Annotated in this window: 47 protein-coding genes and 2 tRNA genes (1 of these 49 running past the window's edge); 30 read left to right on the top strand and 19 right to left on the bottom strand. The window is 59.1% G+C overall.

Annotated features, from left to right (window positions below; genetic code table 11):
* From pheA to pyrF, 9 genes are all read left to right on the top strand, one after another.
* On the top strand, positions 1-320 hold the end of the coding sequence (gene pheA, locus J3364_RS18880; protein WP_349559723.1) for a prephenate dehydratase. 778 nt of this gene lie to the left of the window's left edge; 320 of the gene's 1,098 nt are visible here — the last part of the coding sequence; the start codon falls outside the window, past its left edge; it ends in the stop codon at positions 318-320.
* 73 nt (positions 321-393) lie between these two features.
* Complete coding sequence (gene hisC / locus J3364_RS18875; protein WP_349559721.1) at positions 394-1,512, top strand: histidinol-phosphate transaminase; 1,119 nt, start codon at positions 394-396, stop codon at positions 1,510-1,512.
* Complete coding sequence (locus J3364_RS18870; RefSeq protein ID WP_349559720.1) at positions 1,505-3,757, top strand: bifunctional prephenate dehydrogenase/3-phosphoshikimate 1-carboxyvinyltransferase; 2,253 nt, start codon at positions 1,505-1,507, stop codon at positions 3,755-3,757. Before hisC ends, J3364_RS18870 begins: the two co-directional genes overlap by 8 nt.
* A complete protein-coding gene (gene cmk, locus J3364_RS18865) occupies positions 3,754-4,428 on the top strand; it encodes a (d)CMP kinase (protein ID WP_349559719.1) in 675 nt (224 codons plus the stop codon). The genes J3364_RS18870 and cmk overlap by 4 nt, the downstream gene beginning before the upstream one ends.
* A 131-nt stretch (positions 4,429-4,559) precedes the next feature.
* Entirely contained in the window at positions 4,560-6,251 is a 1,692-nt protein-coding gene (rpsA, locus tag J3364_RS18860) for a 30S ribosomal protein S1 (RefSeq protein ID WP_123634840.1), read from the top strand.
* A gap of 223 nt (positions 6,252-6,474) precedes the next feature.
* The gene (locus J3364_RS18855) at positions 6,475-6,873 is read left to right on the top strand and encodes an integration host factor subunit beta (protein ID WP_263316989.1); all 399 of its coding nucleotides are present in this window, start codon (positions 6,475-6,477) and stop codon (positions 6,871-6,873) included.
* Positions 6,874-7,009: 136 nt separating this feature from the next.
* Positions 7,010-7,312, top strand: coding sequence for a lipopolysaccharide assembly protein LapA domain-containing protein (locus tag J3364_RS18850; RefSeq protein WP_123634841.1), 303 nt, complete (start codon positions 7,010-7,012; stop codon positions 7,310-7,312).
* Positions 7,312-8,481, top strand: a complete 1,170-nt coding sequence (gene lapB, locus J3364_RS18845) for a lipopolysaccharide assembly protein LapB (protein WP_349559718.1) — start codon at positions 7,312-7,314, stop codon at positions 8,479-8,481. Before J3364_RS18850 ends, lapB begins: the two co-directional genes overlap by 1 nt.
* Positions 8,482-8,550: 69 nt before the next feature.
* Positions 8,551-9,276 carry an orotidine-5'-phosphate decarboxylase gene (gene pyrF, locus J3364_RS18840; RefSeq protein WP_349559717.1) on the top strand — a complete coding sequence of 242 codons (726 nt, stop codon included), beginning with the start codon at positions 8,551-8,553 and terminating at the stop codon, positions 9,274-9,276.
* A 130-nt stretch (positions 9,277-9,406) separates the two neighbouring features.
* On the opposite strand, the gene J3364_RS18835 is transcribed toward pyrF, so the two are convergent.
* Positions 9,407-9,482 (bottom strand) — tRNA-Asn (locus J3364_RS18835).
* Positions 9,483-9,586: 104 nt separating this feature from the next.
* Entirely contained in the window at positions 9,587-10,771 is a 1,185-nt protein-coding gene (locus J3364_RS18830; protein WP_349559716.1) for a pyridoxal phosphate-dependent aminotransferase, read from the bottom strand.
* Between the two features lie 214 nt (positions 10,772-10,985).
* Here J3364_RS18830 and uvrB point away from each other — a divergent pair, with 214 nt between their 5' ends.
* The gene (gene uvrB, locus J3364_RS18825; RefSeq protein ID WP_349559715.1) at positions 10,986-13,010 is read left to right on the top strand and encodes an excinuclease ABC subunit UvrB; all 2,025 of its coding nucleotides are present in this window, start codon (positions 10,986-10,988) and stop codon (positions 13,008-13,010) included.
* A gap of 13 nt (positions 13,011-13,023) precedes the next feature.
* On the opposite strand, the gene J3364_RS18820 is transcribed toward uvrB, so the two are convergent.
* Positions 13,024-14,151, bottom strand: coding sequence for a peptidase C39 family protein (locus J3364_RS18820; RefSeq protein WP_349559714.1), 1,128 nt, complete (start codon positions 14,149-14,151; stop codon positions 13,024-13,026).
* 186 nt (positions 14,152-14,337) lie between these two features.
* On the opposite strand from J3364_RS18820, the gene J3364_RS18815 reads away from it, so the two are divergent.
* A complete protein-coding gene (locus J3364_RS18815; protein WP_349559713.1) occupies positions 14,338-15,846 on the top strand; it encodes a RimK family ATP-grasp domain-containing protein in 1,509 nt (502 codons plus the stop codon).
* Between the two features lie 18 nt (positions 15,847-15,864).
* Here J3364_RS18815 and J3364_RS18810 read toward each other — a convergent pair whose 3' ends face one another.
* Entirely contained in the window at positions 15,865-17,013 is a 1,149-nt protein-coding gene (locus J3364_RS18810) for a cation diffusion facilitator family transporter (RefSeq protein WP_349559712.1), read from the bottom strand.
* 436 nt (positions 17,014-17,449) lie between these two features.
* Here J3364_RS18810 and J3364_RS18805 point away from each other — a divergent pair, with 436 nt between their 5' ends.
* A complete protein-coding gene (locus J3364_RS18805; RefSeq protein WP_349559711.1) occupies positions 17,450-18,472 on the top strand; it encodes a quinone-dependent dihydroorotate dehydrogenase in 1,023 nt (340 codons plus the stop codon).
* A gap of 256 nt (positions 18,473-18,728) precedes the next feature.
* Here the strand turns inward: J3364_RS18805 and rmf are convergent, their stop codons facing one another.
* Positions 18,729-18,938 carry a ribosome modulation factor gene (rmf, locus tag J3364_RS18800; protein WP_123634850.1) on the bottom strand — a complete coding sequence of 70 codons (210 nt, stop codon included), beginning with the start codon at positions 18,936-18,938 and terminating at the stop codon, positions 18,729-18,731.
* Between the two features lie 442 nt (positions 18,939-19,380).
* On the opposite strand from rmf, the gene rlmKL reads away from it, so the two are divergent.
* Positions 19,381-21,555 (top strand): bifunctional 23S rRNA (guanine(2069)-N(7))-methyltransferase RlmK/23S rRNA (guanine(2445)-N(2))-methyltransferase RlmL, encoded by a 2,175-nt coding sequence (gene rlmKL, locus J3364_RS18795; RefSeq protein WP_349559710.1) that lies wholly within the window; start codon positions 19,381-19,383, stop codon positions 21,553-21,555.
* 14 nt (positions 21,556-21,569) lie between these two features.
* Here rlmKL and J3364_RS18790 read toward each other — a convergent pair whose 3' ends face one another.
* Positions 21,570-22,193, bottom strand: coding sequence for an outer membrane beta-barrel protein (locus tag J3364_RS18790; protein WP_349559709.1), 624 nt, complete (start codon positions 22,191-22,193; stop codon positions 21,570-21,572).
* 124 nt (positions 22,194-22,317) lie between these two features.
* Positions 22,318-22,821: a hypothetical protein gene (locus J3364_RS18785; protein WP_123634853.1), complete on the bottom strand. Its 504-nt coding sequence runs from the start codon at positions 22,819-22,821 to the stop codon at positions 22,318-22,320.
* Between the two features lie 146 nt (positions 22,822-22,967).
* Here J3364_RS18785 and J3364_RS18780 point away from each other — a divergent pair, with 146 nt between their 5' ends.
* Positions 22,968-24,263 carry a M18 family aminopeptidase gene (locus tag J3364_RS18780; RefSeq protein WP_349559708.1) on the top strand — a complete coding sequence of 432 codons (1,296 nt, stop codon included), beginning with the start codon at positions 22,968-22,970 and terminating at the stop codon, positions 24,261-24,263.
* Between the two features lie 136 nt (positions 24,264-24,399).
* Here J3364_RS18780 and J3364_RS18775 read toward each other — a convergent pair.
* Positions 24,400-24,475 (bottom strand) — tRNA-Asn (locus tag J3364_RS18775).
* A gap of 90 nt (positions 24,476-24,565) precedes the next feature.
* Here J3364_RS18775 and J3364_RS18770 point away from each other — a divergent pair.
* On the top strand, positions 24,566-25,579 hold the full coding sequence (locus tag J3364_RS18770; protein ID WP_349559707.1) for a YheT family hydrolase: 1,014 nt from the start codon (positions 24,566-24,568) through the stop codon (positions 25,577-25,579).
* Here the strand turns inward: J3364_RS18770 and J3364_RS18765 are convergent.
* A complete protein-coding gene (locus tag J3364_RS18765; protein ID WP_349559706.1) occupies positions 25,568-26,194 on the bottom strand; it encodes an arylesterase in 627 nt (208 codons plus the stop codon). The two genes, J3364_RS18770 and J3364_RS18765, sit on opposite strands and share 12 nt — an antisense overlap.
* Before the next feature lie 129 nt (positions 26,195-26,323).
* Between J3364_RS18765 and J3364_RS18760 the strand changes: the two genes are divergently transcribed.
* Positions 26,324-27,034 (top strand): ABC transporter ATP-binding protein, encoded by a 711-nt coding sequence (locus J3364_RS18760; protein WP_349559705.1) that lies wholly within the window; start codon positions 26,324-26,326, stop codon positions 27,032-27,034.
* The gene (locus J3364_RS18755) at positions 27,034-29,517 is read left to right on the top strand and encodes an ABC transporter permease (RefSeq protein WP_349559704.1); all 2,484 of its coding nucleotides are present in this window, start codon (positions 27,034-27,036) and stop codon (positions 29,515-29,517) included. Before J3364_RS18760 ends, J3364_RS18755 begins: the two co-directional genes overlap by 1 nt.
* Positions 29,518-29,527: 10 nt before the next feature.
* Here J3364_RS18755 and J3364_RS18750 read toward each other — a convergent pair whose 3' ends face one another.
* The 4 genes from J3364_RS18750 to J3364_RS18735 all read right to left on the bottom strand — a co-directional run bounded on the left by J3364_RS18750 (position 29,528) and on the right by J3364_RS18735 (position 33,647).
* Positions 29,528-30,280: a substrate-binding periplasmic protein gene (locus tag J3364_RS18750; RefSeq protein ID WP_349559703.1), complete on the bottom strand. Its 753-nt coding sequence runs from the start codon at positions 30,278-30,280 to the stop codon at positions 29,528-29,530.
* A 217-nt stretch (positions 30,281-30,497) separates the two neighbouring features.
* Positions 30,498-31,685 carry an iron-containing alcohol dehydrogenase gene (locus J3364_RS18745; RefSeq protein ID WP_349559702.1) on the bottom strand — a complete coding sequence of 396 codons (1,188 nt, stop codon included), beginning with the start codon at positions 31,683-31,685 and terminating at the stop codon, positions 30,498-30,500.
* Positions 31,682-32,230, bottom strand: coding sequence for a hypothetical protein (locus J3364_RS18740; protein ID WP_349559701.1), 549 nt, complete (start codon positions 32,228-32,230; stop codon positions 31,682-31,684). The genes J3364_RS18745 and J3364_RS18740 overlap by 4 nt, the downstream gene beginning before the upstream one ends.
* Positions 32,231-32,399: 169 nt before the next feature.
* Positions 32,400-33,647 (bottom strand): M48 family metalloprotease, encoded by a 1,248-nt coding sequence (locus J3364_RS18735; RefSeq protein WP_349559766.1) that lies wholly within the window; start codon positions 33,645-33,647, stop codon positions 32,400-32,402.
* 209 nt (positions 33,648-33,856) lie between these two features.
* On the opposite strand from J3364_RS18735, the gene J3364_RS18730 reads away from it, so the two are divergent.
* From J3364_RS18730 to J3364_RS18705, 6 genes are all read left to right on the top strand, one after another.
* Positions 33,857-34,582 (top strand): DUF599 domain-containing protein, encoded by a 726-nt coding sequence (locus J3364_RS18730; protein ID WP_349559700.1) that lies wholly within the window; start codon positions 33,857-33,859, stop codon positions 34,580-34,582.
* Between the two features lie 45 nt (positions 34,583-34,627).
* Positions 34,628-35,101 carry a PaaI family thioesterase gene (locus J3364_RS18725; protein WP_349559699.1) on the top strand — a complete coding sequence of 158 codons (474 nt, stop codon included), beginning with the start codon at positions 34,628-34,630 and terminating at the stop codon, positions 35,099-35,101.
* A complete protein-coding gene (locus J3364_RS18720) occupies positions 35,098-35,532 on the top strand; it encodes a PaaI family thioesterase (protein WP_203141186.1) in 435 nt (144 codons plus the stop codon). Before J3364_RS18725 ends, J3364_RS18720 begins: the two co-directional genes overlap by 4 nt.
* 197 nt (positions 35,533-35,729) lie before the next feature.
* Positions 35,730-37,634 (top strand): molecular chaperone HtpG, encoded by a 1,905-nt coding sequence (htpG, locus tag J3364_RS18715; protein WP_349559698.1) that lies wholly within the window; start codon positions 35,730-35,732, stop codon positions 37,632-37,634.
* The gene (locus tag J3364_RS18710) at positions 37,634-37,852 is read left to right on the top strand and encodes a DUF2835 domain-containing protein (RefSeq protein WP_349559697.1); all 219 of its coding nucleotides are present in this window, start codon (positions 37,634-37,636) and stop codon (positions 37,850-37,852) included. The genes htpG and J3364_RS18710 overlap by 1 nt, the downstream gene beginning before the upstream one ends.
* A gap of 502 nt (positions 37,853-38,354) precedes the next feature.
* Entirely contained in the window at positions 38,355-39,332 is a 978-nt protein-coding gene (locus J3364_RS18705; protein ID WP_349559696.1) for a tRNA dihydrouridine synthase, read from the top strand.
* Positions 39,333-39,385: 53 nt separating this feature from the next.
* On the opposite strand, the gene J3364_RS18700 is transcribed toward J3364_RS18705, so the two are convergent.
* A complete protein-coding gene (locus tag J3364_RS18700) occupies positions 39,386-41,116 on the bottom strand; it encodes a proline--tRNA ligase (RefSeq protein WP_349559695.1) in 1,731 nt (576 codons plus the stop codon).
* 199 nt (positions 41,117-41,315) lie between these two features.
* On the opposite strand from J3364_RS18700, the gene J3364_RS18695 reads away from it, so the two are divergent.
* The 3 genes from J3364_RS18695 (at position 41,316) to J3364_RS18685 (ending at position 42,987) form a co-directional block, all read left to right on the top strand.
* Entirely contained in the window at positions 41,316-41,726 is a 411-nt protein-coding gene (locus J3364_RS18695) for a PaaI family thioesterase (protein WP_123634867.1), read from the top strand.
* 61 nt (positions 41,727-41,787) lie between these two features.
* Positions 41,788-42,411: a TetR/AcrR family transcriptional regulator gene (locus tag J3364_RS18690; RefSeq protein ID WP_349559694.1), complete on the top strand. Its 624-nt coding sequence runs from the start codon at positions 41,788-41,790 to the stop codon at positions 42,409-42,411.
* 27 nt (positions 42,412-42,438) lie between these two features.
* A complete protein-coding gene (locus tag J3364_RS18685; protein WP_502882531.1) occupies positions 42,439-42,987 on the top strand; it encodes a lipocalin family protein in 549 nt (182 codons plus the stop codon).
* Positions 42,988-42,991: 4 nt separating this feature from the next.
* Here the strand turns inward: J3364_RS18685 and J3364_RS18680 are convergent, their stop codons facing one another.
* A complete protein-coding gene (locus J3364_RS18680; protein ID WP_203141180.1) occupies positions 42,992-43,480 on the bottom strand; it encodes an Lrp/AsnC family transcriptional regulator in 489 nt (162 codons plus the stop codon).
* Between the two features lie 280 nt (positions 43,481-43,760).
* Between J3364_RS18680 and leuA the strand changes: the two genes are divergently transcribed.
* Positions 43,761-45,434, top strand: a complete 1,674-nt coding sequence (gene leuA, locus J3364_RS18675) for a 2-isopropylmalate synthase (RefSeq protein ID WP_349559692.1) — start codon at positions 43,761-43,763, stop codon at positions 45,432-45,434.
* A 95-nt stretch (positions 45,435-45,529) separates the two neighbouring features.
* Here leuA and J3364_RS18670 read toward each other — a convergent pair whose 3' ends face one another.
* The 3 genes from J3364_RS18670 to xseA form a co-directional block, all read right to left on the bottom strand.
* Positions 45,530-45,739, bottom strand: a complete 210-nt coding sequence (locus J3364_RS18670) for a cold-shock protein (RefSeq protein ID WP_123634872.1) — start codon at positions 45,737-45,739, stop codon at positions 45,530-45,532.
* A gap of 354 nt (positions 45,740-46,093) precedes the next feature.
* A complete protein-coding gene (locus J3364_RS18665) occupies positions 46,094-47,968 on the bottom strand; it encodes a propionyl-CoA synthetase (protein ID WP_349559691.1) in 1,875 nt (624 codons plus the stop codon).
* A 132-nt stretch (positions 47,969-48,100) separates the two neighbouring features.
* Positions 48,101-49,471, bottom strand: a complete 1,371-nt coding sequence (gene xseA, locus J3364_RS18660; protein WP_349559690.1) for an exodeoxyribonuclease VII large subunit — start codon at positions 49,469-49,471, stop codon at positions 48,101-48,103.
* A gap of 324 nt (positions 49,472-49,795) precedes the next feature.
* Between xseA and guaB the strand changes: the two genes are divergently transcribed.
* From guaB to J3364_RS18645, 3 genes are all read left to right on the top strand, one after another.
* On the top strand, positions 49,796-51,259 hold the full coding sequence (gene guaB, locus J3364_RS18655) for an IMP dehydrogenase (RefSeq protein WP_203141177.1): 1,464 nt from the start codon (positions 49,796-49,798) through the stop codon (positions 51,257-51,259).
* Positions 51,260-51,359: 100 nt separating this feature from the next.
* Positions 51,360-52,937, top strand: a complete 1,578-nt coding sequence (gene guaA / locus J3364_RS18650; RefSeq protein WP_349559689.1) for a glutamine-hydrolyzing GMP synthase — start codon at positions 51,360-51,362, stop codon at positions 52,935-52,937.
* Positions 52,938-53,245: 308 nt separating this feature from the next.
* Positions 53,246-54,433, top strand: a complete 1,188-nt coding sequence (locus J3364_RS18645) for a tyrosine-type recombinase/integrase (RefSeq protein WP_349559688.1) — start codon at positions 53,246-53,248, stop codon at positions 54,431-54,433.
* 147 nt (positions 54,434-54,580) lie between these two features.
* Here the strand turns inward: J3364_RS18645 and J3364_RS18640 are convergent, their stop codons facing one another.
* Positions 54,581-57,616 (bottom strand): DEAD/DEAH box helicase, encoded by a 3,036-nt coding sequence (locus J3364_RS18640; RefSeq protein ID WP_349559765.1) that lies wholly within the window; start codon positions 57,614-57,616, stop codon positions 54,581-54,583.
* Positions 57,617-57,671 lie beyond the last annotated feature (55 nt).

Raw genomic sequence — 57,671 nt, 5'->3', positions numbered from 1 at the left:
GTCCGGACAACACGACGCGCTTCCTGATTATCGGGCGTGAGGAAGTCGGGCCCAGCGGTCACGACAAGTCGTCCATCCTGGTCTCCATGCGTAATAAACCGGGCGCGCTCTATGAGCTGCTGGAACCGTTCCATCGTCACGGCCTGAGCCTGACCCGCCTGGAAACCCGGCCGTCGCCGAGCGGGACCTGGGCGTACGTCTTCTACATTGATTTCGAGGCTCATGTGGACGATCCGCAGGTCCAGACCGTGCTTGGTGAAATCGAAAATGAGGCCGTCGAACTGAAGCGCCTGGGCTCCTATCCCATCGGCGTGCTCTGATCCCCGCATTGCGAGAAGAGGGCGGGCGCCCCGTCCCGCCCGCTCCACGAACTGAAGCCTGGCAGGAGTATCCATGTCGATTGATTTCAAAGCCCTGGCGGTTCCCGGTGTCCGGGCCCTGCAGCCCTATCAACCGGGCAAGCCCATCGACGAAGTGGCGCGTGAACTGGGCCTGAAGCCAGACCAGATCATCAAGCTGGCCAGCAACGAGAATCCGCTGGGGCCAAGCCCCAGGGCGTTGGCCGCCGCCCGTGCCGCGCTGGATGACATGTGCCTGTATCCCGACGGCAATGGCTTTAACCTGAAACAGAAGCTGTCCAGCCGCCTGGATGTGGCGCCGGAACAACTGACGCTGGGCAACGGCTCCAACGACGTGCTGGAGCTCGTCATCCGGGCATTCGCGGACAGCCATTCGGAAGTGGTCTTTTCCCAGTATGCCTTTGCGGTCTATCCGATCTCCACCCAGGCGGTCGGTGCCAAAGGCGTCTCCGTCCCGGCCAGGGGTTGGGGGCACGACCTGGATGCCATGGCCGACGCCATCAACGAGCGGACTCGCATCGTCTTTGTAGCCAATCCCAATAATCCGACCGGTACGGCGGTCGGACGCGACACGCTGGTGCGATTCCTGGACAGGGTTTCGGAAAACGTGATCGTGGTTCTGGACGAGGCGTACTGCGAGTATTTCGAGGGCGATGAATTCCCGGACGGCGTGTCCCTGTTGGCCGACTACCCCAATCTGATCGTAGCCCGGACGTTCTCCAAGGCTTGGGGATTGGCTGCGCTTCGGGTTGGCTATGGGGTGTCCTCCGCGGATATCGCCGACGTGCTGAACCGGGTTCGACAGCCGTTCAACGTGGACACGGTGGCGCTGGCCGCCGCAACGGCCGTACTGGATGATGAGGAATACCTGCAGCGCTCCCGTCAGGTCAATCGGGACGGCCTGAAGCAACTGGCGGCAGGATTTGAGACACTGGGGCTGGACTATATTCCCTCCAGCGGCAATTTCATCGCCGTGGACGTTGGGCAGGACGGCCAGACCGTCTTTGAAGGTCTGCTGAAGCAGGGTGTCATCGTGCGCCCGATGGCCGGTTATGGGATGGCGCAACACCTGCGCGTCTCCGTGGGCCTGCCGGAGGAGAACGCGCGTTGTCTGGAAGCCCTGCAAACGGTGTTGGAGTCACTGAATGGCTAGACCGGAATCATCGGGCGCTGGACGGGCCCCGTTATTCCAGCGCATGGCGGTTATCGGGCTGGGGCTCATTGGAGGCTCCCTGGCCCGTGCCGTGCGCGAAAAAGGGCTAGCCGCCCGGGTGGTCGGTGCCGATCAGCGTCTCGATGACCTCAGGACAGGCGTCGAGCTGGGGGTGATCGACGAATGGGCGCCGTCTGCCGCCGAGGCGGTGCAGGGCGCCGATCTGGTGGTCATGGCCGTGCCGGTCCGGGCGATGGAGCGTGTGCTGGCCGAGATTCGCCCGCATCTGTCGGAGGGCGTGTTGCTCACGGATGTCGGCAGCACCAAGACCAGCTTTGTTCAGGCCGTCGAGTCGGTATTCGGGCGCTGGCCAGAGTGGGTGATTCCCGGTCATCCCATTGCCGGTTCGGAAAAGAGCGGTATTACCGCCGCCACGGCGGATCTGTTCGAGAACCACAAGGTCATCCTGACGCCGTCGGAGCACAGCGACACGGCCGGGCTCAAGCGCCTGGGCGACCTGTGGGCCGGCTGCGGGGCCACCGTACTGACGATGCCGGTGGCGCGTCATGACGAGGTGCTGGCTGCCACCAGTCATCTGCCGCACCTGATTGCGTTCTCCCTGGTCGATACGCTGGCCGGCGAAAGCGATAATCTCGATATTTTCCGTTACGCGGCGGGGGGGTTCCGTGACTTTACCCGGATTGCCTCCAGTGATCCGATCATGTGGCACGATATCTTCCTCTCCAATCGGGAAGCGGTGCTCAACGTCATCGACCACTTTACCGCGGACCTGGCGGGGCTGCGTGAGGCCATCGATACCGGGGACGGCCGGAAACTGCTTCAGGTATTCAGTCGCGCCAAGGCGGCGCGCGATCATTTTTCCAAAATGCTCTCAGGACAGGCTTACGTGACAACCATGTGTCAGAAACAGGTAACGTTCAAACTCCAGCCCGGCGGCAGCGTCCAGGGCGATATCCGGGTTCCCGGTGACAAATCCATGTCGCACCGCTCCATCATGCTGGGCGCGTTGGCCGATGGCGTGACGGAAGTGGATGGCTTCCTGGAAGGGGAAGACAGTCTGGCGACGCTGCAGGCGTTTCGCGATATGGGCGTCACCATCGAAGGGCCGGACAACGGCCACGTCCGCATTCATGGCGTGGGTCTGCATGGCCTGCAGGCGCCGCGGGGACCGCTGTACCTGGGTAACTCCGGAACCGCGATGCGGTTGTTTGCCGGCCTGCTAGCGGGCCAGGCGTTCGATACCGAGCTGACCGGAGACGAAAGCCTGTCCAAGCGCCCGATGGGCCGTGTGGCGGATCCGCTGCGCGAGATGGGGGCGGTGATCGAGACCGCAGAAGGCGGGCGCCCACCGCTGAAGATTCGCGGTGGTCAGACTTTGAGAGGTATCCAGTACACCATGCCGATGGCCAGCGCTCAGGTAAAATCCTGTCTGCTGCTGGCCGGCCTGTACGCGGAAGGGGAGACGGCCGTTACCGAGCCGGCGCCCACCCGTGACCACACCGAGCGTATGCTGCAGGGCTTCGGTTACCCGGTTTCCCGCGATGGGGCGACTGCCCGGGTCAGCAGTGGTGGCAAGCTGACCGGCGGTCATATTGACGTGCCGGCGGACATTTCGTCGGCGGCCTTCTTTCTGGTGGCGGCGTCCATCACGCCGGGTGCAGACCTGACGCTGCGTCACGTGGGCATTAACCCGACCCGTGTGGGTGTGCTGAATATCCTGCGTCAGATGGGCGCGGATATTACGGTCGAGAACGAGCGCGAAGTCGGTGGCGAGCCTGTCGCCGACCTGCGAGTCCGTCATGCGCCGCTCAAGGGCATCGCCATTCCGGAAGATCAGGTGCCGCTGGCCATCGATGAATTCCCGGTCCTGTTTATTGCGGCGGTTTGCGCGGAAGGGCAGACCGTGCTCACCGGTGCTGAAGAGCTTCGGGTCAAGGAAAGTGACCGTATCCAGGTGATGGCCGATGGCTTGGCCCAGTTGGGTGTGCAAACCACCGTAACTGAAGACGGTATTGTCATTGACGGCGGTCAGACTATGGCTTCAGGCACCGTGAACAGTCACGGCGATCACCGGATTGCGATGGCTTTCTCGGTTGCTTCGCTACGGGCCGAGGGTGAAATCACCATCACCGATTGCGCCAACGTCGCCACGTCTTTTCCGAATTTCCGCGAGCTGGCGGCATCCGTGGGTATCCAGCTGAGTGTCGAGGAGAGTGGTTCATGACGGATGTTCCGGTCATTGCCATCGACGGTCCCAGTGGCTCCGGCAAAGGGACCGTCACGCAAATGCTGGCGCGTCGGTTGGGGTATCACCTGCTCGACAGCGGTGCGCTGTACCGCTTGACAGCGTTGGCGGCGCAGCGTCAGGGTGTTGCCTATGACGATGTTGATGGGTTGGTCCGGGTTGCCGGATCGCTCGACGTGGCATTTCAGCCGACACCGCCGGGCGAGCCCGCCCGCGTGCTGCTCGATGGTCAGGACGTGACCGCTGAAATCCGCACCGAGACCTGTGGCGACAATGCGTCGAAGGTGGCGGTGATTCAGCCGGTGCGGGATGCGCTTCTGCAGCGCCAGCGTGATTTCTGCCAGCCGCCCGGACTGGTGGCCGATGGCCGCGACATGGGAACGGTGGTTTTTCCGGATGCGCCGGTCAAGATTTTCCTCACGGCAAGCGCCGAGGAACGGGCCCGGAGACGCTATCAACAGTTGCTGGATGCGGGTGTCGATGTTAGTATTGACGCCCTTTTAGACGAGATACGGGCACGTGACGACCGGGATATGAACCGGGCGAGTGCTCCGCTTAGACCCGCCGATGATGCGCAAGTCATTGACTCGACGGGATTAAGCATAGAAGAGGTGCTGGGGAAGGTAATGGCTGTAGCAGGCCAGGCCTGACCGCACCCTTTTGTCGTTGGAAGCTGGAAATCTGTGTAGTACGCCAGCCTTTGGCAGGTTTTTAGCAAATTTGAACAGACCGTGTTGCTGGTAGCACGGAGAACACTTGCGTTGATCACATAGGACACATAATGAGCGAGAGCTTTGCGGATCTTTTTGAAGAAAGCCTGAAAGAAATTGACATGCAACCGGGTTCCATTGTCCAGGGAACCGTGGTTGATATCGACAACGACTGGGTCACTGTTAACGCAGGCCTGAAGTCGGAAGGCGCGATTCCTGCCAGCCAGTTCCTGAATGACAAGGGCGAGCTGGAAATCCAGATTGGTGACGTTGTCGATGTGGCTCTCGACGCGGTAGAAGACGGCTTCGGTGCAACCCGTCTGTCTCGCGAGAAGGCCAAACGTGCTGAGGCCTGGAAAGTTCTCGAGAAGAGCTTTGAGGCTGAAGAAGTTGTTAAAGGTGTGATCAACGGCAAGGTCAAAGGCGGCTTCACAGTCGACCTGAGCGGCATCCGTGCCTTCCTGCCGGGCTCCCTGGTTGACGTTCGTCCGGTCCGCGATACTGCGCACCTGGAGAACAAAGAGCTCGAGTTCAAGGTGATCAAGCTGGACCAGAAGCGCAACAACGTGGTTGTTTCCCGTCGTGCGGTTCTGGAAGCTGAAAACAGTGCCGAGCGTGAAGCGCTGCTGGAAACCCTGACCGAAGGTCTGGAAATCAAGGGTATCGTCAAGAACCTGACCGACTACGGCGCGTTCGTGGATCTGGGCGGTGTTGACGGTCTGCTGCACATCACCGATATGGCCTGGAAGCGCATCAAGCATCCGAGCGAAATTGTGAATGTGGGCGACGAGATCAACGTCAAGGTCCTGAAGTTCGACCGCGAGCGTAACCGCGTTTCCCTGGGTCTGAAGCAACTGGGCGAAGATCCCTGGGTCGACATCAAGGGTCGTTATCCGGAAGGTTCCAAGGTCAACGCACGCGTGACCAACCTGACCGATTACGGCTGCTTCGCGGAGCTGGAAGAAGGTGTTGAAGGTCTGGTTCACGTGTCCGAAATGGACTGGACCAACAAGAACATCCATCCGTCCAAGGTCGTTCAGGTCGGTGACGAAGTTGAAGTGATGATTCTGGATATCGACGAAGAGCGTCGTCGTATCTCCCTGGGCATCAAGCAGTGCATGTCCAACCCGTGGGAAGACTTCTCCAGCAACTTCAACAAGGGCGACCGCATCACTGGCAAGATCAAGTCGATCACCGACTTCGGTATCTTCATTGGTCTGGACGGCGGCATCGACGGTCTGGTTCACCTGTCCGACATCAGCTGGAACGAGCCGGGTGAAGAAGCGGTTCGTCAGTACAAGAAGGGCGACGAAGTTGAAACCGTCATCCTGTCTGTTGATCCGGAGCGTGAGCGTATCTCCCTGGGCATCAAGCAGCTGGAAAGCGATCCGTTTGCCGAGTTCGTTCAGCTGAACGACAAGGGCTCCATCGTCAAGGGCACCGTGACTGCCATTGACGCGAAGTCTGCGACGGTTGCGCTGAACGACGAAGTTGAGGCTGTCTTGAAGGCGTCTGAAATCAGCCGTGACCGCGTTGAAGACGCGCGCAACGTGCTGAACGAAGGCGACGAAGTGGAAGCCAAGATCATCAGCATCGATCGTAAGAATCGCGTCATCAACCTGTCCGTGAAGTCCAAGGACGTTGAAGACGACAAGGCTGCGCTGCAGAGCGTTCGCGAGAAGTCTGCTGAAACCTCGGGCGCCACCACCATCGGTGACCTGATCAAAGAGCAGATGCAGCAGCAGAATGCCAACAAGGAATAATTGGCAGATTTGCTGAAATGTAAAAAAACGGGCTGTAACAGCCCGTTTTTTTTGTCTTTTTTTTGGGTTTAGCTAAACTACTGGCAAGGGGGATGGCTGAAGGTTTCCGGTAAGTCCCCGAAGTTAGGGAATCTCTTTGGATCACGCCGGTATTTAGATGGGCTGATACGGACTCTGGGTTGTTCGTTTTGCTGCCAGCCGATGGATCCGGGAGAGGTGTGTCATGACCACGAGCCAGCTTGCAGGGGCTTGGCGCGCCACCGAGGAACAAGTCAGTGCTTTCTCAGGGGCTGATTTCGCGATAAGAATCAGAAGGAATGATCGCATGACAAAGTCTGAACTGGTTGAGCTGATCGCTTCCAAACAGACACAACTGTCCGTGAAAGATGTCGAGCTTGCTGTCAAAACCATCATCGAGCACATGTCCCAGTCGCTGGCCGAAGGGCAGCGTATTGAGATTCGGGGTTTCGGTAGCTTTTCTCTCCATCATCGGGCAGCACGAACCGGACGTAATCCCAAAACCGGCGAAGCGGTAAAACTTCCTGCCAAGCATGTTCCGCATTTCAAGCCAGGCAAGGAATTGCGCGAACAAGTCAACGACAGCATGAAAAGCGGTTACTGAGGCGGGTTCTGTCATAGGTGATCGAGCGCAGCGCGACAGGGCGCGCCTGCGCGTATTCCGGGCATTCCGGGGATTTCCTGTGCTACCATGATCAGCCCCACCGCAACGGACGCTAACCATTCGGGAGCCGTTATCTATGGCCTGGCTGCAAAAGGTTATTATTGGCCTTGTCGTGATCTTTCTGATCCTGGCTGCCTTAGTCTTTTCCCTGAATAATCAGGTTTCAGTTTCACTCAACTTTCTGTTTTTCGAAACCGCCGCCTACGGGATCGCTTTTTGGCTGATCCTGGCCTTTGTGGCCGGCGGCATCATTGGCATGTTGTTGACCTCCCTGGCCATGATCCGCACGTCCGTCAGTAAACGGCATTTGCAAAAGAAGCTGGCGCAGACCGAAAAGCAGCTTGAGAAAGCCAGGTTGGAAGCCGGTCGGAACCCCTGATGGACACAGTGCTTCATTGGCTGCTCCTCGTTGTTGCCGTTGCGGCAGGCTGGTTCATGGGGCGTTGGGGTCGTCATGACGGCGCCGGCGGACCGCGGATGGACGATGAGGAAGCGGTCCGGGATCGCCTGCAGTTCCTGTTCACCAATTATTCCGATGAAGCCATCGAGAACTTCGTCCAGTCACTGGCGGTCAATCGCGAGACGGTCAGTCTGCATCTGTCTGTAGGGGCGCATTTCCGCCTGAAGGGCGAAACCGAACGAGCGATCGTCATCCACCAGAACCTCCTCGCCCGGCCCGAACTGCCCACCCGTTATTCGCCCCAGGTCACCTACGAACTTGCCATGGACTACATGACCGCCGGTCTGCTGGATCGGGCGGAGTCCCTGTTTCACCAGTTGCTGGGCAGTCGGGACTATAGCCGTCAGGCCGCGGACCAGCTGATTGAGCTCTATCAGCAGGAGCGCGAGTGGGATAAGGCCAGGCAAGTGGCCAGCACGCTGACGGTTGGCTATCCGGAAGACGAATTGAAAAAACGGCTGGCCTACCTGACCTGCGAACTGGCGGAGGATGCCCTGCGCCAGGATGACCGCTGGGGCGCCCAGAAGCTGGTCAAGGATGCGCTTGAGCAGGATAAGACCTGTGTGCGGGCCAGCTTCCTGCAAGCCGATATTCACCGTCGCCAGGGAAATTTGTCGGAAGTCAGCCAGTCCCTGTTCCGGGTGTTCGACCAGAATCCGTCTTTCGGGCCGGAAGCCATCGACCGCCTGATGAAGCAAGCCCGGGAGAAAGGGGATGTGGCCCGTCTCGGGCGTCGACTGCGCAAGCTGTACGAAAGCTGGCCGAGCACCAGTTTGCTGCTGGCGCTGGTGGAGTCGGTCGAGCGCAGTAATGGCCGGCTGGCTGCCATCAACCTGTTGCGCGAGGAGCTGGAAATCCGACCGAGTCTCAAGGGGTTGCTGCGCCTGGTGGAAATGGCGGGCTATGAGAAGGGGATGACCACCGACGAGGGCCGCCTGGTCAGCCGGATGGGGCAGATGCTGTTATCCAATCGGCCGATTTACCGCTGTATTAACTGTGGTTTTGAGGGGCGCCAGCTGCATTGGCTTTGTCCCAGCTGCAAACGGTGGGAAAAAGTCCAGCCCATCCAGGGTGTGGAAGCGGAATAACGTTTGAATATGCGGGCGATCCGGGGTGGTTGACCGATCGTCTGCCGTATGAATTTATGAGGCGCATGTATGCAGGATCGTAAAACTGAATTGGGGCCGCGGATTGTCGTAGCGCTTGATTTTGCCGACCAGTCAGAGGCGCTGTCCCTGGTGGATTCGCTGGACCCCGCGCTGTGCCGCCTCAAAGTGGGCAAGGAAATGTTCACCCGTTTCGGGCCGGCCCTGGTTAAGGAGTTGCATAATCGCGGCTTCGAGGTGTTTTTAGACCTCAAGTTCCACGATATCCCCAATACCACGTCCGCTGCCGTGGCGGCGGCGGCCGATCTTGGTGTGTGGATGGTGAACGTGCACGCTTCCGGAGGTGAAACCATGATGGCCGCCTGTCGTGAGCGACTGGAAAGCTATGGGGCCGATCGCCCGTTGCTGATTGCGGTCACGGTGCTGACCAGCATGACCGCCGATGACCTGAAAGGTCTGGGTATCGCCGAGTCGCCGGAGGCGCACGTGTCGCGCCTGGCAGCCATGACCTATAACGCGGGTCTGGATGGCGTTGTGTGCTCCGCTCAGGAGGCTTCTGTGCTTCGCTCTGAGCAGGGTGAGCGTTTCCGCCTGATTACCCCGGGCATCCGACCGACGTTTGCCGCCCAGGGCGACCAGAAGCGGATCATGACCCCTTCCGATGCATTGCGCGCTGGCAGTGATTATCTGGTGATCGGTCGGCCGATTACCCAGGCCGGCGACCCGCTGGCGGCCCTGGAGGAGATTCAGGCAGAGATTCGGCTGGCCGAAGAGTAGGGTTCAAGCCGGTAGCCGCCATTCAAGCGCCTCGGAGTGATCCGGGGCGTTTTTGTTGGTGGCTTTTAGGGGCGGGCTGTGAATTTTGCGCACAAAAAAAGCCGCTGGGATCAGCGGCTTTTCGAAATAGTGGCTCCCCGAGCTGGGCTCGAACCAGCGACAAACGGATTAACAGTCCGTTGCTCTACCAACTGAGCTATCGGGGAACGTCGTCAGTGACGAGGCGCGTATATTACGGTGGCGCCCCATCACCGTCAACCCCCTAATCAATAAACCTTTTATGTTTTCTCACGGGGTTGATGGAACCGGCCTAGCCCAGCACTTTTTTCAGGCGCTCGACCGCCTTCTGCAGGTTTTCCATGCTCGTGGCGAAGCTCAGTCGCATATGGCCCGGTGCTCCGAAGGCGGAGCCAGGAACCAGCGCCACGCCGGCTTCCTTGAGCAGCACTTCGGCCAGCTCCACGTCGGTCGATACGTCGTCACGAGCGTCGATGGCGCCCTGGAAGCTCGGGAACACATAGAAAGTGCCGTCGCCTTTCAGGCACTCAACGCCGTTGATGCCGTTCAGCGCATCAACCAGATAGTCGTGGCGTTCCTTGAAGGCTTTGACCATTTCGCCCACGCATTCCTGCGGACCTTCCAGTGCGGCCTGGGCGGCAGCCTGGGAAATGGAGCAGGGGTTGGACGTGCTCTGGGACTGGATTTTCTTCATGGAGCCGATGATCTTGGCCGGACCGGCGGCATAGCCGATGCGCCAGCCGGTCATGGAGTAGGCCTTGGAGACGCCGTTCAGGACGAACGTGCGATCGTACAGTTCCGGGGTGGCGTTCAGGATGTTGCAGAATGGCTGACCGGTCCACAGGATCGGTTCGTACATGTCGTCGGTTGCGATCATCACCTGAGGATGCTTTTTCAGGACCTCGCCAATCGCCTTCAGCTCATCCAGGCTGTAGGCCATGCCACTCGGGTTGGACGGGCTGTTCAGCACAAACAGGCGAGTCTTGTCCGTGATGGCCTCTTCCAGCTGTGGGGCGGTAATCTTGAAGCGGCTCTCGGCAGAGGTTTCCAGAATGACCGGCTTGCCCTCGGCCACCAGTACCATATCCGGGTAGGAGACCCAGTAGGGCGCCGGGATAATCGCTTCGTCTCCCGGGTTCAGTGTGGCCAGGGCGAGGTTGAAGAAACTCTGTTTGCCACCACTTGATACCAGTATCTGGTTGGCTTCGTACTCAAGACCGTTATCGCGCTTGAACTTCTCGATAATCGCCTTTTTCAGACCCGGCGTACCGTCGACTGCGGTGTACTTGGTCTGACCGCCCTTGATGGCTTCAATGGCAGCGGCCTTGATGTGTTCTGGCGTATCGAAGTCAGGCTCACCGGCGCCGAGGCCGATAATATCCTGGCCCGCCGCACGCAGTTCCGCGGCCTTATTGGTGACGGCCAGGGTCGGTGAGGGCTTGATCGCTTGTACACGGCTCGAGAGTTGAAGGTCCAAACTAGCGCTCCTTAAGATGCGTCATGAGTGGCCGCCCGGAAGTCGGGCCGAGGCAAATCGGCATCGATGGCCGGGGAAGCCGGAAAAAATGCAAAACGCTGTGATGTTACCATGAAGGTTTCATCAGTATAAGCTGGCACACAGACTCTGCAGTGTCGGCTACCTGAAAATCATCGCACACTGCGACCGACTGTAAAGGGGGCACAGACGCCACATGTTCAAGGTTCAATCGGCTTACCAGCCTGCAGGCGATCAGCCCACAGCCATTGAGGGTCTGGTCGACGGGATTGAATCCGGCCTGGCCCACCAGACCCTCCTGGGGGTGACGGGGTCGGGCAAGACGTTCACCATCGCCAACGTGGTGGAGCGCATCCAGCGGCCGACCATCGTCATGGCCCATAACAAGACGCTGGCGGCACAGCTATACGGGGAGTTCAAGGAGTTCTTCCCGGAGAACGCCGTCGAGTATTTCGTCTCCTACTACGACTATTATCAGCCGGAAGCCTACGTGCCCTCGTCGGACACCTTCATCGAGAAGGACGCGTCCATCAACGAGCACATCGAGCAGATGCGACTGTCGGCGACCAAGGCCCTGCTGGAGCGGGATGACGCCATCATTGTGGCCACCGTGTCCTCGATCTACGGTCTGGGCGATCCCCAGTCCTATCTGAAGATGATGCTGCACCTGGATCGGGGCGATCCGATCGACCAGCGGTTTATCCTGCGCCGCCTGGCCGAGTTGCAGTACACGCGCAACGACGTGGAATTCCATCGAGCCAACTACCGGGTGCGCGGTGACGTGATCGATGTGTTCCCGGCGGAATCCGAGAAGGAAGCCATCCGCATCGAGCTGTTCGACGACGAGGTGGAAAACCTGAGCTACTTCGATCCGCTGACCGGTGAAATGCTGCGTCGGGTGCCTCGGGTGACCATCTATCCCAAGAGTCACTACGTCACGCCGCGTCAGGTGGTGCTGGACGCGGTCGAGAACATCAAGGTGGAGCTGGATCAACGGCTCAAGCAACTGCGTGACAACAATAAGCTGCTGGAGGCCCAGCGTCTGGAGGAGCGGACCCGCTACGACATTGAGATGATGTTGGAGCTGGGCTACTGCAACGGCATCGAGAACTACTCCCGCTATCTGTCCGGACGCCAGCCCGGCGAGGCGCCACCAACCCTGTTCGATTACCTGCCGCCCAACGCGCTGCTGGTGGTGGACGAATCCCACGTGACCATTCCCCAGATCGGCGCTATGTACAAAGGGGACCGCTCACGCAAGGAAACCCTGGTGGAATACGGCTTCCGCCTGCCGTCGGCCCTGGATAACCGGCCCATGCGGTTCGACGAATGGGAGCGGATTGCGCCCCAGATGATCTTCGTCTCGGCTACGCCCGCCGACTACGAGGCCAATCATGCCGGCCAGGTGGTCGAGCAGGTGGTGCGGCCGACCGGTCTGCTGGATCCGGAAATCGAAGTGCGGCCGGCGTCGACCCAGGTAGACGATCTGCTGTCGGAAATCCGCAAGCGGGTCGGGGCTGATGAGCGGGTCCTGGTCACCACGCTCACCAAGCGCATGGCCGAGGACCTGACGGACTTCCTGCAGGAGCACGACATCCGCGTGCGTTACCTGCATTCCGACATCGATACCGTGGAGCGGGTGGAGATCATCCGTGACCTGCGCCGGGGCGAGTTCGACGTGCTGGTGGGGATCAACCTGTTACGGGAAGGCCTGGACATGCCGGAAGTGTCTCTGGTCGCGATTTTGGATTCGGACAAGGAAGGCTTCCTGCGGTCCGAACGCTCACTGATCCAGACCATCGGCCGGGCGGCGCGGAACGTCCACGGCAAGGCGATTCTCTACGGCGACAAGATCACCGGGTCAATGCAGCGGGCGATCGATGAAACCGGTCGCCGTCGCGAGAAACAGCAGGCGCACAACGAAGCCCATGGGATCACGCCGCAGGGTCTGAAGAAGAACATCTCCGACATCATGGAAGGGGCCCATAACGGGGCACCGGGACGTCGACGCGGAAGCGAGCGTCCGGGACAGAAAGCCGCCGAGGAAGCGGAAGAGTACCGCGTGGTGGCCCACGGCAAGTCGCCGGAAGAACTGCTCAAGGAGATCACCAAGCTGGAAGACGAGATGTACAAGGCCGCCGCCGACCTGGATTTCGAGCGGGCAGCGCGGCTGCGTGACGACATCGCGTCGCTCAAGGAAGCGTCGATCCGGACCGCCTGAAGCGGTCCGGGGCTTAATCTGAAACGTCGGGGGTCCGTTTCGGCCCGATAATCACGACAGCCTGCAAACGCTGCCGATGACCGTAGCTGGCCATCTTCTCGAACACGGCCCGGTCCACCGGCAGGTATTGCTTGTCGGCGATGGTCTCGCCTTCGGCCACATCCACTTCCGGGTCGTGCAGGTAGACGAACTGGTTGTCCATGGCACAGACGGTCACCCAGTGAGGGACCCGGCTGCGATTGAGCTGCCAGGTGCTGACCAGGATGACCGGAATGTCGCCGCGGGCCAGGGCGTCTTCGATGACATCGACGGTGATCGGCTCGTTATGCAGCTCGATATCGGTCAGCGCCATGTCGTGGATAAAGCCCTCATGGACCAGTTCCAGCACCCGCTTCTTCTCCTCGCTGCGCACCGTGTCCTTGAACAGCGCCCCTTCCTTGCTCACATAGGCGGTCACGGCAAATCCGCGATGCCACGCTGCCAGTGCCAGTCCGTGAGGACCGCAGCCGCCGTGGCCGGCCAGCATAAAAATGGTGGTGGCCTCGCGCCAGATCCGCAGTTCCTCGAGGGTGGTGAGACGCCGGTCCGGGCACTTGGCGGCCATGGCCATCATCAGCGCGGCCGGCCCGCAGGTGAAGTCGGTGGTCTGCGGATAATAAGGCACCGGTCGCACCGCGTCCGACGGTTCGAAAAACAGGATACGGCGCTCGAAACGCAGCGCGTTGCCGTGATCCTCATAGTAGTCCCGGTAGGTGCCGAACTGCCGGTAACCCAGGCGGCGGTACAGGCGGATCGCGCCATGATTGTCCTCGCGCACTTCCAATCGCATGATGATCCGGTCGGCCTCGACGGCAACGGCTTCGCTTTCCCGGACCAGTTTTTCGCCCAGACCCTGGCCCCGCGCCTCATCCGCAACGGCAATGGAATAGATGCGCGCCAGTCGCGTGGCCTTGTGCATCAGCACCAGGCTGTAGCCCACCAGTCGACCGTCAGCGTCGGCGACCAGGACCCGGTCCCGGGGCATTTCCAGGAAACGGCGGAAGCTGCGGCGGGAGAGCCGGTCCTCCGAAAAACAGCGATTTTCCAGGTCAACCAGGGCATCCAGGTCGTCCGGGAGGGCGCGGCGAATCAATACGTGCATGGCCAGTCCTGTAACAGCGTTCGATAAGGCCGGGGGCGTCATTTACGAAGTGCCGGCGTGAACTATTATGGGTGGTGTTGGCAGACTGCGAAAGGTGCGTGAAATCCGCTATAAGCCGATGATTGTGCGGGTTCATCAGCCAGCGTATTGTCGCGTTTTCGAGGCCGTTTCAGGAAGGAAGCCGGTATGACTCGTTTGATGATTGTGGTGGATCGTGACCGTGACTGGGCGCCGTACTATCCCAGTTCCGATGTGATGACGTTCGACCAGTATGTCCAGTTCTCTGGGAACACCAACCAGCGGGTGCGGGTGATCAACCTGTGCCAGAGTGCCCGTTACCTCAGCCGGGGTTACTACTGCTCGCTGCTGGCGGAGGCCCGCGGTCATAATGTGGTGCCGTCAGTGATGACGCTGAACGACCTCAGGCGCAAGGACCTGTTCTCGCTGGAACTGCAGGAGCTGGATCCTGGCGTGATCCACTGGCTGGATGATGCCGCCACCGCCGAGTCAGTCCCCACATCCGAGAACGCACGGGAAGCGGTGCGTCAGGTCAAGGTGCGGACCTTCTTTGGCAAGGCCGAGCATGAGGCCCTCAAGCCGGTCGCGCGGGCGCTGTTCGAGCGCTTTCCGTGCCCGATCCTGGAGGTGGTGTTCCGCTATCGCAAGACCTGGCAGATCGAGTCCATGAAGCCGGCCTCGCCGGCCGATCTGACCGAGTCCGAACAGGATGTTTTTGCCGGCGCCCTGGATCGCTTCAGCAGCGCGTTGTGGCGCAAGCCCCGGTCGCGCCGGCAGTATCGCTACGATCTGGCGATGCTGGTGGATCCGGAGGAAAAGCTGCCGCCGAGCGATGCCAAGGCGTTGCAGTATTTCATCAAGGCTGGCAAGAAGCTGGGCATTCATGTGGAGCCCATCACCCGCAAGGATTACATGCGGCTGCCGGAATACGACGGCCTGTTTATCCGGGAGACCACGTCGATCGACCATCACACCTACCGCTTTGCCCGCAAGGCTGAAGCCGAAGGCATGGTTGTCATTGATGACCCGGTGTCGATCCTGCGTTGCACCAACAAGGTGTTCCTGGCGGATCTGTTGAAGAACAACAAGATCCCCACGCCGCGTACGTTGATCCTGTCCAAGGACCAGAAGGACAGCGTCGAGCAGGCGATCGAACACCTGGGTTTTCCCATGGTGGTCAAGATCCCGGACGGTGCCTTTTCCCGCGGAGTCATGCGTGCCGAGAACGAGGCACAACTGAAGGAGGCGCTCAAGACGCTGTTCCGGCAATCGGCCCTGGTGTTGGCCCAGGAATACCTGTACACGGATTACGACTGGCGGATCGGCGTGCTGGGCGGGCGTGCCATCTTTGCCTGCAAGTACTACATGGTGAAAGGTCACTGGCAGATCTACAGCCATGGCGACAACCAGCAGTTCGACAGCGGTGACTTCGATACGCTGCCGACCTATGAAGTGCCGAAGAGCGTCATCCAGGCTGCGCTGAATGCGACCCGGCTAATCGGTAATGGTCTTTACGGGGTGGACATCAAGCAGTCCGGCAATCGCGTGGCGGTCATCGAGGTGAACGACAACCCCAACATCGATGCCGATGTGGAGGACCGCTTCCTCGGTGGCGAACTCTATACCCTGGTGATGCAGGAATTTCTGTCGCGCATGGAAGAGCGGCGCCGGGCCTGACAACCTCGGCGTTTCCGTTTAACGCATCGGCTGCCAGATCCGGATGTTGCCCAGCCAGTCCAGACGGGACGCCGCCTCGCGGAGTTGTTCGGTGGATACCGGGGCGGTCAGGCTGTCGGGATTGTGGACGTAGACCTCCACCGACACGTGATCGCCGAGGTAATGCAGCCGCAGGCTGCGCAGGGTCTCCGGCTCGAGCTTGTCCTGCCAAACCCCTTCCAGGGCACGGATGACCTCGCTGCGTGTGGGCAGGCCGGATTCCGTGGGCTCAGCGCCCGCATCGTTCTCCGCATCGATATGGAAGACGACATCGGTGATGTCCGGGTGGGCATCGCGGATCCGTTGGGTCACCTTGACGCCGATTTCATGGCCCTCCGACACGCTGATGACCGGGCTGACAAGCAGGTGCAGGTCGACCAGGACATCGCCGCCCATGCGCCGGCTGCGTAAGTCATGCACGTTACGCACGCCTTCGGTGGCCCGGGCAATGTTATGAATTTCCCGGGTCTGACTGTTGTCCAGTGCGGTGTCGACCAGTTCCTTCACGCTGTTCCAGGTGAGATGCCAGCCGACGTGACCGATGATGACTGAAACGCCGATCGCTGCCAGGGCATCCAGCCAGGCCACTCCGGTCATGGCACCGGCAGCGCCTACCAGGACCACAATGGATGAAAACGCATCGGTCCGGCTGTGCCAGGCGTTGGCGATGATCAGGTCCGAGCGAATCGCTTCGCCCACGTGCCGGGTATACCGGTAGATCCACTCTTTGCCGACGATCGACAGGGCTGCTGCCACCAGCACAGGCCAGCCGGGCAGGGCGACGTCGGCCGGCTCCCACAGCATCCGCTGCAGACTGTCCCAGGCCAGGGCGCCGGCCAGGCCGACCAGAAACGTGCCCAGAATCATGGTTCCAAGGGTTTCGAAGCGCTGATGGCCATACGGGTGGTCCGAGTCGGGCGCTTGCCGGGCCGTCCGCATTAACCCGAGAACAAGAAGATCGGACGCCACGTCGGAGAAGGAGTGGATGCCATCGATGACCAGAGCCTGGGAGTGGAACAATACGCCGATGATGCATTTGGCGGCGCCCAGAATGGCGTCAAGAATCATTCCTATCACGGTGACTCGCGTGGCCGCCTGCTGCTCCTGCTTCAACTTGATGTCTGTCATTCCCCAACACGTTCCTTTGGGCCGATTTTTGCTGTCAGCCTGATTGTCTTATGCACAAACCGGCGAATCAGTGAACAATTTTTGAAATTGTTTCAGATGCCCATGCACCGGCGTGATGCATCTTTAAGCTATTGAAAATATTGAATAAAATAGTTGATCAAAAAATGATCAATTTGTAGATGGGCCCATCTCCCAAGGCTTCCGAAAATCTGCACGCGGATTTTCAACAGAGTTATCCACAGATTCCGTGGAAAAGGTCACAAGAGCTTAACCATACAGTCATTTAGCGGTCATGTATGCATGGCCAGACACTCTGTGGAAAACCCGTACGGGGCATCCCGGACGCAATCAGTGCGCGAATAGGTGTGTCGGAAGTGGCTGAATTTCGGCCGTATCCGGTATACTCCCGCACCATTGTATGGATGGAGTGACGACAATGTATGGCCTGATCCGAAACCTGCTGTTCCAACTGCCGCCGGAGCAGGCTCATCATGTGGCGTTACGCGCCCTGGACCTGGGTGAGCGCCTGGGTCTGTTGAAGCCGTTGGCACCGAATGTGCCGGACAGTCCCGTCGAGGTCATGGGCCTGACGTTTCCCAACCCGGTGGGGCTCGCGGCGGGCCTGGACAAGAACGCCGAGCACATCGATGCGCTGGCGAGCCTCGGCTTTGGTTTTATCGAAGTCGGGACTGTGACACCGCTGGCGCAGCCGGGCAATCCCAAGCCTCGCATGTTCCGGTTGCCGGAACACGAAGCCCTCATCAATCGCATGGGTTTCAACAACGAGGGTCTGGATGTGTTGCTGGCCAACGTGCGCAATGCCCGATTCAACGGCGTGCTTGGCATCAATGTCGGCAAGAACAAGGTGACGCCGTCTGACGAGGCAGAGTCGGACTACCGCAAGGGGATTGCGGCGGTCTATGAGCTGGCCAGCTACATCACGGTCAACGTATCGTCACCGAATACGCCGGGCCTGCGGGATCTTCAGTTTGGTGATTCCCTCAAGCAACTGCTCGTGGCTATCAAGGAAGAGCAGCGCCTTCAGGCCGAACGTCAGGGGCGTTATGTCCCCATCGCTGTCAAGATCGCACCGGATATGGATGACCAGGCCATCCGGTTCGTGGCGGATGCGCTGTTGGAGACGGGTATCGATGGTGTCATTGCCACCAACACCACCATCGAACGAGATGCGGTCAAAGGTCACCGCTTTGCGGAAGAGCAGGGAGGGCTCAGTGGTGCACCGGTACGCACGCCGTCTGTCCGGGTGATCGAAGGGCTTTACAGCGAACTGGGCGACCGTCTGCCGATTATTGGCGTGGGTGGGATCACCGATGGCGAAAGTGCCGCTGAAAAGATCCGTGCGGGTGCGCGACTGGTACAGGTCTATACCGGCTTTATCTACAAAGGGCCGGCCCTGATTGCGGAGGCGGTGAAAGCGATTGCGGCGCTGGAGCGTTAACGGAACAGGACCAAGGCGAGGTGGGCCGAAAGGAACGAGTGGCTTAAAAATAAAGTGGGCCCGCTGAGCGGGCCCGTGCGGGGGATAAACCCCGTGGCGTTGCTTTTTTTTGCTGGTAAGGGTCGAGTGGACCCTTTGGGTTAATCGGTTTTCCAGTCTGTTTTTCGTTTGCTAACGCTTGGTGTGCAAAAAATCCTGTTTGAGTTAGTCGTTGAAAGCCGAGTCACTGATTTAAAAGACAGTGGGCTTATCTGCTTCAGGCTGTGATGTTTGGTAATCGATGGATGCCTGAGACCCCCGTGAGGCCTTCCCAGTTGTCCATCCGTCCCTCTCGCCAACCATTCAGCCACTCCTGCCGGGTTTCCACCTGTTCAAGAGGGCAGCTATCCTTGGATTTACCGGAAATGCCGGCCAGATAACCCCGTTTGAATGCGCGAGCACTCATATCTCTTTTCTGTCTTTTCATGCTGTTCCTCACCTCATGGGTTTACAGATCATGGGGTGCGCACCAGAGCATGCCAGTCAGCCTTGAAAGCAGATATCGCGAGACTCCGCCCGGAGGGATCCACCTGGGCCGCAGGCACCAGGATCCTGTTGCCGACGTCAACAAACGCCAGCACTTGAAAAGACGCGTCAATGACAAGGTAAGACGAAACCCTTAAGGATGTACACTATTAATTTCATCTAGATGACCGTTGCTTTATGTTTGTGTGACATAAAAATCCGTACGCTTAGTAGAGGTTTGCGCCACAATCAGCGGTTTAGCGCATTTTCTTCTAAGCAGACTGTAGTCTTGTGACTGCCTATTCTGTGGCCGATATCCGGGTCGCGGGATGCCCCCGGTCAATATCTACCCAGGCAGCTACGCTGTCACGGTTGATGACGACGAATAACGATTGGAGCCCGAAGTGTCCCAACACGATTTTTTCCTGAGCTGCCCCAAAGGCTTGGAATACCTGCTTGCCGATGAGATGGCAGGCTTTGGCATGACGGTCACCCGCCATGCGCCGGCCGGCGTCTGGGGGCAGGGAACCCTGGAAGACGGCTATCGGGCCTGCCTCTGGTCGCGCCTCGCGAACCGGGTCATCCTGCATCTGGCCACTGTGGACGGTCGTTCCGGCGATGCGCTCTACGAGGCGCTCCATGCCATGCCCTGGGAAGAGCACCTGCAGATTTCCGGGCGTTTCCGGGTGGTGTTCATCGGTCAGAATGAGGCGATCCGTAACACCCAGTATGGGGTCCAGCGGGTCAAGGACGCCATTGTCGACCGGCTGCGCAAGCCTTCAGGGGTGCGACCTGCCGTGGACACCAGCGATCCGGACATCACCGTCTCGGTCCGGTTGCATCGCGGCGAGGCGCAGGTCGGTCTGGATCTGAGTGGCGACAGCCTCCACAAGCGTGGTTATCGCACCGAAAAAGGCATCGCTCCGTTGCGCGAAAACCTCGCTGCGGCATTGCTGCTGCGCGCCGGCTGGCCGGAGCTGGCCAAGTCCGGCGGCGACCTGGTCGATCCCATGTGCGGGTCCGGTACGCTGCTGATTGAAGGCGCAATGATGGCGTGTGACATCGCTCCGGGCCTGGCTCGGACCGAATACGGTTTCAGCCGTTGGCCCGGCCATGATGCGCGGCTTTGGGAGAAACTGCAGACGGAAGCGCAGGAGCGGGCGCAGATCGGGCGCCGGACCAATCGCAGCCGTTTCCGCGGGTATGACGAGAATGCCCGGGTAATCGCAACCGCCTGGCACAACATTCAGCGAGCAGGCCTGGAAGATCGGATCCATGTGGAAAAGCGGACGCTGGCGGACTTCCAGAACCCGTCCACAGCCGACACCGGCCTGATTCTCACCAATCCGCCCTATGGCGAACGTCTGAGTGAGCGTAAGGCGCTCGGCCCACTTTACGAAACCCTGGGTGAGGTCGTCCGCAGCCAGGCCCAGGGCTGGGAATTGGGTGTCTTCACCGGCGCACCGGAACTGTGCCACGCCCTGGGCCTGCGCAGCCATCGCCAGTACAAGCTGTTCAACGGGCAATTGCCGGCTCAACTGCTGCTGTTCACCGTGTCGCCGGAAAACGAGGCCCGCGTGCGGCATCCCGGGGAACCGGACCGGGTCGTACCCCGCATTGCCAATCCCGAACGCGCGGAGATGCTGTCCAACCGCTTGCGTAAGAACCTGAAGCAGCTCGGCCAGTGGGCCCGCAAGAACAACATCGAGTGCTATCGCCTGTACGATGCGGACATGCCCGAGTACGCCTTGGCCATCGATTGTTACGGCGAGCAGGTGCACGTCCAGGAATACGCCCCGCCCAAATCGGTGGACGCCCGGGCCGCGCGCGAGCGTTTGGGGGAGGCTTTGGCAGTGATTCCGGAAGTGTTGGGTATCGATGCCGATCACCTGGTCTGCAAGCAGCGTCAACGCCAGGCGGGTAAGGCGCAATACGAAAAGCAGTCGGCCAGCGGGCAGTACTTCACGGTCCATGAGGGCGGCTGCGCGTTGCGGGTGAACCTGCGGGATTATCTCGATACCGGACTGTTCCTGGATCATCGCCCCATACGGCAGTGGATCCAGTCCAAGGCGAAAGACAAGCGCTTCCTGAACCTGTTCTGTTACACCGGTGCCGCGACGGTTCATGCCGGCGTGGGTGGCGCCCGTGAAACCGTCAGCGTCGACATGTCGAAAACCTACCTCTACTGGGCACGGGAGAACCTGCGGCTGAACCATCTGGACGACCAGCATCACCGGTTGGTGCACCAGGACTGTCTGCAGTGGCTGGAGGGCAAGCCGGGCCAGGGCGAGCGCGACTTCGACCTGATTTTCATGGACCCGCCGACCTTTTCGAATTCAGCGCGTATGGAAGGTGTGCTGGACGTGCAGCGGGATCATCCCCAGCTCATTCGTCAGGCGATGGCGCGACTGGCACCGGGTGGGGTGTTGGTGTTTTCCAATAATTTCCGCCGCTTCCGGCTGGAGGCGTCGATCAGCGAGGAGTTTGAGGTTCGGGACGTGACCCGTCAGACCATCGACAAGGACTTCGCCCGCAATCCCCGGATTCACCAGTGCTGGGAAATCCGGGCGAAGGCCTGAGAACGGGCGTGCGCTCAGAATTCGTAGCGCACGCCGCCGTTGAACTGGTAGCCACTGGCGGAGCTGTCGGTGTCCTCGAACAGGCGGCCGCCTTCGAGGACCAGGTAGGTGTTGTCGACCACTTTCAGGTCGATGCCGGCCAACCAGCTGAAGGCGAAGGAGCTGCTCGGAAAATCTTTATCCAGATTCGAGTAGGAAGGCGGGATATCCTCCTCCTCGGCGGTTGACACCTCTTTTACTTCGGCGTTGCCAGTAATGTGAGAGAAGCCCACCTGTGCGTAGACGTTTGAGAAGTCAGTCATGCTGTAGTGCATGCCCATGTACCAACTGGCGAACCAATCCATATTGACCTTCAGAGTTCTCTCAATCTCCGCGTCATTTAGGCCTGCACCGGCACGCACTTCAACGTGAAACAGATCGGAAATGTTGGAGCCCAGCACCAGCGTGCCCGCTGAGAGCCAACCGCGGCCTTCGGGCAGGCCGCCGACCTTTCGGTACTGCAGGGCCATGCCCTGGACCCCAACATAATCGAGACCGGCCCGGCTCTTGGGCGGTTCCTGGGCGTGGGCGGGCAGGCTGACCAGCCCGCTGGCGAGTGTCAGGGCGAGCAGGGAACGTCGGGTGGACTGCGTCGTCATAAGGGAATCCTGGCCTGGAGGTCTGACCGCGGCGGGGCGGTTCTTATTCTCGGTGGGGCGGGTGAAGCGCCCGGCTACCTCCGGGGATTCTGCGTTATGAGACGCAAACTTGCGTCGACTCAGGTCACAAATCGCCGGTATCCGTGCCTTCCGGAATCAGTCCGCCGTCCCGTGCCAGCATCAACAGCGCAAAGACGCTGCTTTCCGGCAACTGTGGATCCAGGCCGTGGGTGAACAGGAGTTCCCGGCGCCAGTCTTCCAGCTCTTCGTAGGGCAGGTGCTTGATCAGGTGATCAACCGTGGCGAGCTCAAACGGCACCGGCATGCGCAGCGTATCGAACAGCAGATCCACCAGGCCTTCATCCGGATCCAGGCCGTCAACGAAAACGGTCTGGTCGGCCAGATCTTCGTTCAGCTCCCGGGCCAGTTCCAGCAGCGGCACGCCCTGTTCCTGCAGGTAGGTGAGGTCCACGTCCAGACCATCGGGATCGTCCGGCAGCCAGGCATCGTCCGGCTCGATGACGACGGTTTTCATGGCGCCATCTGCCAATGACCAGGCGATCGCGGTAGGGAAACAGGCGTCTTGAGCGTCGACAAACTCGATATCGAGGAACTGTGGCAGGCGCATGATAACTCTTGGTCCGGTGTGTGGTGTCGTAAGGATACCAGCTTACCTTTAGCGGGGAGAGGGTGTGTACAACGCGCAATTTCGACAGGCTGGCCGATCATGCGATACTGGTGCGGTTTCTCTGGCAACGGATATTTTGGATCAGCATGGATAACGCCGTTTTCAATTCTCAGCTTTTTGAATTCCTCAAACAGTCTCCCACGCCTTATCACGCCGTTCGGCAGATGGCCCGCCGTCTCGAAGCGGCCGGATTCGAACGTCTCGATGAGCAGGCGGCCTGGTCACTGGCACCGGGGCAGCGGTATTACGTGACGCGCAACGATTCCACGATCATCGCGTTCCAGACCGGCCAGAGCGATCCGGTTTCCCACGGCATCCGCATGATCGGCGCTCACACTGACAGTCCGTGCCTGCGGGTCAAGCCGAACCCCGAGATCCACAAGAAGGGCTATTACCAACTGGGCGTCGAGGTCTACGGCGGTGCGTTGCTCAATCCCTGGTTCGATCGGGACCTGTCGATCGCCGGTCGCGTGAGCTATGTCGACAGCCAGGATCGACTGCGGGATGCGTTGATCGATTTCGCCAAACCGGTGGTAACCATCCCGAGCCTGGCGATCCATCTGGACCGGGAAGCCAACAACAGCCGCACCGTGAATCCGCAGACGGATGTGCCGCCGATCCTGATGCAGGCGGACGAGAAAGAGGCGGTGCTCTTCCGTGAACTGCTGGCCGGCCAGATCCGCACCGAATATCCCGAAGCGGACGTGGCCAAGGTGCTGGACTACGAGCTGAGTCTGTACGACACCCAGCCGCCGGCCACGCTCGGCCTGAACGAGGATTTCATTGCCTCGGCCCGGCTGGATAACCTGCTGAGCTGCTTCATCGGCCTGCAGTCGTTGCTGGATGCCGATCCCGGCCAGCCGGCGTTGTTGGTCTGCAACGATCACGAGGAGGTCGGCAGCATGTCGGCCGAAGGCGCACAGGGGCCGTTCCTGTCCTCCGTCCTGGAGCGTTGGGTCGGTGCCGCGGACAAACCGCGCGTGATCGCCCGGTCGATGATGATCTCGGCGGACAACGCTCACGGCGTGCATCCCAACTACGCCGATCGACACGACGGCAACCACGGCCCATTGCTCAACGCCGGCCCCGTGATCAAGATCAACAACAACCAGCGCTACGCGACCAACAGTCGGACCGCATCGCTGTATCGCCATATCAGTGAATCACTGGATCTGCCGTGCCAGGCGTTTGTGGTGCGTACGGATATGGGCTGTGGCAGCACGATCGGCCCATTGACGGCGGGGAACCTGGGGGTGCGGACCCTGGATATCGGCGTGCCGCAGTTCGCGATGCACTCGATTCGTGAGATGGCCGGTGCCCGGGACGGTTTTGTGCTGTATCAGGTCTTGCGCCGTTACATCGAGTTGGAGCACATTGATTGAAAGCGCTTTGATTCGGCGCAGTGATCGAGGAAGGACGCTGGCTCCCTGGAGAGAGTACGACTCTCGAAAGGGGCGCCGGCAAACTGGGCGCCTGAAACGAAAAAGGCCGCTCAATTGAGCGGCCTTTAAAATTCGATGGCTCCCCGAGCTGGGCTCGAACCAGCGACAAACGGATTAACAGTCCGTTGCTCTACCAACTGAGCTATCGGGGAACAGCTGTGATCAGCAGGCGCGCATATTAAGGAAGTTCCGGTGAGGGGTCAACCCTTGCCGGCAGAAAAAGAGGTCTGCAGACACAACGCATGTCAGGTTATCAATCCCGCTCCTATCCCTTGCCGGCCGGACTGGCGTCCAACATCCGCAGCTACCGGCCGCCGCTGTGGTTGCGCAACGGCCACGTCCAGTCGGTCTGGCCGACCCTGTTCCGCCGGATTGATGTGGCGGATCCGCTATTACAACGCATCGACACCCCCGACGGTGACGAACTGCACCTGGACTGGTATCGCCAGGGCAGTCCGCGGCTGGCCATTCTCTCCCATGGCCTGGAAGGTCACAGCCGTCGCCCGTATGTCTTGGGCCTGGCGCGCGGCCTGCTGGCGGATGGCTGGGATGTCCTGGCCTGGAATTTCCGTTCCTGCGGCGGCCACATGAACCGTTTGCCGAGGTTCTACCACAGCGGTGCCACGCAGGATCTGCACACGGTGGTCCGCCATGCGCTGGCCGACCGGGCTGACTACCAGCACGTCGCCTTGTCCGGCTTTTCCATGGGCGGCAACCTGACGCTGCTGTACCTGGCCGAGCAGGGCGAGCGTATCGACAGCCGGATTCGGGGGGCGGTGACCTATTCGGTGCCCTGTGATCTGGCGGGGAGTGCCCGGATGCTGGCGCTACCCAGTCGCCGGATCTACATGCAGCGTTTCCTGAGGGACCTGCAGGTGAAGATGGCGGAAAAAGCCAGTCACTTCCCGGACCTGATCGACCTGGACGGTTTTGACGAGATTCGCAACTTCCAGCAGTTCGACGACCGCTACACGGCACCGCTGCATGGTTTTCGCGATGCCAACGACTACTGGGCGCAGGCGTCGTGCCTGCCTCGGCTGTCTGAGATCCGGGTGCCTTCGTTGATTGTGAATGCTGCAGACGATCCTTTCCTGTCCACCGCGTGCTATCCGGAGAAGCGACGACAACTGGGTGCCTGGGTCACCCTGGAAGCACCCCGCTGGGGCGGTCACGTCGGCTTTGTCGAGATCGCGCGGGACGGCTATTACTGGTCCGAACGCCGGGCGCTGAATTTCCTGCGCGGTCTACTGAGCTGAGGCGGCATCCAGCAGAGGCATCAGATGGGGCCAGACATTGGCCAGTAGCTGAGGCTGACCCTTGGCGGTTGGATGAATGCCGTCGGCCTGCATAAAACCGTCGCGATCGTAAACGCCATCCAGGAAGAACGGCACCAGCGCCGTGTCCTGCTTCTCGGCAATGTCCGGATAGATCGACGCAAACACCTGGGTGTAGCGGGGGCCATAGTTGGGCGGCATCTGCATGCCGATGAGCAGAACCCGGGCACCGGCCTGTTGCGACAGCGAGGTCATTCTGGCGATGTTCTGGCGCGTTACCTGGGGCGGAAAGCCGCGCAGGCCGTCGTTGCCGCCCAGTTCGATAACGACGATCGCCGGCGTGTGGTTGTCCAGAAGTTCCGGCAGCCGGCGCAATCCCCCATCGGTGGTTTCGCCACTGATGCTGGCGTTGGCGACCTGCCAGTTGCCGTAGCCTTCGTCGTCGAGCTTCTGGCGCAGCAGTGAGACCCAGGCCTTCTCCGTGGCCACCCCGTAACCGGCACTGAGACTGTCGCCCAGGATCAGCAGGGTGGATTGCGCGGCAGCGAGTCCAGGCGCCATCAGGCAAAGGCAGAAAGCGATTGATCTCAGGAACATAAACTTCGTATCCATTGTCAGTAAAAGATGGCGTGCAATAACATCGGCCTTCAAGGGCGTCTGGCTGCAAGCTCCGACAGAGGGAGATCGGCCTGGCACAGGATACGTTTTTACCGTCGGGGAGACACTGTGGCAACTGGAAGCGACATTCTGAAAGTAACGGACCTCACCCACGAAGTGGCCCTGGGCTCGGAAACGCTGCGTATTCTGCACGACGTCAACCTGTCCATCGGTGCTGGTGAGTCCGTGGCGATCGTGGGGCGCTCCGGCTCGGGCAAAACCACGCTGCTGGGCCTGTTGGCCGGATTGGATACCCCGACCCAGGGGCGTATCGAGCTGGATGGCCAGCCCATCAGTCAGATGAGTGAGGACGAGCGGGCCAGCCTGCGGGCCCGGCGGGTTGGCTTTGTGTTCCAGTCGTTCCAGCTGTTGCCGGCGCTGACGGCCCTGGAAAACGTCATGCTGCCACTGGAACTGGCCGGTCAGACCGATGCCGCCGGCCAGGCCACCGAACTGCTCCGGCGCGTTGGCCTGGGTGAGCGCCTGCAGCACACGCCCCGACAGCTTTCCGGCGGCGAGCAGCAGCGGGTTGCGATTGCCCGGGCGTTCGCCGCGCATCCCAAAATCCTGTTCGCCGACGAGCCCACCGGCAATCTCGATAACAACACCGGCCAGGCGGTGTCCGACCTGTTGATGGCGCTGAACCGGGAGCAGGGCACCACCCTGGTGATGGTCACCCACGATGAGCACCTGGCCGCGCGCTGCGGGCGTCAGCTGTCGATCGAGGCCGGCGAGGTATCCGAAGACGGTGTGGTGCCGGCCCGGGGAGTGGCAGTCTGATGGCGGCGGTACAACTGGGCCGGAGTGGCCGGGACTGGCGGGAACGGGATGTCCGGGTACTGGTCGCAGCGCTGATCGTGGCGGTGGCAACCGTGGCGACCATCGCCCTGTATGCCAGTCATCTGGAACGGACCCTGGTCACCTCGGCCAGCGCGTTCCTGGCGGGCGACCGGCAACTGGAGAGTGAAAACGGCCAACCCATCCCCCAGGCATGGCGCGATGAAGCCGAGCGTCAGGGGCTATCGACCGCGCGCATGGTGGAGTTTTCCACCATGGTATTCGGCGCCGGCAATTTCCAGCTGGTGTCGGTGAAGGCGGTTAGCAATCGCTATCCGTTGCGCGGCCAGGTGGAGTATCAGGCGGACACCGACGCGCCCCGCCAGGCACTGTCCCATGGTCCCGACCCGGGGGCCGTCTGGGTGAACCCGCGCCTGTTGCGATTGCTGGATTTGAAGATCGGCAGCACCATCGAAGTGGGCAATCTCGACCTCAAGGTCACGGGCCTGTTGATCCGCGAGCCGGATGCCGGTTTCAGCATGTCGGCGCTGGCTCCCCGCATTATGATGCATGCCGATGACGTGTCCGCCACTGGCGTGATCCAGCCCGGCAGCCGCGTTGAGTACGTCAACCTGTTTGCCGGCCCCGAGGACGCGCTTGAGCGTTTCCATACCTGGCTCAAGCCACAACTCGGGCCCAGCCATGAATGGAAGAGCATCCAGGACGGCCAGGCCCTGTCGGACTCCCTGACCAAGGCGAGGCGGTTCCTGCTGTTGGGCGGCAGTCTCGCGGTCCTGCTGGCCTCGGTGGCTGTGGCGGTCGCCAGTCGCCAGTACGCGATGGGGCAGCGGGACACGGTCGCGCTGCTAAAAACCCTGGGGGTGCCCGGGCGGCGTATCAGTGGCCTATATACGGTCCGGCTGCTGTTGTGGGGTGTCGTCGGAACGCTGCTGGGCATTCTGGTGGCCCTGCCGGTATTTTGGGGGCTGGCGTCGTTGACGGCCGAAATGCTGGATCGCGAGATGGATTACAGCGTGGACCTTCTGTCGCTGTGGCCCGCCCTGGTTACGGCGCTGGTGGCGTTGTTTGCCTTTGCTTACCCGCCGATCAGCAGGTTGCGTCAGGTGCCGGCGATGCGGGTCCTGCGGTCGCAACCTGGTGAGGCCGGGCGTGGCGTGCTGTTGGATGCCGCCATCGCGCTTTTGGCGGTGTTTGGCTTGATCTGGCTCTATGCCGGTGAACTCTGGATGGTGCTGGCGCTACTGGGTGGTCTTGCGGCACTTTTGGGCATCCTGGCGTTGGCCGGCTGGGCGCTGGTTCTCGGCTTGCGGCGTGTTGTGGGTGGCGGAAATGCCTGGCGCCTGGCCTTGGTCGGGCTCTATCGGCATCGCAAGGCCAGCCTGTCACAGATCGCCGTCTTTGCCATGACGCTGATGCTGGCATCGACGCTGATCCTGGTTCGCTCATCGTTGCTGGATGACTGGCAGGCCCAGTTGCCCGCGGACGCGCCCAATCATTTCCTGATCAACATTGGTCCCGAAGCGGTCGACGACGTCCGCGGTTTCCTGGGTGAGCACGACCTGTCGACCGATGACCTGTATCCGATGGTCCGTGGCCGACTGACCGAAATCAACGGCGAACCGGTGCGGGAGGCCGTGAGCAAGGACCGCGAAGTGCGAGCCCTTAACCGTGAGCTGAACCTGACCTGGATGCAGGATCTGCCCGAAGACAACCGTCTTGTTGAAGGCCGTTGGTTCAAAACGGGTCAGACCGAAGGGCTGTCCATCGAGTCCGAGCTCGCTCAGCGACTGGGCGTGACGCTGGGTGACCGGCTGACGTTTACCATCGGGTCGCAGACGGTCGAGGAACCGGTGACCAGTATCCGCACGGTGCAGTGGGACAGCATGAAACCCAATTTCTATATGGTGTTCCCGCCAGGTGGCGGGCTGGACGGGCTGCCGGCCACCTGGATCACGAGCTTTTACCTGGAGCCGTCCCGCAAGAGCCTTCTCAACGATTTCACCCGGCGCTTCCCGACCATTTCGGTGTTGGAAGTCGACCACATCATCGATCGGATCCGTGAGATCGTGCAGCAGGTTACCCAGGCCATTGAAGCGATACTGGCGATGATCCTGGTTGCGGCCATCGTGGTGATGGCGGCTGTGGTCAGCGCCACGCTGCAGGATCGCCAGCGGGAGGGAGCCCTGTTGCGCACGCTGGGCGGCCGGCAACGGCTGCTGGTGAACAGCACGATGCTGGAGTTTGCCCTGCTGGGATTGTTTGCCGGCATCCTCGGAGTGTTGGCTGGCGAGGTGGCCGTCTGGGCGCTGCAATACCGGATGTTTGAGGGCACCTTCCACTGGCACTGGCGGGTGGTGTTGCTGCTGCCGTTGGTCAGCGCTGCTGTGCTCGCCGTGTTCGGCCGCTGGCAGTTGAATCCGGTCCTTCGCGTTTCTCCGATGCTGTTGTTGCGCCGCCTGGAATGATGGCCTGATGTTACTGGTAATTGGCCAGAATGGCGTCGAGCTCGCCGTTGGCTCTCATGGCGGACAAGGCCTTGTCGAAGCGAGCGGCGAAGTCAGCCATGTCCGGGCGTACCATGAGACTGAGCCCAAAATCGCTGAGGGTGCCATCGCTGGCGCTGAACTGGCCGCGCCAGCCGTTCTTGCGGATCAGCCAGTGCCCGACCCACCGGTCGGATATAGCCACGTCAAAACGGCCGTCCCCCTGGAGCAGGTAGCTGAACATGTCGCGATCCCGCGGCACATCAAATCGCTGCGCTCGGCCGGATTCAAACAGATCCTTCAGGTAGGGGTACTTGTAACCCAGGTGGGTCACAACCACTTTGCCATCCAGGTCCTCGGGGCGATCATAGACGAATCGCTTGTCGCCAACGGTAAAGAACACTTCCTGCACCCGGACGATAGGCTGGGTGAAGACAAATTGCTCGGGGTGCTCGGTCCATTCGGGAGCCCGGGCCGTGGCGTCGAAATAGCCGTCGAGCAACATGCCGTCCACCCGCTTGCGGGGAATCTTGTAGGCCTCCACCTGAAAACCAAGGCGCTGGCCAATGGCCGTGGTCACATCCCAGACAATTCCCGAGACGGCGTGATCGCCGACGATGGTGTAGGGCGGGTAGCCGTTGGGGGAGACGTTCAGCCGCAGGGTCTGCAGCTTTTCCGCTTGCGCAGGGAAACAAGGCAGCAACAGCAGGGCAGCGGCAAGAGGAATGGATAATCTACAAAACATGTTGGCGGGCTCAAAAGCAAAACACCCGCTTCAACACCAGACTGCTTCCATCGCGCCGGCTGAGCGGGTTTTCGAATGACAGTGCTATTTGCTTCCGTGCACCAACCGCTATTCTGCCAAAGCGACTCGTCGTCGTCCCGTTGAGTTTTGTAAAAAGAGCGGCTGAATCAATAGGCTGAATCTGACGCTGCCGTCAGATTCAGCCTGCCTTCGGGAATTACCCCCAGGCGCGATTGAGGACGGCCATGGCGTCGTCCAGCGTGACTTCGCGAGGGTTGAACATGATCGAGCCGTCATCGAGGGCCAGTCGTGCTATCCGCTCCAGCTGGTCCTGCCCGACCTTGCCGGTTTCCTGCAGGGTCCGGGGCAGTTTGCAGTGCTGGTAGAGCGCATCGCGCAGCTTACGGATGGCGGAAATGCATTCCTCGGCGCGGCGGTTGGCTGGCGTGGTGGCATAGACGTCCGGCCCGGCCATATAGAGCAGCAGCTCGCCCAGCGGCTCCCGGATGGTCTCCAGGTTGTATTCCAGCACGTAGGGCAGGTAAAGGCTCATGCACAGGCCGTGAGGCAGGTGGCAGATCGCGCCGGTGGCGTGCCCCAGTGCGTGGACCAACCCCACCATGGAGTTGGAGAAGGCAATGCCGGCCATGGTGGAGGCTTCGGCGAGCTCCAGTCGGCTGTCGGCATTTTTCGGGTTGTCCATCACTGTCAGCAGGTTGTTGCTGATTTTCTTCACGGCGGCCGTGGCGTAGGCGTCGCTGAGCGGATTCTTCGCCATGCAGGTGAAGGCTTCCGTGGCATGGGTGAGGGCGTCCATCCCGGTGGCTGCGGTGATGTGCGGCGGCAGGGTCAGCGTCATGCGCGGGTCGATGATCGCCGCATCCGGCAGCAGGAACGATGAAGTGAAGGGCAGCTTCACCGACTTCTCCGTATCCGCAATCACGGCGACGGAGGTGACTTCCGACCCGGTACCGGCGGTTGTCGGCACGACGAAGAAGGGTTTCAGCGGATTGGTGAGAACGCCCGCGCCGGCGTAGGCGGAAAGATCGTCACCGCCCTCGGACACCAGAATGTTCACGGCTTTGGCAGTATCAATGGCCGAGCCGCCACCGACCGCAATAATCGAATCGCATTGCTCGCTGCGGTAGATGCCTGCGATGTCTTTGACCACGTGAGTGGACGAATCGGGCGGCACGTCGTCGTAAATGGTCACGATTTCCTGACCGCCTTCTTCACAGGCTTCCAGTACCGGCTCCAGCAATCCGGCTGCACGCACGCCCTTGTCCGTAATCAGCAGCGGCCGACCGGCGCCCAGGCCCGACAGCTCGTAGGGGATGTGTTCCAGCGCCGCCTTGCCGGCAATGACTTTGACGGGGCAGAAAAACTCGTAGTAACGCTGACTCATGATGCTCTCGCTGTGTCAAAGAATTGGGTGGCGACCTTCAGGTAGATGCGCGCCGCGCTGAGGACCTTCTGCGGCAGTTTGAGATTGGCCGGGTACTCCTTCACTGCACGGCTGGCTACCAGCTTGGGCAGGATAAAGACTTCCAGCCGGTTGAGGATGCGGGTCATGCGCAGCGCGTAGCTGATATCGCCGTCGACCAGCATGCGGTCGTGAGCGAAGGCCTCGGAGGTTTTTTCCTGGAATGACACCACCAGGAAGGCATGGGCGATGTGCTTGAACTGGATCGACAGGTCGACCGGTCGAGGTGGATTGTCGCCGTGGTAGTGGAAGCGGCCCTCGCCCAGATGCTCCACCACCAGAGACGGTCCGTTGGGGCGGACCATCATCTCGAACAGAAAGCCCTCCGGGAGTTCCCTGGCTTCATCCCGGGCCGCCTGGTCCACTTCGCTGATGCCCTGCAGGGCCCGGCCCATTACCTGGAACATCAATTCAACATAGAGCCGCCGGGCCTGCAGCGCCATGGGTCTGAGAGGTTTGGCTAACATGGTTACCCGCCTTTTCTTATCGTGTTTACTGATTTTTAGAGCTTTTACTCTATTAAGTCAACTGGTGACACGTTGAACGGGCTGTCGGATTGGGCCAGAAAAACGGGGCGAGGTTGGGGGATATAAAAAAGGCCCGTAAAAACGGGCCTTTGCGATACAACGGCAGGATCTACGATTGCTGGAGCGCGGCGAGCTTCTGTTGGGCTTCTTTTGCCAGATCGCTGTCAGTCTGGGCGACAGCGGCGTAGTACTGGGCCGCTTCCTCCTTGCGGTTCTGTTTCACGGCGATGTCGCCGAGACGCAGGTAGGCGATTGCGGTGGGCACGACCTTGTTGGCCGCTTCCAGGTCGGTGCGTGCCGCGCTAACCTTGTCGGCGTCGAGATAGCCCAGCCCTCGATACAGGCGGTAGCTGAACATCTCTGGATACAGGGAAACTGCTTTATCGAAGTCCTTTTGAGCGGCGTCTCCCTTGCCCTGTTCTTTCAGGATCTGGCCGCGCAGGGCATAGAACGCCGGTTCCTTCGGTTCGATCTTGATGGCTTTGTTCACCTTCTCGAGGGCGGCGTCCATATTGCCCTCGTTGGCCATCTTCAGGGCCTCATCCTGGGCGTCGTAGGCGGGCTGCTTGCTGCGCAGGTAGGCCAGTTTGTTGTCATAAACCTGCTCGCCCCGATAGCCACCGGGATTGCCGAGTTTGTCCACCAGGGCCTGGTTAGCGCGGACCCGCTCCTGGGAAGGCGGATGCGAAGCAAACAGGCCATCGACCCAACTGCTGTTGTTGCCTTCGGCCAGCTTCACGAAAATCTGCTGCAGTTCGACAGCGGCCTGAGGGTCATAGCCCGCCTTGACCATGTACTCGACACCATAGTGATCGGCTTCGAGTTCATTGCCCTGGCTGTACTGGGCCATTGTCAGCTGACTGCCCAACGCCGCGCCACCCATGATCAGCGAGGCATAGTCGTTGTCCGAGAGGGCGATCCCGAGACCGGCGATGCCGGCGTTGAGGATCATGCCCTGCTGCATGCGCTGAACGCTGTGGCGAGCGGCAGCGTGAGTGATTTCGTGCCCCAGGACGGAGGCCAGTTGGGCTTCGTCTTCCAGCTTGGTGAGCAGCCCGCGGTTGATCGCGATCTTGCCGGAGGGCAGGGCCCAGGCGTTGGGCACGCTGCTGTTGAGGATCACGAATTCGTAGGGCAGATCCGGCCGGTCGCTGACGGCCGCCAGTTTTTGGCCGACACTCTGAACGTAGTCGGTCAGCTCCGGATCGGCCTGGTACTGGCCACCCTGCAGTTGCACCGTAGGCTTGTACTGCTCTTTGCCCATCGAGATTTCCTGGCTTTCGGAAATCAGCGACAACTGTCGCTCACCGGTGACTGGATTGACGGCACAGCCGGTCAGCGAGATGAGCAGGCCCATCAGCAGGGGCAGAAGGGATAGTCGCAAATGTCTCACACATCACTCCATGAACCATTGAGGATTGCATCAGGTTATAGCATACCTTGACTCGATCGCGTGATGGACGTTAGCGCCTTGTATAATAGAGGTATTCGGGGCCATTGGTTATGCTTGGAAAGAAGGGTGACGCCGACGGCGCGCCTGCTTCATGCTGCTGACGGAAGTCCCCGATGATACCTCTACTGGACCTGATGGCCCTGGCCTGGTTTTTGATCTGCTGGCTGGGATACAGCGAGTATTCCCGGCGCAAGGCTCACGACCGTCCCTGTCTGTCCAACACGCTGGACCTCTACCGGGAAGACTGGATGCGCGCCATGCTCAAGCGCAGCAACCGGATTGCCGATGCTTCCGTGGTTGGAAACCTGGAGCGCAACGGGGCCTTTTTCGCGTCCAGTTGCCTGCTGATCCTGGCGGGCCTGTTGACGGCGCTGGGCTATACGCAGGAAGTGATGGAGGTGTTCAGCACGCTGCCGTTTGCCAGCAGTGGTAACCGGTCGGTCTGGGAAATCCGGCTGTTCATGCTGATGCTGGTATTCGTCTACGCCTTCTTCAAGTTCACCTGGTCCATGCGGATGTACAATTTCGCGGCGGTGCTGGTGGGCGGCGCACCGTTGAGTGACGACAAACAGGTATCGCCGGCCTCCCGCGAGGCTTTTGCCCGAAGCTCGGCACGGGTCTGCAGTCTGGCGGGCGATGCGTTTAACCTTGGGCTACGTTCCTATTATTATGCGCTCGCCGTGGTGACCTGGTTTGTACACCCAGCGTGTTTCATCATCGCGTCCACGTTGGTGGTGGTTATCCTGTACCGTCGGGAATTCCGCTCCGATGCGCTGGACACGTTGCGGTCGGGCAAGGTGTTCGACGACCCCGTATCCAAGAAAGGCGACGATCAGTAGTGCGGTCCTGCAAGCGCCGTCGTCGCCACTGAGGTAGTAACTGGCATGAACGATTCAATCCGATTTGACCGGGTCAACCGGTTTATCCATACCCTGGAGCAGGTCAAGGCGCTGGGGATCGATGTAGCGGAGGCGCGCGAGAATCACCTGGTGCTGCGCCTGCCCTACAGCGAGAAGATCATTGGCAATCCCGAGTCGCGGATTATCCACGGTGGCGCCATCACCACGCTGATGGACACCGCCTCCGGTTCCGTCATCATCTGTGCCCTGGACGACTTCGAGCTCTGTCCGACGCTGGACCTTCGGGTCGATTACATGCGTCCGGCCGAGCCGGACGAGGCGGTTTTGGCGCGAGCCGAGACCTACCGCGTCACCCGCAACATCATTTTCACCCGTTGTGAGGCCTATCAGGAAAGCCATGGCCAGACCATCGCCAATTGTGTGGCCACGTTCATGCGAATCGGCCGTGAAGCCACGCCGAAAGCCTATCGCGAATTGATCACCGGAGGTGCGGTATGACCAGCGCCGAGACCCTGCGCTACACCCAGGACACCGGAGATTTTTCGCGACTGCTGGCGGACATTCCCTATGCCGGCACCATCGGTTTGCAGTGCGACCGCTTTGGCGACGACCTGATCTTCCGGCTGCCGCGCAAACAGGACAACCTGGGTAACCCCATCCTGCCGGCCATCCATGGCGGAGTGATTGGTGGATTTATGGAGCTGTCCGCTGCCATCTATCTGATGATGTCCCAGGAATCCCTGCGCATGCCGCGCATCGTCGATTTCTCGCTGGATTACCTGCGGGCCGGTCTGGACCGTGAAACCTACGCGGAGTGCCGCCTGACCCGGCAGGGTAACCGGGTCGCCAATGTGATGATCACCGCCTGGCAAAAATCCCGCAGCCAGCCGATTGCCACTGCGCGGGCTCATTTCCTGATGGAAGACTGACGGCTGCCGGTCATTTTCTGACGGGCGATCAGGCAAGCTGACCGCCCGGAACGTTCCCGCTCAGCCTTCCTCCTTGCCCAAAACGCTTGAAATGAAAAACTGCGCCCCAATCTTCATTGCCAAGCCAAAGAAGGTGAGCCGCAACAAGCGGCTGACCCAGTAATAAGACTGGTACCAAGCAAGGAGAACCATTCCCCATGACGGTCGAAACGCAGAAAGAGACTCTGGGCTTCCAGACCGAGGTGAAGCAGCTGCTCCACCTGATGATCCATTCGCTGTATTCCAACAAGGAAATCTTCCTGCGGGAACTCGTATCCAACGCGTCGGACGCCGAAGACAAGCTACGCTTCGCGGCTCTGAAAGACGACAGTCTGTTCGAGGATGATCCCGATCTGAAGATTCGCCTGGACTACGACAAGGACGCGAATACCGTCACGCTGACCGATAACGGCATCGGCATGAGTCGTGACGACGTGATCGAAAACCTGGGGACGATTGCCCGTTCCGGGACCGCTGAGTTCCTGAGCCAGCTCACTGGTGATGAGAAGAAGGACAGCAAGCTGATCGGTCAGTTTGGCGTGGGTTTCTACTCCGCCTTTATCGTGGCCGATCGGGTCGAGGTCTTTACCCGTCGTGCCGGCCAGTCGGCGGAAGAGGGTGTTCACTGGGAATCGACCGGCGATGGCGAATTCACCATCGAAAGCGTCGACCGCCCCGCACGCGGCACCCAGATCGTGCTGCATCTGAAGCCGGAAGCCAGCGAATTTGCCGATGGCTACCGCCTGCGCAACCTGATCAAGAAATATTCCGATCACATTTCGTTCCCGGTCGTCATGAAGGCTGAGAGCAGCGAAGAAGACGACAAGGATGCCGAGCCGAAGGACGAGACCGTCAACGAGGCGACCGCGCTCTGGACGCTGCCCCGGACCGAGATCTCTGACGAGGAATACAAGGGCTTCTACAAGCACATTGCCCACGACTTCGAGGACCCGCTGACCTGGTCCCACAACAAGGTCGAGGGCAAGCTGGATTACACCAGTCTGCTGTACATCCCCAAGCGCGCGCCGTTTGACCTGTACAACCGGGACGCGCCGCGCGGTATCAAGCTGTACGTTCAGCGTGTCTTCATCATGGATCACGCCGAGCAGTTCCTGCCGCTGTACCTGCGTTTCGTAAAGGGTGTGGTGGACTCCAACGATCTGTCCCTGAACGTCTCCCGCGAGATCCTGCAGAACGACAGCACCGTGGAGAACATCAAGTCGGCCCTGACCAAGCGTGTTCTGGACATGCTCGGCAAGCTGGCGAAGAAAGAGCCGGAAAACTACCAGGGCTTCTGGGACGAGTTTGGTACGGTCCTGAAGGAAGGCCCGGCCGAGGACTTCAGCAACCGTGAGAAAGTGGCGGGCCTGCTGCGTTTCGCGTCCACCCATTCTGGTGAGCCGACCGAGAACGTCTCCCTGGCCGATTACATCGAGCGGATGAAAGACGGTCAGAAGAAGATCTATTACATCACGGCTGACAGCTTCACCGCTGCCAAGAGCAGCCCGCATCTGGAGGTCTTCCGCAAGAAGGGCATCGAGGTGCTGATCCTGTCCGATCGCATCGACGAGTGGATGATGGGTTATCTCACCGAGTTCGACGGCAAGCAACTGCAGGACGTGGCTCGCGGCGAGCTGGACCTGGGTGAGGAAGAGACCGAGGAAGACAAGAAGCATCAGGAAGAGGCGACCGAAGCCCACAAAGGGCTGCTGGAGCGCATCAAGACGGCGCTGGATGATCGTGTCCAGGAAGTCCGCGTCACTAACCGTCTGACCGACTCACCGGCGTGTCTCGTTGTGGGCGACTACGACATGGGCGCGCAGATGAAGAAGATCATGGAAGCGGCCGGCCAGAAGGTGCCAGACAGCAAGCCGATCTTCGAAATCAACGTGGACCACCCGCTGGTGGCGCGTCTGGAGCAGGAGGGCTCGGATGAGCGCTTCGGCGATCTGGCGGCGGTGCTGTTCGATCAGGCCACGCTGGCCAGCGGCGAGCAAATCAAGGATCCCGGCTCTTATGTCAGCCGGCTCAACCGACTGTTGCTGGAAATGAGCAACACCTGATGCAGTCGATTGTGGTGGACCTGGCCATCAGCCCTGAGGAGTGGATCAAGCTCTATCAGGGCGTGGCCCATGATGTCCGCACCGTGGCCCGGGACGGACGCAGCGTCCGTTTCCCGGCCCGCATTCTTTCCCGTTTTGCCCTCCGTGACGGTGTTCACGGGACCTTCCGGATTAATTTCGATACTGAAGGGCGCTTCAAGGACATTGTTCGCCTTTAGTCTTTCCTCCCTTTCTATAGCTATTCGCTTTTAAATGCCTAGTCATAATTGATTGTGACTTTTCTCTTCGCTGGCCTAAATTTTTGCTGTGACACACGCAAAAGGAGAGGGGCATGGCATTGTCGAAGCGGAGTCGGGCGTTTCTTGAATGGATGGATTACTACGTGAACTATGCGCTTTCCCAGTAGAGGCCTGGCTGGCTCGATGTTCAAATCCAGGACTGGGAGCTCCTGCCAGGGAATCGAATGAACCGCCTTGCCTACGCTGTATTAGACGGCCGTCCATGGCCGGCTAATACGACCGGGACGTCCTTGTCCCTCCTTCGGCAAGGCGGTTCATTCGATTCCGAGTCATTACGAGTTTTCGCGACCCACTAAAGAACGATGAGCTGGCCGCTGCTGACGTTGTCCGAATTGCGGGTTGTTCTTATCCGGTCCACCAATACCTTTCTTTCGCACCGCAACTCTCTACAATGGCGACCAAAGATTTTCTGGATAACCCCATGCGCCTGTTTCTCGCCCCGATGGAAGGGCTGGTTGATTGCTACATTCGTGAACTGCTGACGTCGGTTGGCGGCATTGACCGCTGTGTCACCGAGTTTATCCGGGTGACGCGCGGAACCTTGCCGGAGCGGGTTTACTATCGCTTTGCGCCGGAACTGAAGCAGGGCGCCAAAACGCAGGCCGGCGTGCCGGTTGCGGTGCAGTTGTTGGGCTCCGATGTGCAACAGGTGGCGATTCATGCGGCGAAAGCCGCGGAATTGGGTGCGCCCCAGGTGGATCTGAACTTTGGCTGCCCCGCCAAGACGGTCAACAAGCACCGCGGCGGGTCGGTACTGATGCGCGAGCCGGAGCTGATGCACGACCTGGTGGCGGCGGTTCGGGAAGCCGTCCCTGCAGAGATTCCGGTCACCGCCAAGATGCGGCTGGGCTATGACGATCGGTCCATGGGCGTAGCCTGCGGACAGGCTCTGGAAGCTGCCGGTGCCAGTGAGATCTGCATCCACGCTCGCAGCAAGGTGGACGGCTATCGGCCGCCGGCCTACTGGGAGGAGATCGCCCGGGTTCGCGAACGGGTGCGTACGCCGATTATTGCCAATGGGGATGTCTGGTCCGTTGAGGATTACTGGCGTTGCCGTGAGGTGTCCGGCTGCGACGACGTGATGATCGGTCGTGGCCTGGTGGCGCGACCCGATCTGGCGCGCCAGATCAAGGCCAGCCAGGCCGGTGAAACCTGTGAGGATTTGCCTTGGGCGGGTGTCGTCGAACTCCTGGTCGACTATTCACGCACCTTGCATACCTTCCTGGAAGGCCGTTATGTGACCGGCCGCATCAAGCAGTGGCTGAACTACACGCGCCGTCAGTACGTCGAAGCCGAGGCCTGTTGGCACAAGGTCAAGCGAGTCAGTGAGCCTGAAGAGGTTTGCCGGTTGTTGAAGGACAGTGCTGAGGCGGGATCGGAATGGCGGGTGAGCGCCTGAGGCTCCATTGAAAGACTGGCTGCGATGGCAATGCGCCACCGCAGCCAACCGAATCAGGCCTGGCGGCCTGTGGCTTTCAATACGAAGGGCAGGGCGTCCGCAGCCGGGATGTCCTGGCGGTCTGCATCGCTGCGGCCCTTGTATTCCAGGGTGCCGGCCTGCAGGCCGCGATCGGAAATCACGACCCGGTGGGGAATGCCCACCAGCTCCATATCCGCGAATTTCACGCCCGGGCGCTCGTTGCGGTCGTCCAGCAGCACGTCTAGCCCGGCCTGACGCAGCTGGTCGTACAGCTTTTCAGCCGCTTCCAAGACTGCCGGTGACTTGTGCGCGTTCAGTGTGACAACCGCCACTTCAAATGGCGCAATGGCCATCGGCCAGATGATGCCTTTTTCGTCGTGGTTCTGTTCGATCGCCGCCGCGACGATCCGCGATACGCCAATGCCGTAGCACCCCATTTCCAGGATGGCAGACTTGCCGTTCTCGTCCAGTACGGTAGCGTTCATGGCCTGGCTGTACTTGTTGCCCAGCTTGAAGATGTGGCCCACTTCGATGCCGCGCTTGATTTCCAGGTGGCCGTCGCCGGTCGGGCTGGGGTCGCCCTCGACGATGTTGCGAATGTCCTCAACGCGGCCCAGCGCCACGTCTCGATCCCAGTTCACGCCGGTCAGGTGGACGTCGTCCTTGTTGGCGCCGCAGACAAAGTCCGCCAGATGAGCCGCGCTGCGGTCCACGATCAGCGGGATGGGCAGGTTGACCGGCCCGATGGAACCGATACCACAGCCCACGGTGGCTTTGATCTCGTCTTCTGAGGCAAAGGTCAGCGGCTCGGCTACATCCGGCAGGTTCTCGGCCTTGATTTCATTAAGCTCGTGATCGCCGCGCAGGATCAGGGCCACCAGGTTCTGGTTACCGTCCTCATCCTCTGCGCCTTTTACGATCAGGGTCTTGATCGTGCGGTTGGCATCGATGCTGAGGAAGTTGGCGAGGTCGGCGATGGTGTGCTGATCGGGGGTATCCACCTCGGCCATGGTGTCACCGGGAGCGGGACGCTCACCAGTAGGCGCGACGGCTTCCGCCTTTTCGATGTTGGCGGCGTACTGGCCGCCGGTGCTGAAGGCGATGTCGTCTTCACCGGACGCGGCCAGCACGTGAAATTCGTGTGAGGAGCTGCCGCCGATCGCGCCGGAGTCCGCTTCCACAGCGCGGTAGTCCAGGCCCAGGCGGTCAAAGATGTTGCAGTAGGTCCGGTGCATGACCTGGTAGGTCTCGTCCAGACCGGCCTGGTTGAGGTCGAAGGAATAGGCGTCCTTCATGATGAACTCACGGGCGCGCATCACACCGAAACGCGGGCGGCGTTCGTCGCGGAATTTGGTCTGGATCTGATAGAAGTTGGCCGGCAGATCCTTGTAGCTCTTGAGCTCGTTACGGACCATGTCGGTGATGACTTCTTCGTGGGTTGGGCCAAAGCAGAAGTCACGGCCGTGACGGTCGTTCAGGCGTAGCAATTCGCCACCGTACTGCTGCCAGCGACCCGATTCCTGCCAGAGCTCCGCCGGTTGGACGGCTGGCATCAGGACTTCCTGGGCGCCGCTCCTGTCCATCTCTTCGCGAACGATCCGTTCCACCTTGCGCAGAACCCGCAGGCCCATGGGCAGCCAGGTGTAGAGGCCGGCCGCCAGTTTACGGATCATGCCGGCACGAAGCATGAGCTGGTGACTGATGACTTCCGCGTCAGCGGGGGTTTCTTTCAGTGTGGCAATCAGATAACGGCTTGCGCGCATCTCGGGAGTCCGTGCTTCTGTTGTGGTTGATGAGGGCAGGTCAGTCGGCTCGCGCATCGTTCGTGCGGACAATGAACCGCCGGCCCGGTAAAGTATTCCTTTGATTCAATCAGCCCGCTATTGTACGGAGCCATTGTGGTCACGTACAGGTAGAGCCGGCGGCCCGGCCGTATTCCAATAAAAAGGACAGGAGCAGTCTATGACCCTCAGTGCCAGCGAAGTGGAGGTGTTGATCCGCGAAGGCGTCCCGATGGCGGGGGATATCGGCTTCCGCGTCGATGAAGTGCGCAACGGGTTTGCGCGGACCCGCGTTCCCTTTGCCGAGAATTTCGTGCGGCCGGGTGGGACGTTATCCGGTCCTGTGCAGATGGCGCTGGCCGATGCCACCATGTACGCCGCCATCCTGGCCTCTTTAGGCAAGGTGGAAATGGCGGTAACGAGTAACCTGAACATCAATTTCCTGCAGAAGCCCGCCCCCGCCGACCTGGTGGCTGAGGCTGTTGTCCTGCGGATGGGGCGCCGCCTGGCGTTCTGCGAAGTCCGCCTGCTGTCCGGCGAGGAAGAACGACTGGTTGCCCATGTGACCGGCAGTTACGCGCTGCCCGCCTGAGGCCCATTGCGGCCTTGGCCGACGCGTAGCTGCCGGCGGACCACGAGGTAAGCCGGAAAACATGATCGATACACACAGCGTGTCCCCGCGTCGCAGGCCTTTGCAGGCCCGCAGCCGGGAACGCGTGGAGACCATTCTCAAGCACGCCACCCTGACCATTCACGATAGTGGCGTCGACGGCACCAGCATGTCGGCGATTGCCCGAAGTGCCGGTATGTCGCTGGCGTCTCTCTACCGGTATTTCCCGAACAAATCCGCGATCGTGAAAGCCATCGCCGAGCGGCATGTGGAGCGACTGGAGCGGTTGCTCCGGGAGCGTCTGGCCAGCTGCGGGCCGGAGACCGTGGTCGAGACCCTGCTGGATGTCTACTACCTGTTTTATCGCGACGAACCGGCCTACAAGGCGATCTGGGCCGGCGTCGAGGCTATGCCGGAATTGCAGGAGCTCGATCTACAGGAGTTGCACGCCAATGCTTCCGATCTTGAGGCCTACCTGTCCGCCAACTGCCCGCAACTGTCGGACTCTCGGCGCTGGGCGGCCAGCGTGATGCTGCCGCGAGCTTGCGGCAGTCTTCTCCGGCTGGCGGTAACGGTGCCCGAGCCGGACGCCGAAAAGCTGCTGTGTGAACTGAAACGCATGGTGCGGGCGTATCTGAATGAGCTAATGATGACTGACCGTGGATAAGGACGTGTGATGGTGTGGATGCCCCGTTTGATTCGACCCTCCCTGTTGGGCCTTTTGAACCTGCTGATACTGGCCGGCTGTACCGGGGTTCCGGAAAAGGTGACGCCGGTTTCGGGTTTTGAGCCCAACCGATACCTGGGCACCTGGTATGAAATCGCCCGACTGCCCCATCCGTTTGAGGAGGGGTTGAGCTATGTCCAGGCGACCTATTCCCAGAACGACGACGGTTCGATTGCCGTGCTCAACGAAGGCTTCAATGCGGATAGTGGCGAATGGGAGCAGGCCGAGGGCGTTGCGAAGTTTGTGGAGACGCCCGATGTCGGTCACCTCAAGGTGTCGTTTTTCGGCCCGTTCTATGCCAGCTATGTGGTGATGGCGCTGGATAAGGACGACTACCAGTATTCCCTGGTGACCGGACCGGACAAGGATTACCTCTGGATTCTCTCCCGCAGCCCCGAGCTGGATGGTCAGGTGCGTGACCGCCTGGTGGAACAGGCCCGGGAGGCCGGGTATCCCGTGAAGGATCTGATCTGGGTCAATCAGTCCGGCCAGCCGCCGGTCCCGCGGCCGGAATAGTCGGCTACAGGTAACCCAGGGGCAGGGCGGTGCTGTCGATCACCCGGCGCAGCACGAAGCTGGAGTGCACACCGCTGACCCCCTGGATCCGTGTAATCTTGTTCAGCAGGAACTCATGGTAGTGGTCCATATCCGGCACCACGACCTTGATCATGTAGTCGGCGTCCTGCCCGGTGATCAGGTAGCACTCCTGGACTTCCGGATATTCTCCCACCTGCCGCTCGAACGCCTCGAACCGCTCCGGGGTGTGCCGGTCCATGCCGATCAGGATAATGGCCGTCAGCGCCAGGCCCAGCTTCTTGTGATCCAGGATCGTCACCCGGCGGACAATGATGCCGGCATCCTCCAGGGCCTTTACCCGCCGGGAGCAGGGCGAGGGGGACAACCCCACCCGTTCGGACAGTTCCTGGTTGCTCAGCTCGCCATGGCGTTGCAATTCCTCAAGGATTTTTCGGTCAATACGATCGAGCTTTACGAGTTTTTCGTTATTCACGGCAGGTTTCGCTATTAATCATCAAAATATTGGCGGAATCTTTCAATCATGGCCGAGATGAGCGAAAATTAGCAAGCACATTGCGCTTTATTTTTCTTATCCTGTTTACGTTGTCTGCGTTCCCGACCGCTTACCGGCCGTCACCCGGAAGCAGGCAGCCGGCATCAATCCGATGCCCGTCCCGGCCAAAAGCCAACGGACACAGGAAAGGATGCCCGTCAGCCTGATGCAGGCGGGCCACATCATTCTCGTTATTACTTGAACTCAGCAAGGAATCGTCATGGGATTCGATCATCGCAAATACGTTGCCTTCCAGCCGGTCCAAAAGACCGATCGCCGCTGGCCCGACCAGGTTATCCAACACGCGCCGACCTGGTGTGCCGTTGACCTGCGGGACGGCAATCAGGCGCTAGTGAAACCGATGACCGTGGCGCAGAAGCAGCGCCTGTTTGACTTGCTGGTCAAGCTTGGATTCAAGGAAATCGAGATCGGCTTTCCGGCCGCGAGCCAGCCGGATTTCGATTTCTGCCGCAAACTGATTGAAGAGGACCGGGTGCCGGACGACGTGCATATCCAGGTTCTCACCCAGGCCCGCCCGGAGCTGATCGCCCGGACCTATGAGGCGCTTGAAGGCGCCAGGAACGCGATCGTCCACGTGTACAACTCCACCTCGACCGTGCAGCGGGAGAAGGTGTTCCGGATGGATCGTGAGGGCATCAAGGAAATTGCCGTCAACGGCGCGCGTATCGTGAAGTCTTACGCGGAGAAGCAGCCGGGCACCAACTGGACGTTCCAGTATTCTCCGGAAAGCTTCACCGGCACGGAGCTGGATTTTGCCGCCGAAGTGATCGATGCGGTCAACGAGGTCTGGCGCCCCGATCAGGGCCAACCGGTCATCATCAACCTGCCGGCCACCGTGGAAATGGCGACGCCGAACGTGTTTGCCGACCAGATCGAGTGGATCTGCGACAAGGTGAAGTACCGCGAACATTTTCAGATCAGCGTCCACACCCATAATGACCGGGGTTGTGCGGTTGCGGCGGCAGAACTGGCCGTCATGGCCGGCGCCGATCGCGTCGAGGGCACGCTGATGGGCAACGGCGAGCGCACGGGCAACATGGATCTGGTCACCATGGCCATGAACCTGTACTCGCAGGGCATCGACCCGACGCTCGATTTGTCCGGCATGGCGGAGATCACCGATGTGGTGGAAGCCTGCACCGAGATTCCGACGCATCCGCGTCACCCGTACGCGGGCGAGCTGGTGTTCACCGCCTTCTCCGGCAGCCACCAGGATGCGATCCGCAAGTGCCTGTCCACCTATAAGGAAGGCGACAAGTGGGAGATTGCCTACTTGCCGATCGACCCGCGAGACCTGGGTCGTCGCTACGAGGAAGTGGTGCGCATCAATAGCCAGTCCGGCAAGGGTGGCGTGGCCTACGTGCTGGAGCGTGACTACAACATCGCCATGCCGCGCTGGCTGCAGATCGAGTTCAGTAAGGTGGTGCAGCAGGCTGCCGAAACGGAAGGTGGGGAAGTGGATTCCGACACCATCCACCGCCTGTTCGAGGAAAAATACCTCGCGGTTCGCCCCGATTGGCGTCTGCGGACCTACGACCTGCATCGCACCGATGATGGCGTCACCGCCACCGTTGAATTTGGTGAGCAGCGTCTTTCCGGCGAAGGCCTGGGCGCTGTGGAAGCGGTCGCCGCGGCGGTTGAACAACGGTTCGACGTGAGTCTCGCGGTCGAAGCCTACGAGGAATTCGCGCTGGGTGAAGGCACCAATGCCAACGCCATGGCCTGCATCCGCATCCAGGTGAACGGCGAGCCGCACAGCTCAGCGGCGCTGGCTGAAGACACTACATCGGCAACCCTTCAGGCGCTGCTGTCTGCAGTGGCCCATCATGTGGAGGCGAGCCAGACCTCAACCTCGGGCACCGCCACGGCGTAACGACCGCAGGCCAGGAACGAAAAAAGCCGACACTGAGTGTCGGCTTTTTTGTTGGCGGGCCATGCCACGGAGGTGGCCTACCGGTTTTCAAGTCATCAGAGCGGAGTCACGTTTTCCGCCTGCGGTCCTTTCGGGCCCTGAGTCACGGTGAACTGAACCTGTTGTCCTTCGGCCAGAGTGCGGAAGCCGTTTGCGTTGATAGCGCTGTAGTGGACGAATACGTCACTGCCGCCTTCCTGAGCGATAAAGCCAAAGCCCTTAGCTTCGTTGAACCACTTCACGTGGCCCGTTTTCGTATCTGACATGAATCTATCCTGTCTATTCCTGAGGGTAAACCCTTAACGGGAGGCTTCTCCGGGGAGAAAGCCGGAATGCTGAGAACTACAGAGAGTACCGAGGAAGGGACCAACGCAAAGCGACTCAAGCCGACCGTGGTAACGCTTTCACTGAATACCGCTGTCTTTCCACAGCAAAAATTAGTATAGACCGTCTTCTGGACCCGTCAAAGAAAATCTTTGGCACTGGAAACAGGAAGTTGGAGAACATTGAGGGGCTGGAATCGGTCGCTGGAATGCGCCAATTTGGAGCGCTGGATGATCAGGCAATAACCAGTCGACGCCTCATTCAGCGCCGACCGGTTGTTCAGGGACTGTACAGCCTCAGGATCGAAAGCGGCTTTCGATGTCCTCGAGGATCGTCGGGTCGTCGATCGTCGAGGGGACTTTGTACTCCTCGCCGTCGGCAATATGTCGCAAGACCCGGCGCAGAATCTTGCCGGAGCGGGTCTTGGGCAGTCGATCCACAATCATGGCGCGACGGAAGCAGGCCACGGCCCCGATGCGTTCGCGCACCATGTCGACCAGTTCGTCCTCGAGTTCATCGTGCTCGATGGTCGCGCCATCCTTGAGCAGCACCAGTCCGATCGGCAATTGCCCCTTGAGTTCATCGTGCACGCCGATGACGCAGCATTCGGCAACCGCCGGGTGAGAGGCCACCACTTCTTCCATTTCGCCGGTCGACAGCCGATGTCCGGCCACGTTTATGACGTCATCGGTGCGGCCCATAATAAAGACGTAGCCGTCTTCATCAATGTAGCCGCCGTCTCCGGTGGTGTAATAGCCGGGCAAAGGCGACAGGTAAGTGTCGACATAGCGTTGCTGGTCACCCCAGATGCCGCTCAGGCAACCCGGAGGCAGCGGCAGTCGTATGGCGACCTGACCCTGGTCGCCCGGCCGCACAGGCTGGCCGGCAAAGTCGAGGATCTGGACGTCGTAGCCCGGCGAGGGCACCGTGGCCGAGCCCGGTTTGGGCGGCATGGCCTCCAGCCCCACCGGGTTGCAGCAAATCGCCCAGCCGGTTTCGGTTTGCCACCAGTGGTCCAGGATCGGTAGGCCGGTCTTTTCCCGCAACCATTCATAGGTGGGCGGATCGAGCCGTTCCCCGGCCAGGAGAATGCGGCGCAGTGATGAAATGTCGTATTTCGCCAGGTGGTCGGCTTCGGGGTCTTCCTTGCGCACCGCCCGGAAAGCGGTCGGCGCGGTGAACACGACATTGACGCCGTGATCGGCGCAGACCCGCCAGAACGCGCCGGCATCCGGCGTTTTGACCGGCTTGCCCTCATACAGGATGGTGGTACAGCCCGTGATCAGCGGGGCGTAGACAATATAGCTGTGCCCGACAACCCAGCCCACGTCGGACGCGGCCCAGAACACATCGCCGGGTTCCGCGCCATACACCAGCGACATGCTGTAGCGCATGGCCACGGCATGGCCGCCGTTATCCCGCACCACGCCCTTGGGTTTGCCGGTGGTGCCGGAGGTGTACAGCACATAGAGCGGATCGGTCGCCTTGACCGGCACCGGAGCGGCCGGTTGGGCATTGGCTTCCAGTTCAGCCCAGTCGAAATCCCGACCTTCGATCATGCGGGCGTCCGCCTGGGGGCGCGCGTAGACGATGCAGCCCTCCGGCTTGTGTTCGGCCTGATCGATGGCGGCGTCCACCAGCGGTTTATAGGGAATGACTTTCTGCAGTTCGATGCCGCAGGAGGCCGTGAGAATCAGTTTGGGTGTGGCGTCATCGATACGCACCGCCAGTTCGCGGGCGGCGAATCCCCCAAAGACAACGGAGTGAACGGCACCCAGGCGCGCGCAGGCGAGCATCGCGATCACGGCCTCCGGGATCATCGGCATGTAGATGATGACCCGGTCTCCCTTGGCCACCCCTCGCTCGGCCAGGGCGCCGGCGAAGCGGGCGACACGCTGCGTCAGTTCACTGTAGGTAAAAGACTGCTGTTGGCCGGTGACCGGGGAATCGTAGATCAGTGCCTTCTGATCACCCCGACCATTGCGGACATGCGCATCGAGGGCAAGATCGCAGGTGTTGAGCTCACCGTCCTCATACCAGGTGTAGGTGTACTCGTCGTGGCGTGTGAGGATCTTTTCGGGAGGCTTGAGCCACTCGATCAGCTCCGCTTTTTCTCTCCAGAAGTCATCGGGTGCATCGATTGATTTCCGGAATTCGTCGCGGTAACCCATGGAACCACCTCGCGTTGTTATCGGCATTGTGAAGGAGGATTTACCTTCACTTTAGGTGGTTAAATCTTGGTCGCTACTAGACGATTGGCTAAGGTTTCGCCCGGCCGTCGGAAAAGCGTCCGGGCGCCGGAGTCAGCTGTTTTCCGGAGGCTCGTCCTCCGGATAGACCGCGGTAACCAGCGCTTCCACATGGCCCTGGCCGAGACGGGCGGTGATGCTGTCGCCGGCGTAGAGATCGGACGCCCGGCGAACCACTGGCTTTTCGGCTGTGCCCACGATCGCGTAACCCCGGTCAAGCGTGGCTAGCGGGCTGACCAGTTGCAGGGCCTGACCGGCGTGGGCCAGGCGTTCCCGCTGCTCGCCCAGGCGCCACTGCAGGGCGCGCTGAAGGCGTTCACCTAACTGGGATGTGCGTTCCAGGCGCTCATTGAGCAGGCGCTGCGGGCTCTGGGCGGACAGGCGCTGCTGGTTCTGTTGCAACTGCTGCTCAATGCGGGACAGGCGCTGACGCATGGTCGACAGCAGCCGGATCTCCTGTTCGTCCAGGCGTTGCTGGTAGGCCTGTAACTCCCGGCGCGGATCCCGAAGCCGCTGTCCCAGGTGTCCCAGTTGCTGGCTCATGTTGCGCAGGATGCGACGGATCACGCTGTCCAGGCGATGCAGTTGCTGGTCCAGGGTGCGTAACCAGGCGGTTTGATCCGGGGCCAGGTGTTCAGCGGCAGCGGACGGGGTGGGCGCGCGGAAGTCGGCGACGAAATCGGCGATGCTGAAATCCACCTCGTGGCCGACGGCGCTGACGGTTGGCAGGCTGCATTCGGCAATGGCGCGGGCGACTTTTTCTTCATTGAACGGCCAGAGATCTTCCAGGGAGCCACCGCCGCGACCAATGATCAGTACATCGGCGACGCCGTGCCGCTCGGCCTTCTGGATGGCGTCCACGATCTCGTCGGCCGCGCCGGCGCCCTGGACGGACGTCGGGTAGAGAGTGACCGGAATGCCCGGGCAGCGCCGTTTCAGCACCGTCAGAATGTCATGGACGGCAGCCCCGGTCGGTGATGTCACGATACCGATATGCCGTGGCACGGTGGGTAACGGCTTCTTGCGCTCCGTCTCGAACAGCCCCTCCGCCTGCAGCTTCTTCTTCAGCGCTTCAAAAGCCTGTTGTAGGGCACCCAGCCCGGCCGGCTCCAGGCTTTCGACGATAATCTGATAGTCCCCGCGGGCTTCGTAAAGCGTCACCTTGCCGCGAATCAGGATCTGATCGCCTTCCTTCGGCGTCTTGCTGACCCGCTGGTTGTTGCCCCGGAACATGGCGCAGCGGATCTGGCTCTTGGCGTCTTTCAGCGTGAAATACCAATGGCCGGAAGAGGGGCGCGAAAACGAAGACAGTTCGCCTTCAACCCAGACCTGGAGAAAGGAAACTTCCAGCAAATGGCGCACTTGATGGTTGAGTTCACTGACCGAAAGCGCGCGCGGCCGGGACGTGTTGGCTGTTATATCCATAATTTGTAGGGGTTTTCCGAAGATCGGAACATTTAAAAAAGGCGAAATTTCAAAAAGATAAACAAATACGGGGCATGAATTCAGGTTTACTGTCCATTCACACCCTCATATAATAGATCGATTAAAGGGAGCGATGATAAACGCGCTTCGGCAACTCCTCCAGCGTCGCCTCGTGAGAAGAGCTGCTGAAGCGTTTGTTTTATCTGATATCCCTGATTTCTGCCGGTCCTGGCGCGCGCTGTATGGATTGCAAGAGTATCCAGTGCCGGGGTTGTCAGGGGCAGGCCTCCCGGAAATTTAGCACGTTAAATTAAGGCGGGTCCCATGCTGCGTATTGCCGAAGAAGCCCTCACGTTTGATGACGTCCTCCTCGTTCCTGGTTATTCCGAAGTCCTGCCCAAGGATGTCAGCCTCGAAACGCAGCTGACGAAGGGCATATCCCTGAACATCCCTCTCGTGTCTGCCGCCATGGATACCGTCACCGGTTCCGAACTGGCCATCGCCATGGCCCAGGAAGGCGGTATCGGCATCATTCACAAGAACATGACCGTTGAGCAGCAGGCCGCTGCGGTTCGCAAGGTCAAGAAATACGAAAGCGGTGTCGTGAAAGATCCGATCACCGTGACGCCGGAGACCACCGTTCGCGAACTGCTCGATATCACCGCGGCCAACAACATTTCCGGTCTGCCGGTGGTGGATGGCCGCGACCTGGTGGGCATCGTGACCGGTCGCGACATTCGCTTCGAGAGCCGCCTGGATACCCGCGTCTCCGACATCATGACGCCGAAGGAAAAGCTGGTCACCGCGCCGGAAGGCGCCAGCCTGGACGAAGTGAAGAACCTGCTGCACCGCAACCGCATCGAAAAGGTGCTGGTGGTCAATGACGAATTCCAGCTCAAGGGGCTGATCACGGTCAAGGACATCCAGAAGGCCAAGGATTATCCACTGGCTTGCAAGGATGATCAGGGTCGCCTGCGTGTTGGTGCCGCCGTCGGCACCGGTGGCGACACTGAAGCCCGCATCGCTGCCCTCGCAGAAGCCGGCGTTGATGTCATCGTGATCGACACCGCCCATGGCCATTCCCGCGGCGTGATCGAGCGGGTGCGTTGGACCAAGCAGAACTACCCGGACGTCCAGGTGATTGGCGGCAACATCGCCACCGCCGACGCCGCTATTGCCTTGGCAGACGCCGGCGCGGACGCGGTCAAGGTCGGTATCGGCCCCGGTTCTATCTGTACCACGCGTATCGTCGCCGGTATCGGTGTTCCGCAAATTACGGCGGTCTCCAACGTTGCTGCTGCCCTGAAAGAGCGCGGTGTGCCGCTGATCGCCGACGGCGGTGTTCGCTTCTCCGGCGACCTGGCCAAGGCCCTGGCCGCCGGCGCCTACAGCGTTATGGTCGGCAGCTTGCTGGCGGGCACTGATGAAGCGCCGGGCGAAGTGGAACTGTTCCAGGGCCGGAGCTACAAGGCCTATCGCGGTATGGGTTCCCTGGGTGCCATGGGTCAGGGCTCCAGCGACCGTTACTTCCAGGACGCCAGCGAAGGCGTCGAGAAACTGGTGCCGGAAGGTATCGAAGGTCGCGTGGCCTGCAAGGGTCCGATGCGTGCCATCGTCCATCAGCTGATGGGCGGCGTTCGCGCCTCCATGGGCTACACCGGCTGCGCCAACATGGATGACATGCGGACGAAGCCTGAATTCTCCCGCATCACCAACGCCGGCATGCGCGAGAGCCACGTTCACGACGTGACCATCACCAAGGAAGCGCCGAACTACCGCGTGGGTTGATCGACCGCGCTTTCGGTTGTTTTAACGAGGTCTTGAGACCGGTTCCGGGGTGCGGGATATTGTCCTGTACCCCGTTCGTTTTTTCTGAATTGAGGATTTCATGGTTCAAAATATTCATGACCACCGCATTCTGATCCTGGATTTTGGTTCCCAGTACACCCAGCTGATTGCCCGCCGTGTCCGTGAGATCGGTGTCTACTGTGAAATCCGCCCGTTCGACATCACGCTGGAAGAGCTGGACGAGTTTCGTCCCAAGGGCATCGTCCTGGCCGGTGGCCCCGAATCGGTGACCGAACTGGGTGGTCCCCGGGCTCCGGAGGGCCTGTTTGATCGTGATCTGCCGATCCTGGGCATCTGCTACGGCATGCAGACCATGGCCGAGCAGCTGGGTGGCCGTGTGGCCAGTTCCGAGAAGCGGGAATTCGGCTACGCGCAGGTGAAAGTCCGCGCCGAAGGTCCGCTCCTGAAGGGCATTACCGACCACCTGACCGAGCAGGGCGAGTCGCTGCTCGACGTCTGGATGAGTCACGGGGACAAGGTCGTGGCCATGCCGGAAGGCTTCGAGCTGCTGGCATCCACCGAGAGCGCGCCGATCGCGGCCATGCAGAACGTGGATCGCAACCTCTATGGCGTGCAGTTCCACCCGGAAGTGACCCACACGCTGCAGGGCAAGCGCATCCTGGAGCACTTCGTACTGAACATCTGTGGCTGCGAGGCGTTGTGGACGCCGGCTCAGATCGTTGAGGATGCGGTTCGCCAGATCCAGGAGCAAGTGGGCTCCGAGAAAGTGCTACTGGGTCTGTCCGGCGGTGTGGACTCCTCCGTTACTGCGGCACTGCTGCACAAGGCGATCGGCGACCAGCTGACCTGTGTGTTCGTCGATAACGGTCTGCTGCGCCTGCATGAAGGCGATCAGGTGATGGACATGTTTTCGCGCAACATGGGCGTGAAGGTGATCCGTTCCGACTCCGAAGACCTGTTCCTCTCCAAGCTCAAGGGAGTCACTGATCCCGAGCAGAAGCGCAAGGTCATCGGCAACACTTTCATCGATGTCTTCGACGACGAGGCCGCCCGCATCAAGGACGTCAACTGGCTGGCGCAGGGCACTATTTATCCGGATGTCATCGAGTCCGCTGCATCGAAAACCGGCAAGGCACATGTCATCAAGTCGCACCACAACGTGGGTGGCCTGCCGGAGACCATGAAGCTCAAACTGGTGGAGCCGCTGCGGGAGCTGTTCAAGGATGAGGTTCGTCGGATCGGTCTGGAGCTGGGGCTGCCATACGACATGCTCTACCGTCATCCGTTCCCGGGACCGGGTCTGGGCGTTCGTATCCTCGGTGAGGTCAAAAAAGAGTACGCGGAAATCCTGCGCCGTGCCGACGCCATCTTCCTGGAAGAGCTGCATCGCGCCGATCTCTACCATAAGGTGAGTCAGGCGTTCGCGGTCTTCCTGCCGGTCAAGTCGGTGGGCGTCGTGGGTGATCAGCGCCGTTACGAATATGTCATCGCCGTTCGCGCCGTTGAGACCGTGGACTTCATGACGGCACGCTGGGCGCGCCTCCCGTACGAAGTGCTGGAAACCGTCTCCAACCGCATCATCAACGAGATCTCAGGGGTGTCCCGTGTGACGTACGACATCTCCTCGAAGCCGCCCGCCACCATTGAGTGGGAATGATCACACGTTAGGCACTAGCTGGTACTAACTGGCATTAAATGACACTTAAGCCCATGTTTACATGGGCTTTTTTGTTTTTGTGTCTGGCAGTATTTGGCAACTGATAGCAGCGGGAAGCACCGCTTGAGCGTGGTATCCAAGGTGGTATTATCGAGACATGATGCCATGAGTGATAGCCGATACCATGCTGCTTGATCCTGTGTGTTCATGGTATCAAAATTATTTAACCTACTGTTTTTATTGATCTTATGGCCTGATTTTTGGGTGATCTTTCAGCATGGTATCGGAATCGAAGAAGGATAAGACTCTTGCTGACCGATACCAAGCTGCGCAACCTCAAGCCGAGGGATAAACTCTACAAGGTGAATGACCGGGATGGCCTCTATGTGGCTGTCACCCCTGCCGGTTCCATCTCATTCCGTTACAACTACTCGATCCATGGCAGGCAAGAGACAATCACCTTTGGCCGCTATGGCGTTGGGGGTATCACTCTGGCAGAAGCCCGTGAGCGGCTAGGAGAGGCCAAACGGATGGTCGCAGATGGGAAGTCGCCAGCTAAGGAGAAGGCCCGTGACAAGGCGCGCGTGAAAGGGGCTGAAACCTTTGGTGCCTGGGCGGAAAAGTGGTTACGTGGCTACCAGATGGCCGACTCTACCCGTGATATGCGCCGCTCAGTTTATGCGAGAGAGCTGGAAACGAAATTCGGCAATCAGAAGCTGACAGAAATCACCCACGAAGATTTGCGGGCGCTAACCGACGCCATTGTGGAGCGAGGCGCGCCTGCTACGGCGGTTCATGCGCGCGAGATTGTACTCCAGGTATACCGCTGGGCCACTGAGCGAGGCCAGAAGGTTGAGAATCCGGCAGACCTGGTTAGGCCAGCAAGCATTGCCAGGTTTGAGCCGCGAGATCGAACCCTAACGCCCGAAGAAATCAAGATTATGTACCAGTACATGGGGCGTATTGGTACATCGCCATCGATTCGGGCAGCGGTTAAGCTGCTGTTGTTGACGATGGTGCGTAAAAGCGAGCTGACGAATGCCACCTGGAGTGAGATCAACTTCAGCGAAGCGCTCTGGACGATCCCCAAAGAACGGATGAAGCGGCGAAACCCTCACCTGGTGTTTCTATCCAGGCAGGCCATGGACATCCTCATCGCTTTGAAGACGTTCTCTGGTGGATCGGAGTATGTTCTGCCGTCGCGTTACGATTCTGACGTACCCATGAGCAGTGCCACGCTGAACCGGGTGATGACGATGACTTACAAGCTGGCCCAGAAGGAAGGGCAGCCCCTTGCCAAATTTGGACCCCATGACCTGAGGCGCACAGCCAGTACCTTGCTCCATGAAGCTGGCTACAACACCGACTGGATAGAGAAATGTCTAGCGCATGAGCAAAAAGGCGTGAGGGCAATCTATAACAAAGCCGAATATCGTGATCAGCGTACAGCGATGTTGCAGGACTGGGCTGATATGATTGATGAATGGACAGCTTAAAAGGTTATAGGCTGTAAGCCCAATCTTTTTAAAGTTACTGCTTAAAACAACCCGTTTAATGTATTTTTCTAGGAAAGATACTTGCCTTTAGAAATGTCGAGACAGAAGAGATAATTCTGACTCGACATTTGAAAATTAGAATTGAATTTATGGAGAAACAAATATCTTTAGCTCCACATCATTGATGTGCGCTGTTGATATCCAGCTATTAATTAATTGGTAAGCTTGTAATGTCTCACTGGCCGCATTTTGACCAAGCCATAGCTGATCTTTGAAGTGCCCTACAGAAAAGCTATTTGCGGAAACAATCCATACTTCCTTGCGAACTGCTGTTGAGCGGCGTCTCTGGGAAACTACGTCCCAGACTTCGTTCAGCTTTTGCTGCCTATCTTGAGGATTACTGGCGGTATAGGGTTGTCCGTTAATCAACCTGATCCTCTCATGCATCAATTGCTCAGCCCCCGCTGTGGGCCAAGCTGAAAGTAGTAAGTTCCAGTTTCCTGGTTTTAGCAATTCGTTCCCACTTACCAACATTTCCATGTTTTTGATTGCTTGAGATCCTACCTCAGCAAGTGCACCAGCTGAAGAGTATGGCCTTACAGAACTGTTGCCACACTTTATGTGTACATATACAAGTTTGCTCTTAGATGACAAAATAAAATCGGCAGGCTCAGTACCCATATCAGTGTTTATAACTAGATCGGCATTGGGTATATATGGGGAAAACGGTCCTAAGTCTGCCCGTGTTGGATTATCCATTCCATTGGCTTTAATCTTGTCTAATAGGTAGAAGATTGATTCTGTGCTGAAGTTCTGATTTGCAACCTGATATACTCCATCCCTATAACCTTTTTCATCTAGGTTTTCCCCTAGTAATTCGGGAAGCCCAATGACCACGCTTGCTAGATTTGATTCATCAAAATTGAAAGAGTGTTCGACGGGAAGTTTTGTTTGATAGAATTTATCTTGGGAATACCCAATTCCATTTTCCAATAAAGCTTTGTGGAGATGTTCAGTTAGAAAGTCAACAATATTCTCGTTTTGAACGTCATGTTTATGTATAGAATAAAAAATTGGCTGGTCAGGGTTCATGTCTAGGTATGGCTCTTCATTACGAAGCTCGATTACTATTCGACTCTCCTCAACTCCAGGTAGTAGCAGAAATCCGTTTTCATAATTCCTGTGTAAGAAATCATTGTCTATGGTATGACTTGAACCATCGATTGAGATTGTTATTGGTGATTCGAACTCGCTGAAATCAAATATCACGCTTTCGACATTTATGTTAGTGTCTATGCTAACTGGCTTTGCATAAGAGTCTATGAGGGGGTTGTTAACTAGTAAGTCTCCAGCAAGGACAGTGTTCATTGTTTCTAACCAGTCATTTAATTCATGTAGGCTGAATGAGTTTTCTTTTTGGTCTGATATGCGCCCTGAGTCTACCCCTACGTAATAACTACCAGATTTTGTTTGCATTCTGTCATAAGTATCTAATCTTGCAGTAGAAATTCTGTATGAGGAGTTAGCTTGTTGATCTGCCATTTGATCCAAGTTCTGCCCCTTAATCGCTATGCTATCAGGGCGTCTCCTTGCTGAACTAACAGACTTGCTGCTGGCCTCTTTAGTAGTTGAGGATTCACCAAGAGATAGAATTTTAAATAAATTCTCTTGTGGTACGGCAGAGCCAAGTTTTAATTCTTTGTCTCTGCTAAGGCGTCGTCCCCTGCTATCGTAAATTGCGACGATATTGTTAGATAGTTCTTTGATAATAGTTATTTCTAAGGAGGGCTCGAAAAAGAAATGCTCTTTCAAGAATTTAGAACGGTTGAAAGCTATGGAGGCAATAATATAAATACCAATCTGTGTGTTAAATTGCTTAGCAAGCTCTCCGTTATTATTGCATCGCCAATATAATATGTCTGATAGAAGCTCTACACTAAACCCCTCAGTTGTGTTTAAAAAACAAACAGATGCTGTTGGTATATTTAGTGAGGCCTCTGGATCAAATTCGTTAAGGTCAAATTTCCTCAAAAAGCGGTTGCCATAATAACTTGAATCAGGAAAAGCCTCCAGATAAAGCTCTATTAACTTGTTTGCATCTAAGGAGAGGATGAATTTTTTAACAGCGCTATCACTATTGAGAGATGCATCAAATAAGCGATAGTTCTGCCACATTTGATGATTTGAATTGCTGTTTATCTCTATCACTTTGGGTTCGATTTCAGCAAATATTCTAACGACACGGCCAATTGTTTGTACGAGCTCTCTACCACTATTAACATTGTAAGTGAGGATTAATAGCTTTGCTTGGGGTATGTCAACGCCCTCATCAAGTTTTCGTTGATGAATGATGACTTCATATTGAGAGTTTTTTAAGTTGGCAGGCACGGTTGACTTAACATTACTTCGAGGATCTTTCTTAAGTTGATCGTGTATGGCCAGTACATTAAAGTCGCTGTTTAATCGATCGTAATAACTTTCAATTTCACTTATGTTTTTGCATTTTATGATGCATTTTGTATTAGGGTTTTCAGTTAAGAATGAGCGAATGGAAGTGCTTAAGCTTTGAGGCTCAATAGATTCAAATTGAGGTTCTTTAAGCACGTTATCCGAAAGTGCTTTTTCAAAGGTGTAGATATAGCTGAAGTCTGCTGAAACATCAAATTGAAATAGATCGTTGCGATACGGAGTTGCTGTGATGACAATTTTATGAGCATCCATTCCCCTTACGATAGTACGCCAAACGGGAGAGGGTTCAGAGTGACCTTCATCAATAATAATAAGGTCAATTTCTTTCTTTAGTTCTCCTAGTTCTATAGAGTTGAATTTTTGAAGCTTCTGAAATGTTGATACATAAATACCATTATTTGATAAATCGTCGACATCATCAAAGACACGCTTTAATGGAATACTTGAACCGTCAGCACGTTCGTCAAAAAACTTACCATTTATCTCTGAATACAATTGATCACAAACGGCCCTTCGGTGACAGAGTACAAGGACCTTTTTTTGAGAGGCTTTATGGCTGATGACGCTAATTACACCAGATTTTCCAGCGCCTGTAGGTAAACTGACTAAACAAGCCTTAGCAGTTTCAGTTAGCGGTTTTCTTAAGTAGTCGCCCCTGCAAAAGTAAAAACCTGAACAAAGGCAATGAGTTGGCCTGACTTCGGGGTATAATATCCATCATAAATCTCCCCGTTTCGTCCAAAAACCGGAAGAAAGCCCCATGATCCCA

The organism is Marinobacter sp. NFXS9, from assembly GCF_040148665.1.
Classification (GTDB): Bacteria; Pseudomonadota; Gammaproteobacteria; order Pseudomonadales; family Oleiphilaceae; genus Marinobacter_A; species Marinobacter_A mangrovi.
Note: the sequence above shows the minus strand (reverse complement) of the source record. Positions and strands in the feature narration are given on the sequence as shown.

Excerpts from the sequence above, each read along its gene's own strand:
- hisC (WP_349559721.1), top strand. The coding sequence starts at position 394 with ATGTCGATTGATTTCAAAGCCCTGGCGGTTCCCGGTGTCCGGGCCCTG.
- J3364_RS18870 (WP_349559720.1), top strand. The coding sequence starts at position 1,505 with ATGGCTAGACCGGAATCATCGGGCGCTGGACGGGCCCCGTTATTCCAG.
- cmk (WP_349559719.1), top strand. The coding sequence starts at position 3,754 with ATGACGGATGTTCCGGTCATTGCCATCGACGGTCCCAGTGGCTCCGGC.
- rpsA (WP_123634840.1), top strand. The coding sequence starts at position 4,560 with ATGAGCGAGAGCTTTGCGGATCTTTTTGAAGAAAGCCTGAAAGAAATT.
- J3364_RS18855 (WP_263316989.1), top strand. The coding sequence starts at position 6,475 with ATGACCACGAGCCAGCTTGCAGGGGCTTGGCGCGCCACCGAGGAACAA.
- J3364_RS18850 (WP_123634841.1), top strand. The coding sequence starts at position 7,010 with ATGGCCTGGCTGCAAAAGGTTATTATTGGCCTTGTCGTGATCTTTCTG.
- lapB (WP_349559718.1), top strand. The coding sequence starts at position 7,312 with ATGGACACAGTGCTTCATTGGCTGCTCCTCGTTGTTGCCGTTGCGGCA.
- pyrF (WP_349559717.1), top strand. The coding sequence starts at position 8,551 with ATGCAGGATCGTAAAACTGAATTGGGGCCGCGGATTGTCGTAGCGCTT.
- uvrB (WP_349559715.1), top strand. The coding sequence starts at position 10,986 with ATGTTCAAGGTTCAATCGGCTTACCAGCCTGCAGGCGATCAGCCCACA.
- J3364_RS18820 (WP_349559714.1), bottom strand. The coding sequence starts at position 14,151 with ATGCACGTATTGATTCGCCGCGCCCTCCCGGACGACCTGGATGCCCTG.
- J3364_RS18815 (WP_349559713.1), top strand. The coding sequence starts at position 14,338 with ATGACTCGTTTGATGATTGTGGTGGATCGTGACCGTGACTGGGCGCCG.
- J3364_RS18810 (WP_349559712.1), bottom strand. The coding sequence starts at position 17,013 with ATGACAGACATCAAGTTGAAGCAGGAGCAGCAGGCGGCCACGCGAGTC.
- J3364_RS18805 (WP_349559711.1), top strand. The coding sequence starts at position 17,450 with ATGTATGGCCTGATCCGAAACCTGCTGTTCCAACTGCCGCCGGAGCAG.
- rmf (WP_123634850.1), bottom strand. The coding sequence starts at position 18,938 with ATGAAAAGACAGAAAAGAGATATGAGTGCTCGCGCATTCAAACGGGGT.
- J3364_RS18790 (WP_349559709.1), bottom strand. The coding sequence starts at position 22,193 with ATGACGACGCAGTCCACCCGACGTTCCCTGCTCGCCCTGACACTCGCC.
- J3364_RS18785 (WP_123634853.1), bottom strand. The coding sequence starts at position 22,821 with ATGCGCCTGCCACAGTTCCTCGATATCGAGTTTGTCGACGCTCAAGAC.
- J3364_RS18780 (WP_349559708.1), top strand. The coding sequence starts at position 22,968 with ATGGATAACGCCGTTTTCAATTCTCAGCTTTTTGAATTCCTCAAACAG.
- J3364_RS18770 (WP_349559707.1), top strand. The coding sequence starts at position 24,566 with ATGTCAGGTTATCAATCCCGCTCCTATCCCTTGCCGGCCGGACTGGCG.
- J3364_RS18765 (WP_349559706.1), bottom strand. The coding sequence starts at position 26,194 with ATGTTCCTGAGATCAATCGCTTTCTGCCTTTGCCTGATGGCGCCTGGA.
- J3364_RS18755 (WP_349559704.1), top strand. The coding sequence starts at position 27,034 with ATGGCGGCGGTACAACTGGGCCGGAGTGGCCGGGACTGGCGGGAACGG.
- J3364_RS18750 (WP_349559703.1), bottom strand. The coding sequence starts at position 30,280 with ATGTTTTGTAGATTATCCATTCCTCTTGCCGCTGCCCTGCTGTTGCTG.
- J3364_RS18745 (WP_349559702.1), bottom strand. The coding sequence starts at position 31,685 with ATGAGTCAGCGTTACTACGAGTTTTTCTGCCCCGTCAAAGTCATTGCC.
- J3364_RS18740 (WP_349559701.1), bottom strand. The coding sequence starts at position 32,230 with ATGTTAGCCAAACCTCTCAGACCCATGGCGCTGCAGGCCCGGCGGCTC.
- J3364_RS18735 (WP_349559766.1), bottom strand. The coding sequence starts at position 33,647 with ATGGGCCTGCTCATCTCGCTGACCGGCTGTGCCGTCAATCCAGTCACC.
- J3364_RS18730 (WP_349559700.1), top strand. The coding sequence starts at position 33,857 with ATGATACCTCTACTGGACCTGATGGCCCTGGCCTGGTTTTTGATCTGC.
- J3364_RS18725 (WP_349559699.1), top strand. The coding sequence starts at position 34,628 with ATGAACGATTCAATCCGATTTGACCGGGTCAACCGGTTTATCCATACC.
- J3364_RS18720 (WP_203141186.1), top strand. The coding sequence starts at position 35,098 with ATGACCAGCGCCGAGACCCTGCGCTACACCCAGGACACCGGAGATTTT.
- htpG (WP_349559698.1), top strand. The coding sequence starts at position 35,730 with ATGACGGTCGAAACGCAGAAAGAGACTCTGGGCTTCCAGACCGAGGTG.
- J3364_RS18710 (WP_349559697.1), top strand. The coding sequence starts at position 37,634 with ATGCAGTCGATTGTGGTGGACCTGGCCATCAGCCCTGAGGAGTGGATC.
- J3364_RS18705 (WP_349559696.1), top strand. The coding sequence starts at position 38,355 with ATGCGCCTGTTTCTCGCCCCGATGGAAGGGCTGGTTGATTGCTACATT.
- J3364_RS18700 (WP_349559695.1), bottom strand. The coding sequence starts at position 41,116 with ATGCGCGCAAGCCGTTATCTGATTGCCACACTGAAAGAAACCCCCGCT.
- J3364_RS18695 (WP_123634867.1), top strand. The coding sequence starts at position 41,316 with ATGACCCTCAGTGCCAGCGAAGTGGAGGTGTTGATCCGCGAAGGCGTC.
- J3364_RS18690 (WP_349559694.1), top strand. The coding sequence starts at position 41,788 with ATGATCGATACACACAGCGTGTCCCCGCGTCGCAGGCCTTTGCAGGCC.
- leuA (WP_349559692.1), top strand. The coding sequence starts at position 43,761 with ATGGGATTCGATCATCGCAAATACGTTGCCTTCCAGCCGGTCCAAAAG.
- J3364_RS18670 (WP_123634872.1), bottom strand. The coding sequence starts at position 45,739 with ATGTCAGATACGAAAACGGGCCACGTGAAGTGGTTCAACGAAGCTAAG.
- J3364_RS18665 (WP_349559691.1), bottom strand. The coding sequence starts at position 47,968 with ATGGGTTACCGCGACGAATTCCGGAAATCAATCGATGCACCCGATGAC.
- xseA (WP_349559690.1), bottom strand. The coding sequence starts at position 49,471 with ATGGATATAACAGCCAACACGTCCCGGCCGCGCGCGCTTTCGGTCAGT.
- guaB (WP_203141177.1), top strand. The coding sequence starts at position 49,796 with ATGCTGCGTATTGCCGAAGAAGCCCTCACGTTTGATGACGTCCTCCTC.
- guaA (WP_349559689.1), top strand. The coding sequence starts at position 51,360 with ATGGTTCAAAATATTCATGACCACCGCATTCTGATCCTGGATTTTGGT.